This is a genomic window from Cutibacterium avidum ATCC 25577 (assembly GCF_000227295.1).
GTDB lineage: Bacteria > Actinomycetota > Actinomycetes > Propionibacteriales > Propionibacteriaceae > Cutibacterium > Cutibacterium avidum.
The window spans coordinates 445,275-502,424 of record NZ_JH165054.1 but is presented as its reverse complement, the minus strand read 5'-3'; the positions used below and the strand labels follow the sequence as shown (position 1 = coordinate 502,424).

52 protein-coding genes and 2 pseudogenes (2 of these 54 running past the window's edge) are annotated in these 57,150 nt (G+C 63.5%); 36 read left to right on the top strand and 18 right to left on the bottom strand.

Annotated elements, in window-relative coordinates; genetic code table 11:
• From HMPREF9153_RS02225 to HMPREF9153_RS02205, 5 genes are all read left to right on the top strand, one after another.
• On the top strand, positions 1–405 hold the 3' end of the coding sequence (locus HMPREF9153_RS02225) for an ABC transporter permease (protein WP_004809038.1). It extends 579 nt beyond the left edge of the window; only the last 405 of its 984 coding nucleotides appear in the window; the start codon falls outside the window, past its left edge; its stop codon occupies positions 403–405.
• A gap of 12 nt (positions 406–417) precedes the next feature.
• Positions 418–1,425: an ABC transporter permease gene (locus tag HMPREF9153_RS02220; protein ID WP_004809037.1), complete on the top strand. Its 1,008-nt coding sequence runs from the start codon at positions 418–420 to the stop codon at positions 1,423–1,425.
• A complete protein-coding gene (locus tag HMPREF9153_RS02215; protein ID WP_004809036.1) occupies positions 1,422–3,554 on the top strand; it encodes an ABC transporter ATP-binding protein in 2,133 nt (710 codons plus the stop codon). The genes HMPREF9153_RS02220 and HMPREF9153_RS02215 overlap by 4 nt, the downstream gene beginning before the upstream one ends.
• Before the next feature lie 270 nt (positions 3,555–3,824).
• Positions 3,825–5,537 carry an ABC transporter family substrate-binding protein gene (locus tag HMPREF9153_RS02210; protein WP_004809035.1) on the top strand — a complete coding sequence of 571 codons (1,713 nt, stop codon included), beginning with the start codon at positions 3,825–3,827 and terminating at the stop codon, positions 5,535–5,537.
• Positions 5,538–5,745: 208 nt separating this feature from the next.
• The gene (locus HMPREF9153_RS02205; RefSeq protein ID WP_036901420.1) at positions 5,746–7,452 is read left to right on the top strand and encodes an ABC transporter family substrate-binding protein; all 1,707 of its coding nucleotides are present in this window, start codon (positions 5,746–5,748) and stop codon (positions 7,450–7,452) included.
• An 80-nt stretch (positions 7,453–7,532) separates the two neighbouring features.
• Here HMPREF9153_RS02205 and HMPREF9153_RS02200 read toward each other — a convergent pair whose 3' ends face one another.
• The gene (locus HMPREF9153_RS02200) at positions 7,533–8,171 is read right to left on the bottom strand and encodes a hypothetical protein (RefSeq protein ID WP_004809033.1); all 639 of its coding nucleotides are present in this window, start codon (positions 8,169–8,171) and stop codon (positions 7,533–7,535) included.
• Between the two features lie 158 nt (positions 8,172–8,329).
• The gene (locus HMPREF9153_RS02195) at positions 8,330–8,983 is read right to left on the bottom strand and encodes a hypothetical protein (protein WP_023031876.1); all 654 of its coding nucleotides are present in this window, start codon (positions 8,981–8,983) and stop codon (positions 8,330–8,332) included.
• A gap of 170 nt (positions 8,984–9,153) precedes the next feature.
• Between HMPREF9153_RS02195 and secY the strand changes: the two genes are divergently transcribed.
• The 14 genes from secY to HMPREF9153_RS02125 all read left to right on the top strand — a co-directional run bounded on the left by secY (position 9,154) and on the right by HMPREF9153_RS02125 (position 21,701).
• The gene (gene secY / locus HMPREF9153_RS02190) at positions 9,154–10,476 is read left to right on the top strand and encodes a preprotein translocase subunit SecY (RefSeq protein WP_004809031.1); all 1,323 of its coding nucleotides are present in this window, start codon (positions 9,154–9,156) and stop codon (positions 10,474–10,476) included.
• Complete coding sequence (locus HMPREF9153_RS02185; RefSeq protein ID WP_004809030.1) at positions 10,473–11,042, top strand: adenylate kinase; 570 nt, start codon at positions 10,473–10,475, stop codon at positions 11,040–11,042. The genes secY and HMPREF9153_RS02185 overlap by 4 nt, the downstream gene beginning before the upstream one ends.
• Position 11,043: 1 nt before the next feature.
• Entirely contained in the window at positions 11,044–11,883 is an 840-nt protein-coding gene (gene map / locus HMPREF9153_RS02180; protein ID WP_004809029.1) for a type I methionyl aminopeptidase, read from the top strand.
• An 898-nt stretch (positions 11,884–12,781) separates the two neighbouring features.
• A complete protein-coding gene (locus tag HMPREF9153_RS12920; protein WP_323808914.1) occupies positions 12,782–13,024 on the top strand; it encodes an endonuclease domain-containing protein in 243 nt (80 codons plus the stop codon).
• Positions 13,025–13,059: 35 nt separating this feature from the next.
• Positions 13,060–15,156 (top strand): prolyl oligopeptidase family serine peptidase, encoded by a 2,097-nt coding sequence (locus tag HMPREF9153_RS02170; RefSeq protein WP_237726240.1) that lies wholly within the window; start codon positions 13,060–13,062, stop codon positions 15,154–15,156.
• Positions 15,157–15,311: 155 nt separating this feature from the next.
• Positions 15,312–15,533 carry a translation initiation factor IF-1 gene (gene infA, locus HMPREF9153_RS02165; protein ID WP_002514837.1) on the top strand — a complete coding sequence of 74 codons (222 nt, stop codon included), beginning with the start codon at positions 15,312–15,314 and terminating at the stop codon, positions 15,531–15,533.
• 78 nt (positions 15,534–15,611) lie between these two features.
• Positions 15,612–15,725 (top strand): 50S ribosomal protein L36, encoded by a 114-nt coding sequence (rpmJ, locus tag HMPREF9153_RS02160; protein WP_002514836.1) that lies wholly within the window; start codon positions 15,612–15,614, stop codon positions 15,723–15,725.
• A 378-nt stretch (positions 15,726–16,103) separates the two neighbouring features.
• The gene (gene rpsM, locus HMPREF9153_RS02155; RefSeq protein ID WP_004809012.1) at positions 16,104–16,478 is read left to right on the top strand and encodes a 30S ribosomal protein S13; all 375 of its coding nucleotides are present in this window, start codon (positions 16,104–16,106) and stop codon (positions 16,476–16,478) included.
• A 71-nt stretch (positions 16,479–16,549) separates the two neighbouring features.
• Positions 16,550–16,957, top strand: a complete 408-nt coding sequence (rpsK, locus tag HMPREF9153_RS02150) for a 30S ribosomal protein S11 (RefSeq protein ID WP_004809011.1) — start codon at positions 16,550–16,552, stop codon at positions 16,955–16,957.
• A 30-nt stretch (positions 16,958–16,987) separates the two neighbouring features.
• Complete coding sequence (gene rpsD, locus HMPREF9153_RS02145) at positions 16,988–17,593, top strand: 30S ribosomal protein S4 (RefSeq protein ID WP_004809010.1); 606 nt, start codon at positions 16,988–16,990, stop codon at positions 17,591–17,593.
• A gap of 251 nt (positions 17,594–17,844) precedes the next feature.
• Positions 17,845–18,864 carry a DNA-directed RNA polymerase subunit alpha gene (locus HMPREF9153_RS02140; protein WP_004809008.1) on the top strand — a complete coding sequence of 340 codons (1,020 nt, stop codon included), beginning with the start codon at positions 17,845–17,847 and terminating at the stop codon, positions 18,862–18,864.
• Positions 18,865–19,135: 271 nt separating this feature from the next.
• The gene (gene rplQ / locus HMPREF9153_RS02135; protein WP_004809007.1) at positions 19,136–19,717 is read left to right on the top strand and encodes a 50S ribosomal protein L17; all 582 of its coding nucleotides are present in this window, start codon (positions 19,136–19,138) and stop codon (positions 19,715–19,717) included.
• A gap of 116 nt (positions 19,718–19,833) precedes the next feature.
• Positions 19,834–21,072, top strand: coding sequence for a glycosyltransferase (locus tag HMPREF9153_RS02130; protein WP_004809006.1), 1,239 nt, complete (start codon positions 19,834–19,836; stop codon positions 21,070–21,072).
• On the top strand, positions 21,069–21,701 hold the full coding sequence (locus tag HMPREF9153_RS02125) for a hypothetical protein (protein ID WP_004809005.1): 633 nt from the start codon (positions 21,069–21,071) through the stop codon (positions 21,699–21,701). Before HMPREF9153_RS02130 ends, HMPREF9153_RS02125 begins: the two co-directional genes overlap by 4 nt.
• A gap of 43 nt (positions 21,702–21,744) precedes the next feature.
• Here HMPREF9153_RS02125 and HMPREF9153_RS02120 read toward each other — a convergent pair.
• The 4 genes and pseudogenes from HMPREF9153_RS02120 to HMPREF9153_RS02100 form a co-directional block, all read right to left on the bottom strand.
• A pseudogene (locus HMPREF9153_RS02120) lies at positions 21,745–23,108 on the bottom strand (MFS transporter).
• 399 nt (positions 23,109–23,507) lie between these two features.
• Complete coding sequence (gene iolG, locus HMPREF9153_RS02110) at positions 23,508–24,497, bottom strand: inositol 2-dehydrogenase (RefSeq protein ID WP_004809002.1); 990 nt, start codon at positions 24,495–24,497, stop codon at positions 23,508–23,510.
• A 166-nt stretch (positions 24,498–24,663) separates the two neighbouring features.
• On the bottom strand, positions 24,664–25,740 hold the full coding sequence (locus tag HMPREF9153_RS02105; RefSeq protein WP_004809001.1) for a transaldolase family protein: 1,077 nt from the start codon (positions 25,738–25,740) through the stop codon (positions 24,664–24,666).
• Positions 25,741–25,900: 160 nt separating this feature from the next.
• Positions 25,901–26,650, bottom strand: a complete 750-nt coding sequence (locus tag HMPREF9153_RS02100; RefSeq protein ID WP_036979556.1) for a GntR family transcriptional regulator — start codon at positions 26,648–26,650, stop codon at positions 25,901–25,903.
• Between the two features lie 210 nt (positions 26,651–26,860).
• Here HMPREF9153_RS02100 and HMPREF9153_RS02095 point away from each other — a divergent pair, with 210 nt between their 5' ends.
• The 8 genes from HMPREF9153_RS02095 (at position 26,861) to HMPREF9153_RS02060 (ending at position 36,612) form a co-directional block, all read left to right on the top strand.
• Positions 26,861–27,760, top strand: coding sequence for a Cgl0159 family (beta/alpha)8-fold protein (locus HMPREF9153_RS02095; RefSeq protein WP_171023526.1), 900 nt, complete (start codon positions 26,861–26,863; stop codon positions 27,758–27,760).
• Positions 27,757–28,626, top strand: a complete 870-nt coding sequence (gene iolB / locus HMPREF9153_RS02090) for a 5-deoxy-glucuronate isomerase (RefSeq protein ID WP_004808998.1) — start codon at positions 27,757–27,759, stop codon at positions 28,624–28,626. Before HMPREF9153_RS02095 ends, iolB begins: the two co-directional genes overlap by 4 nt.
• Before the next feature lie 29 nt (positions 28,627–28,655).
• A complete protein-coding gene (iolD, locus tag HMPREF9153_RS02085) occupies positions 28,656–30,563 on the top strand; it encodes a 3D-(3,5/4)-trihydroxycyclohexane-1,2-dione acylhydrolase (decyclizing) (protein WP_004808997.1) in 1,908 nt (635 codons plus the stop codon).
• Between the two features lie 89 nt (positions 30,564–30,652).
• Entirely contained in the window at positions 30,653–31,600 is a 948-nt protein-coding gene (locus HMPREF9153_RS02080; RefSeq protein WP_004808996.1) for a TIM barrel protein, read from the top strand.
• 19 nt (positions 31,601–31,619) lie between these two features.
• Complete coding sequence (locus HMPREF9153_RS02075) at positions 31,620–32,630, top strand: Gfo/Idh/MocA family protein (protein WP_004808995.1); 1,011 nt, start codon at positions 31,620–31,622, stop codon at positions 32,628–32,630.
• A 110-nt stretch (positions 32,631–32,740) separates the two neighbouring features.
• Complete coding sequence (locus HMPREF9153_RS02070) at positions 32,741–33,607, top strand: sugar phosphate isomerase/epimerase family protein (RefSeq protein WP_004808994.1); 867 nt, start codon at positions 32,741–32,743, stop codon at positions 33,605–33,607.
• Positions 33,608–33,727: 120 nt separating this feature from the next.
• A complete protein-coding gene (locus HMPREF9153_RS02065; RefSeq protein WP_238993136.1) occupies positions 33,728–34,891 on the top strand; it encodes a zinc-binding dehydrogenase in 1,164 nt (387 codons plus the stop codon).
• Positions 34,892–35,181: 290 nt separating this feature from the next.
• Positions 35,182–36,612, top strand: a complete 1,431-nt coding sequence (locus HMPREF9153_RS02060; RefSeq protein WP_004808992.1) for a sugar porter family MFS transporter — start codon at positions 35,182–35,184, stop codon at positions 36,610–36,612.
• A 171-nt stretch (positions 36,613–36,783) separates the two neighbouring features.
• On the opposite strand, the gene HMPREF9153_RS02055 is transcribed toward HMPREF9153_RS02060, so the two are convergent.
• Entirely contained in the window at positions 36,784–37,062 is a 279-nt protein-coding gene (locus HMPREF9153_RS02055) for a hypothetical protein (protein WP_004808991.1), read from the bottom strand.
• 391 nt (positions 37,063–37,453) lie between these two features.
• Here HMPREF9153_RS02055 and HMPREF9153_RS02050 point away from each other — a divergent pair, with 391 nt between their 5' ends.
• The gene (locus HMPREF9153_RS02050; RefSeq protein ID WP_036979939.1) at positions 37,454–38,953 is read left to right on the top strand and encodes a CoA-acylating methylmalonate-semialdehyde dehydrogenase; all 1,500 of its coding nucleotides are present in this window, start codon (positions 37,454–37,456) and stop codon (positions 38,951–38,953) included.
• Positions 38,954–39,140: 187 nt separating this feature from the next.
• Positions 39,141–40,001, top strand: a complete 861-nt coding sequence (locus HMPREF9153_RS02045) for a sugar phosphate isomerase/epimerase family protein (RefSeq protein WP_004808989.1) — start codon at positions 39,141–39,143, stop codon at positions 39,999–40,001.
• Between the two features lie 118 nt (positions 40,002–40,119).
• Here the strand turns inward: HMPREF9153_RS02045 and iolC are convergent, their stop codons facing one another.
• The 3 genes from iolC to HMPREF9153_RS02030 form a co-directional block, all read right to left on the bottom strand.
• Positions 40,120–41,127 (bottom strand): 5-dehydro-2-deoxygluconokinase, encoded by a 1,008-nt coding sequence (gene iolC, locus HMPREF9153_RS02040; protein ID WP_004808988.1) that lies wholly within the window; start codon positions 41,125–41,127, stop codon positions 40,120–40,122.
• 125 nt (positions 41,128–41,252) lie between these two features.
• Positions 41,253–42,281 carry a Gfo/Idh/MocA family protein gene (locus tag HMPREF9153_RS02035; protein ID WP_004808987.1) on the bottom strand — a complete coding sequence of 343 codons (1,029 nt, stop codon included), beginning with the start codon at positions 42,279–42,281 and terminating at the stop codon, positions 41,253–41,255.
• A 427-nt stretch (positions 42,282–42,708) separates the two neighbouring features.
• Positions 42,709–43,329 carry a superoxide dismutase gene (locus tag HMPREF9153_RS02030; RefSeq protein WP_004808986.1) on the bottom strand — a complete coding sequence of 207 codons (621 nt, stop codon included), beginning with the start codon at positions 43,327–43,329 and terminating at the stop codon, positions 42,709–42,711.
• A gap of 298 nt (positions 43,330–43,627) precedes the next feature.
• Between HMPREF9153_RS02030 and HMPREF9153_RS02025 the strand changes: the two genes are divergently transcribed.
• The 3 genes from HMPREF9153_RS02025 to HMPREF9153_RS02015 all read left to right on the top strand — a co-directional run bounded on the left by HMPREF9153_RS02025 (position 43,628) and on the right by HMPREF9153_RS02015 (position 46,308).
• Positions 43,628–43,855 carry a hypothetical protein gene (locus tag HMPREF9153_RS02025; RefSeq protein WP_004808984.1) on the top strand — a complete coding sequence of 76 codons (228 nt, stop codon included), beginning with the start codon at positions 43,628–43,630 and terminating at the stop codon, positions 43,853–43,855.
• Positions 43,856–44,020: 165 nt separating this feature from the next.
• Positions 44,021–44,707, top strand: a complete 687-nt coding sequence (locus tag HMPREF9153_RS02020; RefSeq protein WP_171023532.1) for an ABC transporter ATP-binding protein — start codon at positions 44,021–44,023, stop codon at positions 44,705–44,707.
• Positions 44,689–46,308, top strand: a complete 1,620-nt coding sequence (locus HMPREF9153_RS02015) for a hypothetical protein (RefSeq protein WP_004808982.1) — start codon at positions 44,689–44,691, stop codon at positions 46,306–46,308. Before HMPREF9153_RS02020 ends, HMPREF9153_RS02015 begins: the two co-directional genes overlap by 19 nt.
• Here the strand turns inward: HMPREF9153_RS02015 and HMPREF9153_RS02010 are convergent.
• From HMPREF9153_RS02010 to trmB, 6 genes are all read right to left on the bottom strand, one after another.
• The gene (locus HMPREF9153_RS02010; RefSeq protein ID WP_004808981.1) at positions 46,292–47,119 is read right to left on the bottom strand and encodes an ECF transporter S component family protein; all 828 of its coding nucleotides are present in this window, start codon (positions 47,117–47,119) and stop codon (positions 46,292–46,294) included. The two genes, HMPREF9153_RS02015 and HMPREF9153_RS02010, sit on opposite strands and share 17 nt — an antisense overlap.
• Positions 47,116–48,771: an ABC transporter ATP-binding protein gene (locus HMPREF9153_RS02005; RefSeq protein WP_015582183.1), complete on the bottom strand. Its 1,656-nt coding sequence runs from the start codon at positions 48,769–48,771 to the stop codon at positions 47,116–47,118. Before HMPREF9153_RS02005 ends, HMPREF9153_RS02010 begins: the two co-directional genes overlap by 4 nt.
• Positions 48,768–50,030 (bottom strand): CbiQ family ECF transporter T component, encoded by a 1,263-nt coding sequence (locus HMPREF9153_RS02000; protein ID WP_174266629.1) that lies wholly within the window; start codon positions 50,028–50,030, stop codon positions 48,768–48,770. Before HMPREF9153_RS02000 ends, HMPREF9153_RS02005 begins: the two co-directional genes overlap by 4 nt.
• Before the next feature lie 74 nt (positions 50,031–50,104).
• On the bottom strand, positions 50,105–50,725 hold the full coding sequence (locus tag HMPREF9153_RS01995; protein ID WP_004808978.1) for a class I SAM-dependent methyltransferase: 621 nt from the start codon (positions 50,723–50,725) through the stop codon (positions 50,105–50,107).
• The gene (gene truA, locus HMPREF9153_RS01990) at positions 50,725–51,561 is read right to left on the bottom strand and encodes a tRNA pseudouridine(38-40) synthase TruA (protein ID WP_004808977.1); all 837 of its coding nucleotides are present in this window, start codon (positions 51,559–51,561) and stop codon (positions 50,725–50,727) included. The genes HMPREF9153_RS01995 and truA overlap by 1 nt, the downstream gene beginning before the upstream one ends.
• Positions 51,558–52,382 carry a tRNA (guanosine(46)-N7)-methyltransferase TrmB gene (trmB, locus tag HMPREF9153_RS01985; protein ID WP_036979550.1) on the bottom strand — a complete coding sequence of 275 codons (825 nt, stop codon included), beginning with the start codon at positions 52,380–52,382 and terminating at the stop codon, positions 51,558–51,560. The genes truA and trmB overlap by 4 nt, the downstream gene beginning before the upstream one ends.
• A gap of 251 nt (positions 52,383–52,633) precedes the next feature.
• Between trmB and HMPREF9153_RS12295 the strand changes: the two are divergent.
• Positions 52,634–52,920 (top strand): annotated as a pseudogene (locus HMPREF9153_RS12295) (DUF1540 domain-containing protein); the annotation flags it as partial.
• Positions 52,921–53,056: 136 nt separating this feature from the next.
• On the opposite strand, the gene HMPREF9153_RS01975 reads toward HMPREF9153_RS12295, so the two are convergent.
• Together HMPREF9153_RS01975 and HMPREF9153_RS01970 are read right to left on the bottom strand one after the other, a co-directional pair.
• Positions 53,057–53,953, bottom strand: a complete 897-nt coding sequence (locus HMPREF9153_RS01975; RefSeq protein WP_004808974.1) for a hypothetical protein — start codon at positions 53,951–53,953, stop codon at positions 53,057–53,059.
• A 240-nt stretch (positions 53,954–54,193) separates the two neighbouring features.
• Positions 54,194–55,141: an endonuclease domain-containing protein gene (locus HMPREF9153_RS01970; RefSeq protein ID WP_004808973.1), complete on the bottom strand. Its 948-nt coding sequence runs from the start codon at positions 55,139–55,141 to the stop codon at positions 54,194–54,196.
• Positions 55,142–55,639: 498 nt separating this feature from the next.
• Between HMPREF9153_RS01970 and rplM the strand changes: the two genes are divergently transcribed.
• The 3 genes from rplM to glmM all read left to right on the top strand — a co-directional run.
• Positions 55,640–56,083, top strand: a complete 444-nt coding sequence (rplM, locus tag HMPREF9153_RS01965; protein ID WP_015582190.1) for a 50S ribosomal protein L13 — start codon at positions 55,640–55,642, stop codon at positions 56,081–56,083.
• A gap of 22 nt (positions 56,084–56,105) precedes the next feature.
• Positions 56,106–56,627 carry a 30S ribosomal protein S9 gene (gene rpsI, locus HMPREF9153_RS01960; RefSeq protein ID WP_004808971.1) on the top strand — a complete coding sequence of 174 codons (522 nt, stop codon included), beginning with the start codon at positions 56,106–56,108 and terminating at the stop codon, positions 56,625–56,627.
• A gap of 304 nt (positions 56,628–56,931) precedes the next feature.
• Positions 56,932–57,150 carry the start of a phosphoglucosamine mutase gene (gene glmM, locus HMPREF9153_RS01955; RefSeq protein WP_015582191.1) on the top strand. 1,134 nt of this gene lie beyond the right edge of the window, so 219 of the gene's 1,353 nt are visible here — the first part of the coding sequence; its start codon is at positions 56,932–56,934; the stop codon falls past the right edge of the window.

The following is a 57,150-nucleotide window of genomic DNA, read 5'->3' as shown; positions in this document are numbered from 1 at the left end:
CTGCTGTTGCCGACGATCTCCCTGTCGGCGTTGAGCCTGGCGAGCTACTCGCGGTACCAGCGCAACCTGATGCTCGACACCCTCGGTGCTGACTACGTCCGTACCGCACGTGCCAAGGGTCTTCGCAAGGGACGCGCCATCCGTCACCATGCGCTGCGCAACGCCATCATCCCGATGGCCACCTATTTCGCCTTCGGCGTGGCCAACATCTTCGTCGGTGCCACCATTTCCGAGCAGGTCTACGCCTGGAACGGTGTCGGTTCCTACTCCGTGATGTCGATTCAGCAGAACGACATCAACGGTTCGGTCGCGGTCGTCGCCTTCTCCGGCCTCTGCACCCTGACGGGTGCCCTTCTGTCCGACATCCTCATTGCGGTCATCGATCCGCGTGTCCGGGCTCGATGAGGAGGAGCCGTCATGTCTGAACCCACCAACAACTTCAGCGTTGAGCTCAACACCCCGAAGACGGGTCCCTGCGCCCCCATCAAAGGTCCCGATGCCTTGAGTGCTGCCGAGCGCAACGAGAAGCACAAGCCGGGACGCAATGAGCGTGACGGCAAGCACATGTCGCGTCGCCGTCTGATCCTGCGCCGTTTCTGGCGTCCGGTTGGCTCCAAGATCGGTGTCATCGGACTCGCCCTCGTCGTCCTCCTGGCCCTCATCGGCCCGTACATCGCCAACTGGGACTACTGGGTGGTTGATGACAACGCCTTCCTCGCGCCGCCGGACCAGTACCACTGGTTCGGTACAAGCCAGGGTGGCTTCGACCTGTTCGCCATGACGGTCGAGGGTCTGCGCAAGTCGCTCATCATCGGTTTCTGCGTCGCACTCATCGTCGAGACCCTGGCCGCCCTCATCGGTTCGGCCGCGGCCTACTTCGGCAAGGTGGCGGAGAAGATCATCCTGTGGTTCATCGACCTGCTGTTGGTGATCCCGTCCTTCCTCATCATCGCCATCCTGAGCCAGCACACCTCCGGCAAGAGCACCTCGACGGCCCTGCTGATCGTTCTGCTGTCGGCATTCAGCTGGATGCTGTCGGCCCGTGTGGTCCGCGCCATGACCCTGTCGGTGGTCAATCTCGACTACGTCACGGCCGCTCGTTTCATGTCGGTGCCGCCGTTCACGATCATCGTTAAGCACGTCATCCCGAACATCGCCAGCTACCTCATCATCGACCTGACCCTCGGTGTGGTCGCGGCCATCATGAGCGAGACGGTGCTCTCCTTCTTCGGTTTCGGCGTGCAGAAGCCGGAGACCTCCCTGGGCACTCTGCTGGGTGACGGCATGACGGCGGTCACGACCTCACCGTGGCTGTTCATGTTCCCGGCCGGTGTGCTGGTGATCCTGCTGCTGAGCGTCAACTTCATCGGTGACGGCCTGCGTGACGCCGTCGATCCCTCCTCCAAGTCTGGTGGTAAGGCATGAGCAAGAAAACTGCCACTGCGGCCAACCTGTCCGACGCCCTTCCCGAACGTCAGGAGGGTGTGCCGGTCCTGCAGATCAAGGACCTCAACGTCCGCTTCCCCTCCGAGGACGGCGTCGTCCACGCCGTGCGTGGAGTCAACCTGACCGTTCATGCCGGCGAGGTCGTCGGCCTGGTGGGTGAGTCTGGTTCCGGTAAGTCCGTCACCTCGATGTCGGTGATGGGCCTGCTGGACGAGGGTGCCAGCGTCGAGGGGTCCATCAAGCTTCACGGCACCGAGCTGCTGGGACGTGACGACAACTGGATGTCGGACGTGCGAGGCAAGAAGGTCGCCATGATCTTCCAGGACCCGCTGAGCGCCCTGACCCCCGTGTACACGATCGGTGACCAGATCGTCGAGGCTCTTCAGGTCCACTCGAACATGTCCGACAAGGACGCCTGGGCCCGAGCCCTCGAGCTGCTCGACATGGTCGGCATCCCCAACCCGGAAGTTCGTGCTAAGGCCTTCCCGCACGAGTTCTCCGGTGGTATGCGTCAGCGCGTCGTCATCGCCATGGCGATCGCCAACGACCCCGACCTCATCATCGCCGACGAGCCGACGACGGCTCTCGACGTGACCATCCAGGCGCAGATTCTCGATCTGCTGCGGGTGGCCCAGCGTGAGACCCACGCCGGTGTCGTCATGATCACCCACGACCTCGGTGTCGTTGCTGGTCTGGCCGACCGGGTGGCCGTCATGTACGCCGGTCGCATCGTCGAGCGGGCCAACGTCGACGAGCTGTTCTACCGCTCCCGTCACCCGTACACCATCGGTCTGCTGGGATCCCTGCCTCGTCCTGACCTCGACAAGGACGAGCCGCTGACCCCGGTCGAGGGCAACCCGCCCTCCCTGCTGAACCTGCCGCCGGGCTGTCCCTTCGCGCCACGCTGCCCGATGGCGATCGATGCCTGTCGTCAGGCCGAGCCCGAGCTGACGCCCACCGACCTGGACAAGCACGAGGCCGCTTGCATACGGCACGCCGAGCTCATCGACCGCACGTACGCGGAGATCTACCCGCAGGTCGGGGAGCACAAGAGCCGCTTCAAGGCAGCGCTAGGGACCTCCGACCGCGAGGCCCTCGAGGACGTCCTGGAGGTCAAGGACCTGGTCAAGACCTACCCGCTCATGAAGGGTGCGGTCTTCAAGAGGCGCGTTGGCACCGTTCATGCCGTTGACGGCATCTCCTTCCGGATCAAGAAGGGCGAGACCCTCGGCCTGGTGGGTGAGTCTGGCTGTGGCAAGACCACGACAATCATGTCGATTCTCGAGCTGGCCAAGCCGGAGGCGGGTACCGTCGTCGTCCTGGGCCGTGACGCGGCCAGGATGAATGCGAAGGATCGTAAGGAGACCCGTCAGGACCTCCAGGTGGTCTTCCAGGATCCGATGGCATCCCTGGATCCGCGTCTTCCGATTGCCGACATCATCGCCGAGCCGCTGAAGTACAACGGTTACCCGAAGAACAAGATCGCGGAGCGGGTCGACGAGCTGATGGCCCTGGTCGGCCTGGAGCCCGCTCACGCCAACCGCTACCCGCGGAACTTCTCCGGTGGCCAGAAACAGCGTGTCGGTATTGCCCGTGCACTGGCCCTCAACCCGAAGTTGCTGGTGCTCGACGAGCCGGTCTCGGCCCTCGACGTGTCGATTCAGGCTGGTGTGTTGAACCTGTTGGAGGACCTGCGCGAGAAGCTGGAGTTGTCCTATCTCTTCGTCGCCCACGACCTGTCGGTGGTTCGCCACATCGCTAACCGTGTTGCCGTCATGTACCTGGGGCGCATCGTCGAGCTGGGCGAGGTCTCGGAGGTCTTCGACCACCCGATGCACCCGTACACCCAGGGCTTGTTGTCGGCCATCCCGGTGCCCGACCCGTCCAAGGAGCACAACCGCCACCGCATCTTGCTGGAGGGCGACCTGCCGTCACCGGCCGCGCCGCCGCCCGGGTGTCCATTCCACACTCGCTGCCCAAAGTTCAAGGAGCTCGACGAGGCCTCCCAGGCCACGTGCATGGGGGAGCGTCCCGAGCTGTTCTACCCGCAGCCGGACATCGACCGGCGCACGGCATGTCACTTCCCTGAGGAGATCCGGGTGTTCTGAGACTCTGCAGTGAGTCCCTGACATGGGGTGGTGCCGTTGCGACGACGTCACCCCATGCGTCATGTTCAGGGCCCACCTGGTGGTCTCATCGGCACCTTGACCGATGGGCGGGTGTGACCTTGACGAGAATCACGGTTGGATCAAGGAAAGGTCAAGATTTCATAACGAAACCGCATTCTGGGGCCGTTTGCGCTGGTCGGTCCGGGTCATGAGTGCCAAGCTCATGCCATCCCGATCCACCCAGGATCCTCAACTTTCCGGAGGTTTACCGTGCGTAAGACCTTGACGACCGCAGTGGCTGCTCTGGCAGTGGGCTCGCTTGCCCTGACTGGCTGCGGACAGAAGAACCAGTCCGGCGGCGACCAGAACAAGAGCGACAAGGCCACGTCGGCGAGTGCGCCGCTGGCTGCCCTGAACATCAAGCCCCGTGACCAGATCAAGGACGGTGGCACCCTTCGCCTGACCATTACCACCTTGCCGACGGGCTGGAACCCGATGCAGGTCGACAACAACTCAGTTGACCTGCAGCCAACTATCTGGCAGTTCATCGGTGTCAACAACTTCGATATTGCCGAGGATGGCACTCCGAAGCCGAATCCGAACTACATCGAGTCGGTCAAGGTGGACACCAAGGATGGCAAGCAGGTTGTCACGTTGCACCTCAACCCGAAGGCGAAGTGGAATTCGGGTCGCACTATCGATTATACGGACTACCAGGCCACCTGGAAATCCTCCAACGGTGAGAACGACAAGTTCCTTCCCGCCACCACCGACGGCTTTAACCAGGTGACGTCGGTTGAGAAGGGTGCCAAGGACACCGACGTCGTCATCAAGTACAAGGCGACTTATCCCGACTGGACAGCGACATGGAGCAGTGTGTTGCCGAAGGAAGGGATCTCTGACCCCAATACCTTCAATTCCGGCTGGAAGACCCCGAACCCTGACTGGTTCACTGGCCCATTCACCCCCACCAAGGTCGACCAGGCCTCCAAGACCCTGACCGTCAAGCGTAATGACAAGTGGTGGGGCGACAAGGCGAAGCTTGACACCGTCACCTTCAAGGCGATGGAGGACGCTGCCAAGACGAAGGCTTTCGCCAACAAGGAGATTGACGTCGCCGACACCATCATCACCAAGGATGGCTATGAGACGGCCAAGAAGCGTGATGACGCCGACATGCGTGCTGCCGGTTCGCTGCAGTGGCGCCACTTCACCTTCAACGCCAAGTCGGCGAGCCTCTCGGACAAAGAGGTTCGTCAGGCCATCGTCAAGGGCATCAACCGTCCGGCCATCGCCAAGTCCGATCTTGCGGGATTGCCAGTTCAGGCCGACTCGGTGATGCTCGGCAACCACTTCTTCATGCCGGGCCAGCCTGGTTACAAGGACAACTCCGGAGACTTCAAGTACGACCCGAAGGCTGCCGAGAAGCAGCTCGAGGATGCCGGTTGGAAGAAGCAGGGTGACTACCGCGTCAAGGACGGCAAGACCCTCACCGTCAATTACGCTCAGCTGACCGGTGTGCCCACCTCCGAGAATGAGGGTGCGCTGTTCAAGCAGGACATGGCGAAGATCGGGGTTAAGGTCAACCTTGTCAACACTCCGTCCAGCGATATGCAGAAGGTGCTGACGAACCACTCCTTCGACGTCATCGCGTTCACTTGGCAGGGCACCCCGTACCCGATGGCCAACGTCCGTCAGATCTATGGCGCTGCTGCTGAGGGCTCCAAGAAGCCGTCGCAGTCCAACTTCTCCCAGATCATCGATCCCGAGGTTGAGAAGCTCATCCCGCAGATCGACACTGAGATGGACGTCAACAAGCGACGCGAACTCACCAATGAGGCCGACAAGCACATTTGGGACGATGTGATGGTGCTGCCGTTGTACCGGCGCATCATGTTCTCCGGCGCCCCGAAGAACCTGGCGAACTATGGTTCCGCGACCTTCCAGAGGACCCGTGGCGAGGACATCGGTTACGTCAAGTGAGCTTGATGGGTTATTGACCCGGAAAGGGCCCGGCAATGGTAGTTGTCGGGCCCTTCTCATGTCTTGCACAGGCGATTTCGGAGAATCGCATGGCCGGGGGTGGTTTCGCGGCTCCAATGGTGGTTTCGTAAGGTGTGATGTCCGGTTTCCGACGAAGAAGCCGGATCGTGGCAGGAGCGTCCTGCCATTCACTTCACTGGAGGACATCTTGCGCAAGGCGATCGTGGCCCCTGTGGCGCTGCTGGCCGTGTCGGCCATGGCACTCACCGGGTGCGGACAGAAGAACCAGTCCGGCGGAAGCAAGCAGTCAGGGGTGACGTCGGAGTCGGCCCCGATGGCCCAGCTCAACGTGGCTGACCGGAGCCAGCTCAAGGACGGTGGCACGTTGCGCCTGGCCATTGAGCAGCTTCCGACGGGATGGAATCCCATGAACGTCAATGGCAACACTGTTGACCTCTCAGCGACGATCTGGAACTTTGTCGGCGTCCAGAACTTTGACATTGCTGAGGACGGCACTCCAAAGCCGAACCCGAACTACATCTCCTCGACCGATGTGGAGACCAAGGGCGGCAAACAGGTCGTGACCCTGCACCTCAACCCGAAGGCCAAGTGGAATTCCGGTCGTACCATCGATTACTCGGATTACCAAGCCACTTGGAAGGCCAACAACGGTTCTGAGCCTGGCTTCCTGCCGGCCAGCACCGATGGTTTCAACCAGATCACCTCGGTGGAGAAGGGCGACAAGGACACCGACGTCGTCATTACCTTCAAGGGTACCTATCCCGACTGGACGGCGACCCTGAGCAGCGTTCTGCCCAAGGAAGGGGCGACGGACGCCGCTACCTTCAACGAGGGATGGAAAAAGCTGAACCCGGATTGGTTCGCCGGACCGTTCATTCCGACGAAGGCTGACCAGGCCTCGAAGACCCTGACCGTCAAGCGTAATGACAAGTGGTGGGGCGAGAAGTCGAAGCTTGACACCGTCACCTTCAAGGCGATGAACAACGCCACTCAGACCAAGGCTTTCGCCAACAGGGAGATCGACGCCGCGTCGGGCATCATCACGAAGGACGGCTACCAGACGGCGAAGAAGCGTCCCGACGCCGAGATGCGTCAGGCCGGGTCGTTGCAGTGGCGTCACTTCACCTTCAACACCAAGTCGACCATGCTGTCTGACAAGAAGGTGCGTCAGGCCATCGTCAAGGGCATCAACCGCCCAGCCATCGCCAAGTCCGACCTTGCAGGCATACCCGTCAACCCGGACACCCTCATGCTCGGCAACCACTTCTTCATGCCCGGTCAGGCTGGCTACAAGGACAACTCCGGGGACTACAAGTACGACCCGAAGGCTGCCGAGAAGCAGCTCGAGGATGCCGGTTGGAAGAAGCAGGGTGACTACCGCGTCAAGGACGGCAAGACCCTGATGATCAACTATGCCCAGCTGACCGGTGTGCCCACCTCCGAGAACGAGGGTGCGCTGTTCAAGCAGGACATGGCGAAGATCGGCGTCAAGGTCAACCTCGTCAATACCCCGAGTGACTCCTTCACCCAGACGCTGAGCAGCCACTCCTTCGACGTGATTGCCTTTGCCTGGAACGGCACCCCGTACCCGATGGCCAACGTCCGTCAGATCTACGGCGCCTCCGCCGAGGGCTCCAAGAAGCCGTCGCAGTCCAACTTCTCCCAGCTGATCGATCCTGAGATCGAGAAGCGCATTCCCAGCATTGACGCCGAGTCGGATGTCTCGAAGCGTCGTGAGCTGACCAACCAGGCCGACAGGATCATCTGGGACAACGTCATGACCCTTCCGCTGTACCGTCGCATCTCCTTCACCGCGGTTCCGAAGAACCTGGCGAACTACGGTGCTGCGACCTTCCAGACCGTGCACGCAGAGAACATCGGTTTCCAGAAGTGACGATGAGCTCTCACGTATGAGAGCGGGGCCGGGGACGGATCCCCCGGCCCCGCTATCACCGTGGTTTGTCGCGGTATGTGTCAGGACTGACGGCGGCGACGCACGACGAGTGCGACGATGAGGGCGATGGCCACGACGGCAATGACGACGATCGTGGCAACAGGCCCGGACTTGGAGCCATTGTCTGACGACGTGTCGGCGTTCTGGGTCTTCTTGGTGTTGTCGCCGGTCAGCTGGAAAGAGGCGCCATCGGCGCTCCCGGCGGCCAACTTGGGGGGAGTGCAGGACTTGGTCTTTGGCTTGTTGTAGCACCAGCCTTCGATCGATCCGGGTGCCGGCTTGTACTGGTCGGCACCTTTCTCCGAGTAATCCCACGCAGCCCCGGCGCCGGAGGCGTGGTAATACGCCCAGTACTGACCGTTGAAGGTCTTGGGGCAGGTTTCGGGATGGTTGTTCATCGTGCAGATGAGACTGGATTTGTTCTTGCCGACGGTAATTCCGGCCTTCTTGAGGGCGTCGGCGCCGGTGGATGGCGAGTCGACGCACTGGTTGGACAGCACTTTCTGGTCATCTGTGATGACGAAGACCCAGACGTTGTTGGCGCTGAGGCAGTCGTCAATGGCTTTCGTCTGCCCAGTTTCGGCGCTCGGTGAGGGAGCGGCGTGTGCGGGGACCGGGAAGACGATGGCCAGGGTCGCAAACAATAGAGCGGCGAGCACTCCCACTATGGTCGGGAGTGCTCGCCGGTTGTCGGTTTCAGGAATACTCACATGACGATCAGCCGCAGTGGGGAGTATTCGTTCGATTGATTGTCTCAGACGCCGGTATGGGGCAGGGCTGTCGGACGATCCGAGGGACGATCGGGGGAAGGACCCCGTCAGATGATGATGACGGCAGCGACGAGCACAACCGTGATGCAGATCGTCATCCAGTTCGGGTGAACCTGAATTTCTCCGTCACGAGACATCCCGTCCTTGGGCTTCTTCTGGTCCTGCCCCTGTTTGGTCTGCGTCGCAGCCGTCGCCCTGGCCATGGGACGACGCTCGATCCTCTCCATCTCGATGAGACGAGCCGTCGAGTGGGAATCCAGCGACCACCTCATCGGAAGCTCGGAACCGACGATGACCTGCGGGACGTGGTCGACATTGCCCTTCATTGCGGTGGCCGTGCCGCGTGCCGGCGCAGCCCACGCCGAGATCGTGCGCGGCTTGCGCATCCCTTCGGCGTCAGGGCGACGCTCGGCCGTCAGCGCCAGCCCCCAACGCCCGGTGACTTCGGTAATTCGACGCCAGGGAACGTCCCAAATTCGGAATTGATTGACGACGGTCACCCCATCGTCATTGATCCGAATTTCGGCAACTCCCCAAATGATCCACGTCAGCCACACGAAAAGCAGCAGGGCGGGCAGGTTCGTCAATCCAGCCAGACCGGATCGAATGAGGTCGAGAATCGTCAGCACGATGATCACCGCGAGGACGATCCCGACGCCGATTCGTCCTCGATGCGAGGAGATGATGATCGGCGGTCTCATGGCGCTCCAGACGGGGGTCAGACAAGTGGTGGTGTGCGGCGACGTGGGTATTACCGTCGTGAGTTGATAGGCTACCCCCGCTGTGTCCATGCTCCCAGACATTTGCCTGCAGCGCGTCATGGGGGTTGAATCTGCGTAGTCAGTAGTCCACGAGATGGGAGAGGGCCCGGATGCTTTCCGCCTTCGCCAATGCCTTCAGAACGCCGGATCTTCGCCGCAAGATCCTGTTCACGCTCTTCATCCTGGCGGTTTTCAGGCTCGGGTCCGTCATCCCCGTCCCGAACGTCAACGTGTCTAACATCAACACGTGCGTCAGCCAGGCGAGTTCCGGATCCTCTGCCGGTCTGTACTCGATGATCAGCCTGTTCTCGGGTGGCGCCCTGCTGAAGTTGGCGATCTTCGCGCTCGGCATCCTGCCCTACATCACGGCGTCGATCATCCTGCAGCTGCTGACGGTCGTCATCCCGAAGCTGGAGACCCTCAAGAAGGAGGGTGCGTCCGGCCAGAACAAGATCACCCAGTACACCCGTTACCTCACCCTGGTGCTCGGCCTGTTGCAGGCGACGGCCTTCGTCACCCTGGCAACCTCGGGGCGTTTGTTCACCGGCTGCGCCCTGCCGGTCGTGTACTCCACCTCGATCTTCGAGATCATCGTCATGATCCTGACGATGACGGCAGGCACGACGATCGTCATGTGGATGGGTGAGCTCGTCACCGAGCACGGTATCGGCAACGGCATGTCGATCATGATCTTCACCCAGATCGCTGCTCGCTTTCCTGACTCCCTGTGGGCCATCAAAGTTGCCCGTAACGGTGCCGGCCAGGCCCACGCCTGGTTCGTGTTCATCCTGGTGATCGTCATCGGCCTGCTCGTCATGGCAGCCGTTGTCTTCATCGAGCAGGGCCAGCGACGCATCCCGGTGCAGTATGCGAAGAGGATGGTCGGGCGCCGGATGCTCGGCGGCTCGACGACCTACATTCCGCTGAAGGTGAACCAGTCCGGCGTCATCCCGGTCATCTTCGCCTCGTCGATTCTGTACCTTCCGGTGCTTTACGCCACCTTCCGACCGCAGACCGACGCGGCAAAGTGGATTGGTCACTACTTCACACGTGGTGACCACCCGATTTACAACATCGTCTATTTCCTGCTGATCATCTTCTTCTGCTACTTCTACGTGGCCATCACTTTCGATCCCGTCGAGATGAGTGACAACATGAAGAAGTATGGTGGATTCATTCCCGGCATCCGGGCCGGGAAGCCCACCGAGGACTACTTGGCCTATGTGTTGTCGAGGCTGACGGCACCTGGGTCCTTGTACTTGGGCCTCATTTCGATGATCCCGACGCTCGCGTTCGTGTACCTCAAGGCGAACCAGAACTTCCCGTTCGGAGGTACGAGCATCCTCATCATCGTGGGTGTGGCGCTGGACACCGTCAAACAGGTCGAAAGCAAGTTGCAGCAACGACACTACGAAGGATTCCTGTCATCATGAGACTGCTGATCATGGGCGCCCCGGGCGCAGGCAAGGGAACTCAGGCCACCGCCATCGCTGAGCACTGCTCCGTGCCCGCGATCTCCACCGGCGACATGTTCCGTGCCAACATCAAGAACGGCACTGAGCTGGGCAAGAAGGTCAAGGCCATCATGGATGCCGGCGACCTCGTCCCCGACGAGCTGACCGACGCCATCGTCGTCGATCGCCTCCACCAGGACGACGCCGCCAACGGCTTCCTGCTCGACGGCTACCCCCGCAACATGCATCAGGTCGCGGCCCTCGACGCTTATCTCAAGGAGCACGGTCAGGAGCTCGACGCAGTCATCAGCCTCGACGTCGACCCCGAGCTGCTCACCCAGCGTCTGCTGAAGCGTGCTGAGATCGAGGGACGTACCGACGACAACGAGGAGACCATTCGCAACCGTATGAAGGTCTACTCCTCCCAGACCGAGCCGCTCCTGGAGCATTACCGCTCGGCCGGCATTCTCGTTCCGGTTGACGGCGTCGGTGAGATCGACGAGGTGCGCCAGCGCATCTTCGCTGCTCTCGACTCGAAGAACTGACGTGCTGGGCCGCAATCGATTCCAGATCAAGACACCCGACCAGATCTTCAAGATGCGTCGGGCGGGGCTGGTCGTCGCCGAGGGTTTGGAGGCCATGAGAGCGGTTGCCGTGCCTGGGGCCACCACCGCCGACATCGACCGGGCCGGCCGCGAGGTGCTCGAGCGTCACAACGCGGGGTCTAACTTTCTCAATTACGGGGGAGATTGGGGCCTGCCGCCCTATCCGGGCGTGGCATGTGTGAGCCCGAACGAGACCATTGTCCACGGCATCCCCGGTGATCGCGAGCTCAAGGACGGCGACATCGTCTCCATCGACTACGGAGCCATCGTCGACGGGTGGCACGGTGATGCTGCCCGAACGGTTCTGGTGGGAGACGTCAGCGAGGAGGCCCGGACCTTGTCCGAGGTGACCAGTGAGTCCATGTGGGCTGGCATTGCCAAGGTCGCGGCCGGTGCTCGCATCGGTGACGTCTCCGCTGCTGTACAGGCCTCCCTGGAGTCCCACGACCGTGATTACGGGATCATCCGTGAGTACACCGGCCACGGGATTGGCACCGAGATGCACATGGATCCGGACGTCCCCAACTGGGGCCGAGCTGGACGTGGCCCGAAGATCGTCGAAGGCATGGTGCTGTGCATCGAGCCGATGGCGACTCTCGGCATGGAGGACACTGCCACCCTGGACGACGAGTGGACGGTTGTCACAGTGGACGGCTCATGGGCCAGCCACTGGGAGAACACCGTTGCCGTGACCAGCAAGGGTCTGTGGGTGTTGTCCGAACCCGACGGCGGCAAGGCCGAACTCGAGAAGCGCGGAGTGCCGTACGGGCCTCTTGACTGAGATTGAGTTCTTGTGGTGGTCGCCGGGACGTTGGTCCCGGCGACCACTGTTTTGTGGGGGTAGAGGGTCGACACGCCCTATCTGGCATTCTCTGCGGCTCAACCAGGTTCGGAACTCGTCGTTACTACACGGAGCTGCCAAAAACTGCGCTTGGCAACGTGAACATCGTGTGTTTGCCCTAATTTTTGGCAGCTCCGTGTAGTTGTCCCCACGTAACAGCCAACCGCCGCACCAAAAAATACCTGTGGACAAGTGAAGGATCCGGCTTGCGCTGACGATAACTGTCAATGTGAGAACTTCTGATGTTGTGAGCCATGGTGTGCCATCCGAGCTCTGCCCTGGCGGTGTGGTGTCCACAGGTGTGCTTTCGTGCTTCGGCCTCGATCGTGAAGCGATCCGGTCAGCGAAGAAGAGGGGTGAACTCAGCTGGCTGAGAATGGGTTGGTGGGCCCTACCGGATGCCGACCACGACGTCGTCACCGCGGTGAGGGCAGGAGGCGTCCTGGGGTGTGTCAGTGCTCTGAAGATGATCGGGGTCTGGTCGCCGCTCGATTCGCAGATCCATTGCCGGGGTCACCGCGAACCATTGTCCCCGGCTGTTCGTTCCTGTCCCGCGCCTCGCCGCGCTGCCCCCATCATGGCGGTCGATCCGCCCGACATTGCCGTGCAGTCAGTCGTGCGCTGCCTCGATCATGATGAAGCCGTGGCGGTCCTCGACTCTGTGCTGCGGAAAGGGATACTCACTTGCGAACGGCTTGAGGAGTGTCTTTCGCCGATACCGGCGGGTCGGCGCATCCTTCCCGACCTCGGCTGGGCCGACTCAGGTGCCGAGTCCCTGGTCCGATGCCGGTTACGCCGCCTCGGTCTCCCAGTGAGAACTCAGGCCAGCATCGATGGCGTGGGGAGAGTCGACATGCTGGTGGGGAGCCGGCTCGTCATCGAAGTCGATTCGGTGGCACACCACACGGATGCCTCCGCATATTCCAACGATCGTCGTCGTGATCTTGAACTCGTCTCCCGCGGCTATCTCGTCGTCCGGATCACCTGGCACCAGGTCATGTACGACTGGGAGCGCGTCGAGCAGCACATTCTGGAGATCGTCGGTGCCGGTGACCACCTGGGTCGTGTCCGGGCAGCCTGACAACAGGGGTTGACGAGGGTGGTTGTATGTCTGCCATGAGCTTTGCCACAGGCCCTGTCCCACAGACTCGCCGTGACGACGTTGTCGAGATCCTCCACGGGCACACCATCGAGGACCCGTACCGCTGGCTCGAGGACGCCGATTCCCCTGACACCGTCGACTGGGTGGAACGACAGCGGGCCTTCACTGAGGAAGCCCTCGCCATGCTGAGAACTCGGGAGGCGTTTCGCAACCGACTCGCTGAGCTGTACTCCCTTCCTGGCGACACGATCGACAAGCACTGTGGCGGTCGCTATCTCATGTGGCACGACGACGGTGATGCCGCCCAGCCAGTGGTGCAGGCGGCCGGGGACTGGCGCGACCTGTTCGATCGTCCCATCACTCTCCTCGATCCCAACGATTGGTCCGAGGACGGCACGACCTCCCTCAAGGATGCGGCCATTAGCCCCGACGGCTTAACCCTGGCGTGGGCGAGCTCGGCGGCCGGCTCGGACTGGACCTCCTTCACCCTCCGCAACCTGGCCACCGGCGAGGAGCGCGACCCCGGAATCCATACCAAGTTCAGTACGGTCAGCTGGTTCCCGGATTCAGTGAGCCTGCTCGTCCTGGACTTCCCGGACGAGGAGACCGGCGAGACCGCGGTCACCAAGGCCGCGGGCGACCCACGTCTCGTCATGGTCCGCACCGACACTGGTGAGCGGACCGAGGTGCTTCCGGCTGGCCCGGAGGGGACCTTTTACTGGGGTGGGATCAGTCACGAAACCGACGAGAACGGCAACCGCACCGGAGAGGGCTGGGTGGTCATCAGCGACATCATCGGCACCTCCCACAACAGCGGACTGACGGTCTTCCGTCATCACCTCGTCGACGGACACTCCGTGGTCGAGAAAGGGCGTCGCATTGCCGAGGCTGACGCGAGTCATCATCCCGTCGGCATCGTCGGCTCAACGTTCTTCGTCCTCACCGACGACACCACCCCGACCTACCGACTCGTCGCCATCGACCTTGCGGCGGACGAACCAACTCCGAGCGAGGTCATTGAGTCCTCGGAGTACCCGTTGTCGACGGTGGTCCTGGCCGGGGAGATCCTCGTCGCCGTGTACATGGTTGACGTCTCGCCGCGCATCAGCCGATGGTCTACTTCGGGGGAGCATCTCGGTGACATCGACATCGAGGCTGGTGACGTCCATCTCACCGCTCCCGACGAGCACCAACCCGACGTGTTCATTCACGCCACGGGCCCGAGCAGCCCGAACGTCGTTTACCACCTCGACGCCGCATCCGGTGAGTTGGAGAAGATTCAGTCCGCCGAGGTTGGCCAGTTCCATGCCGGTGTGGAACGTCGTCATGCCACGAGTGTCGACGGCACCCAGGTGCCCTACTGGTACATGCGCGACGAGTCCAACGACGCGACCGGGCCCCTGCCGACCATCGTCTACGGATATGGCGGATTTGACATCACCATCACCAACACCCATTCCCCTCTGTGGCAGGCGTGGATGGAGGCCGGCGGTGCGGTCGCCCTGGTCAACGCTCGTGGCGGTGGCGAGTTCGGAGCCGAGTGGTACCGCGACGGTGTTCTCGACAACAAGCAGCACGTCTTCGACGACCACATCGCCGTTCTCCTTGACCTCGTCGATGCCGGACTGGCGAACCCAGACACCCTGGCAATCAGTGGTGGTTCCAATGGTGGTCTGATGGTCGGTGCCGTGCTCACCCAGTGTCCTGACCTGCTGGCTGCGGCAGTTCCCGAGGTCGGAGTGCTCGACTTGCTGAGGTTCCACAAGTTCTCCTCGGGGGCTGCATGGATGTCGGACTACGGCAACCCGGAGGACGCCCACGACTTCGAGGTCGAGCTGGCCTACTCGCCGCTGCACAACGTGAGGGAGGGACGCCACTACCCGGCGACCCTCGTCATGACCGGTGACCACGACGATCGCGTCGTGCCGGCCCACAGCCACAAGTTCACCGCCACCCTGCAGCGAGCCCAGGGAGGGGACGCCCCGATCCTCACCCGCATCGACCAGTCGGTGGGTCATGGTGCCGGGCGTCCCCGTGCTTCCCGCGTCAATGCGTCCGCTGACAAACTCGCCTTCATCGCTGAGTTCACCGGCCTGACACCGCGGTTCTGACCTCGTCTCGGTTCTCTGCCGGCACGGCCTGGTGGTGACGCCGTCGCCAATTTGGGGCGACGGCATCGAGAAGGTATCGTTAGCTGTTGGCTCCGTCTGTGCGGAGCCAACAGCCGTGCCCGCAGGGGGTACGGCCAGCGGACAGATGGGACGTAATGGCCAAGAAAGAGGGAGCACTCGAACTGGAGGGAACTGTCGTTGAGGCTTTGCCCAACGCCATGTTCCGTGTCGAACTCAAGAACGGGCACCGCGTTCTTGCCACGATCAGCGGCAAGATGCGTCAGCACTACATCCGAATCCTGCCGTCGGATCGTGTCGTCGTCGAGCTGTCGCCCTATGACCTCACTCGCGGTCGGATCGTCTACCGCCACAAGTGAGCTGCGGCTCATTGCCAAGCGCTTAACGGCGCACCACCCAGGTTCCCGCCAGGGGACCGTTACGCGAAAGAGAATCTCATGAAGGTTCAGCCGAGCGTCAAGAAGATCTGCGACAAGTGCAAGGTCATCCGTCGCCACGGCCGCGTGATGGTCATCTGCGACAACCCGCGCCACAAGCAGCGTCAGGGCTGAGCCCACGCCGCGACGGGATCGCAGATCGTCCACGCGACGGTCAGCAGGAATGCAGGGGTTCGGCCCCTGAGGTCCACCGTCAGGCCCACCCGCCAGGTGGGAGCGGTGAACAATTGAACTGCACAACAGAAAACGCACCGGTTGCACACGCTGGTGCAGACCTCCCGGGCATTGCCCGGGACACCGTGGAAGCACGTCCCGGAGCCCCGCTCGAAACCATCGAGCACGGATCTGGGCCACCACCCCCGGACGAAGGCCGGGGCCTCGTCGGACGGTCAGACACCGCCCATCGTTCCCAGGAATGACGAGGACGCTCCACGCCGGACACCTTCGCGGCTCGACTTCGTTCGGGTCGAACGAACAAGAAAGGGATGCCACATGGCACGCCTCATCGGAGTTGACCTGCCGCGCGACAAGCGCCTCGAGGTCGCCCTGACCTACATCTACGGAATCGGCCGCACCCGCGCCACCGAGACCCTGAAGGCCACCGAAATCAGCGGTGACCTGCGCGTCCACGAGCTGACCGACGATCAGCTCGTGGCTCTGCGTGACCACATTGAGGCCAACTACCACGTCGAAGGTGACCTTCGTCGTGAGGTGGCCGCTGACATCCGCCGCAAGATCGAGATCGGCACCTACCAGGGCCGTCGTCACCGCAGCGGACTCCCGGTCCGTGGTCAGCGCACCCGCACCAACGCCCGTACCCGCAAGGGCAAGAAGAAGGCCGTCGCCGGCAAGAAGAAGGCCAAGTGAGTCACTGCCCATCGGGCACTCACCAACCTTCATCGATGCGCAGATCACACTGATTTCAGGAGAGACATCACATGGCTACTGCAGGCCGCAAGGCTGCACCCAAGACCAAGGTGCGCCGCAAGGAGAAGAAGAACGTCGTCGCCGGACAGGCGCACATCAAGAGCACGTTCAACAACACCATCATCGCCATCACCGATCCTTCCGGTGCGGTGATCTCGTGGGCCTCTGCCGGCACCGTCGGCTTCAAGGGCTCTCGTAAGTCCACCCCATTCGCCGCTCAGATGGCCGCCGAGGCCGCTGGACGTCGCGCCATGGAGCATGGCATGAAGCGGGTTGACGTCTTCGTCAAGGGTCCCGGCTCCGGCCGTGAGACCGCCATCCGTTCCCTCGGGGCCGTCGGCCTGGAGATCGGCCCGATCTCCGACGTCACCCCCGTTCCGCACAACGGATGCCGCCCGCCGAAGCGCCGCCGCGTCTGACCCACTCCGAGAGCAAAGGACTGATACACAATGGCCCGTTACACCGGCCCCCTCACCAAGAAGTCCCGTCGCCTCGGGACTGACCTTGTCGGCAACGACAAGTCCTTCGAGCGTCGTCCGTACCCTCCGGGTGTCCACGGTCGCGGTCGTACCAAGGACTCCGAGTACTCGCTGCAGCTGCGCGAGAAGCAGAAGGCTCGTTACGCCTACGGCGTCCTGGAGAAGCAGTTCCGTCGTTACTACGAGGAGGCGGATCGCGCCCAGGGTAAGACTGGTGACGTCCTGCTGCAGATCCTCGAGTCGCGTCTCGACAACGTCGTGTACCGCGCCGGACTTGCTGCCACCCGTCGTCAGGCTCGCCAGATGGTCAGCCACGGCCACTTCCTGGTCAACGGCAAGAAGGTCAACATTCCTTCCTACCGCGTGAGCACCCACGACATCATTGACGTTCGCGAGAAGTCCAAGGACCTCCACCCGATCGTCGTCGCCCGCGAGACCTTCGAGACCCGCGACGTTCCGGCCTGGCTGGAGGTGCGTCCGAACAAGGGGCGCATCCTGATCCACCAGCTGCCCACCCGTGAGCAGATCGTCGTCGACGTCAACGAGCAGGCCATCGTCGAGCTCTACTCCAAGTGATCCGAGGGGCCACCCCCCTGGATCCCCGAGTGAGCCAAGTCACTGCGTATTTTCACCGACTCGGTGGTTGCGCATTGCTCTGAGGCCACCTGGAAGCTGATGAGGGGCGACCCCCTTGCAGCCCAGCTTTCCCCGGGTCGACTTCGGTCGACCCGGGGATGCAACAACTGAATAACCTCGCGGCGGGGAGTTCCCGTCATCCTGTTCCCCTCTGCGCCTTCATATAGCGGTCGGCGCGAAAGGTAGAAAACATGCTCATCGCACAGCGTCCCACCCTCACCGAGGAGTCCATCTCCGAGTTCCGCTCGAAGTTCATCATCGAGCCCCTGGAGCCCGGCTTCGGCTACACCATCGGCAACTCGCTGCGTCGCACCCTGTTGTCGTCCATCCCGGGCGCCTCCGTGACGAGCATCAAGATCGAGGGAGTCCAGCACGAGTTCTCCACCATCGAGGGCTGTGTCGAGGACGTCACCGAGATCATCCTGAACCTCAAGGGCCTGGTCCTCTCCTCCGAGGAGGACGAGCCCGTCGCCATGTACCTGCGCAAGTCCGGCGCCGGCGAGATCACCGCTGCCGACATCAACCCGCCGGCCGGTGTGACCATCCACAACCCGGACCTGCACATCGCCACCCTCAACGACGATGGCCGCTTCGAGATGGAGCTCATCGTCGAGCGTGGACGCGGCTACGTGTCCAGCGCCCTCAACGACGACCCGAACTCCGAGATCGGTCGGATCGCCGTCGACTCCATCTACTCCCCGGTCCTCAAGGTCACCTACAAGGTCGAGGCCACCCGAGTCGAGCAGCGCACCGACTTCGACAAGCTCGTCGTCGACGTCGAGACCAAGCCGAGCATTCAGCCGCGCGACGCCGTCGCCTCTGCCGGTAAGACCCTTGTCGAGCTGTTCGGTCTGACGCGTGAGCTCAATGCCGACGCCGAGGGCATCGAGATCGGTGCCGGCCCGGTTGAGGAGGAGTACGCCGAGAGCCTCGGAACCCCGGTCGAGGAGCTCAACCTCACCGTCCGTTCCTACAACTGCCTCAAGCGCGAGGGCATCCACACCGTCGGAGAGCTCGTCTCCCGCTCCGAGCAGGATCTGCTCGCCATCCGCAACTTCGGATCCAAGTCCATCGACGAGGTCAAGGAGAAGCTGACCGAGCTCGGCCTGGCTCTCAAGGACTCCGTCCCGGGCTTTGATCCGCTCGCCGCCGCCGAGGCTTACGACGAGGCCAGTGACGACGATGATTACGCGGAGACCGAGCAGTACTGATTTATTGGTGCAAGGGGGGCGACCCCCTTGCATCCCCCGAGTGGCTCGACTCTGCCGGGTGATCGCGAGTTGGTTTGTGGTTGAGTAGTGGGTCGAGTCGCTGTGACAACCAAAGATTTCCTCTCTTCGGAGGGGAGGCCAGGGGGGTGGACCCTGGCCACACCCCCACCCGTCGCTTGACGGGGAAGGGGAGGGGAGGGCAACCGTCCTCCCTCAGCCGGATCGCGGCGGGTCCACCTGCCCGCCACACCGACACACGAGGAGAAAAAGAATGCCGAAGCCCACTAAGGGTCCCCGTCTTGGCGGGTCCCCGGCCCACGAGCGGATCATCTTGCGCAATCTGGCCAGCCAGCTCTTCGAGCACGGCCATGTCGTGACCACCGTCACCAAGGCCAAGCGCGTCCGCCCGCTCGCCGAGAAGCTCATCAACCGAGCCAAGACCGACACCGTCGCCAACCGTCGCATCGTCAACCGCACGATCACCGACCGCGGCGTCGTGCACATCCTCTTCACCGAGATCGGCCCCCTCATGGAAGGTCGCGACGGCGGTTACACCCGCATCACCCGCATCGGCAACCGCAAGGGCGACAACGCCCCCATGGCCGTCATCGAGGTCGTCACCGAGAAGGTGTCCTCCAAGGCTCCGGCCAGCGCTGCTGACGCCAAGGCGCAGATCAACACCGCTACCGAGGCGGCTGACGCCAAGGAGCCGGAGGTCAAGGAGGTCGCCCCCGAGAAGACCGAGGGTGACGCCGCCATCGAGCACAACACCCTGGCCGAGAACGCCGCTGCTGACGCCCCCGTGGCTGCCGAGCAGGACGCCGTTGAGGCCGAGGAGAAGACTCAGGCCTGATCCATCCTCCTTCAAACACCCGAGCGCCGGTCCCCCAGGGGCCGGCGCTCGTGGTTTCTGCGAACTCGACCCAACCCCGGACACCGTCATGCGTCATCACCACATAGGCTGGAGGAGTGACGACCCTCCGTATCGCTCAGCTCGCCAACTTCGTCGGCCCTGTTTCGGGTGGCATGAAGGTGGCCATCGACGCCCTCGGCAGGGGATACGTCGCTGCAGGGCACGAGCGTATCCTCGTCATTCCAGGACCGAGGGACCGCATCACGGAGTCGGAGTCCGGCATCACGGTCGAGATCGCGGCACCACGAGTTTCGGCCGGTTACCGCATGATCGCCACGCCTTGGCGTGCTCTCGACATCCTTGATCGCTTCCGGCCCACGTCCATCGAGTCCTCCGACAAGTGGACCCTCACCCCAGCTGCCGGCTGGGCGACTCGACGCGGCATCGGTTCGGTCCTGTTCAGCCACGAACGCCTCGACGACATGCTGACGATGTGGGTGCGTCGTCAGTTCGGCGTCGCCGCCGCTGTCGGCGCCCTGAATCGCCGTCTCTCCAAGTCCTTCGACGTGGTCGTCGTCACCTCGGACTACTCCGCGGGTGAGTTCGCCGACACTGGAGCTCGCCTCGTCAAGGTTCCTCTCGGTGTCGACCTTGAGACTTTCCATCCGGACAAGCGCGAGCCCGGGCTTCCCACCCCGCGCCCCGACGGGCTCCTCAGGCTGTGCTACGTCGGCCGGATGAGTCACGAGAAGAGCCCGCAGTTGGCCGTCGCTGCCGCCGTCGAATTGCATCGCCGCGGTGTCCCGCTGCGACTGGATATGTACGGTGTCGGTCCCGATGCTGACACCCTGAAGGAGCAGGCCGGCGACGCCCCGGTCTTCTTCAACGGTTTCGTGGAAGGGCGCGACGAAGTTGCCCGTCGTTTTGCGGCGGCAGACCTCTCCATGTCAGTGTGCCCGGCGGAGACCTTCGGGTTGGCATCCTTGGAAGCTCTCGCCTGCGGAACCCCGGTTGTCACCGCCAACCGAGGAGGCGCACACGAGATCGTCGATGCCACCAGCGGAGAGGCTGGCAGTCCCGACGCCGACGGTTTGGCGGATGCAACCGTGCGTCTGGCCGACCGACTAGGACCCGACCTGCGAGAGGCCGCTCGACGGCGAGCCGAGCAGTTCACCTGGGAAGCCAGTGTCGAGAAGATGCTGGCTGTTCATTCCGAGATTGCCGCACGTCCTGGTAGGAAGCCCTACTGGAAGCAGAAACTCAAGGACCGGCACGACGTCCTAAGCGGCGTCGACGACCCACTCGCCCCGCAGACAGACGACCAGCACGCCGACGACCATCAGGAGCGCAGATGAAGAAGATCCCACTCGTGCTGGCCGGTGTGGCAGCCATCGTCGTCCCGGTCGTCGTGGCGGCGCCGAAACCAGAACCAGCCCTGCCTGAGGGGCCCGGCGACGAACCACTGCGTACCTTTGACGACGTCGTCGCGGCCTGCCGAGCGACGGGCAAGACCGGCTGGGCCCTCGTCGATGAGGCCACCCAGCTCGTCCACCGGATGTACACCCATTACTCCTGCTGGCATCTGTGGCTCAGCCCGGAGGCATCTCTCGCGGCTGGTCACGGCCACTCGGGGCAGTACAACATCGTCCTCGGGCGAGTGCTCGAGGAACTCGGATTCCAGGTGAAGCCGGTCCATGCTGCACGCGTCCGGTTGGAGCACCACCCCTGGTACCACACCGGCCACAGCTGGCTGCGCGTCACGTACGAGGGCAAGGAGCTCGACGTCTGCGCATCACGTCCGGGCAACACAGCCGGAGACGTCGCCTTCGTCCCCATCACCGACGTATTGGACCGCACCAAGCTCAACAGCATCGACACCACCGTCGCCCTGGCGCCGATCACCGTCGTCAGTGTCTGGAAGTCCTGGCTGACGGGGTCGGGAATCCAGAGGTGGATATACCGGCCATTCGGGGTATCCGCCTGACCTGGCCGACCCGGGATCGGGCGAGATCCCAGGCCCCAAGTGCTCAGGTGTCCATGAGCTCGCCGGTGGACGTCCTGGTGAGGGAGCGGTTCATGGTCTCCGGGGCCATGAATTGGCCCGTCACCGCGCCAATGACACACAATCCTGCCGCAATGACCATGCACCACTTGATGCCGATCGTCCCCATGCCGATGGGCAGCAGGTAGGTGCCGAGGAAGGCGCCGATACGGCTCATCGCCGACCCGAGTCCGACGCCGCTGGAGCGAATGTCGGTGTCGAAGATCTCTGACGGGTACACGGCGGTGAGGATGTCACTGTAGGAGTTGACCAGGGCAAAGACCGCCAGACCGAGCACCAGCACCCACGACGGCGCGTTCGTCCACAGGCCGACGACCAGCAGGACCACCATTTGTACCCAGAACGGGCCAATGAGCATGCGGCGGCGACCGATCCGGTCGATGGCCAGCAGGCCGATGAGGGCACCGACCGCGCCGACGGTGTTCGAGAGGATCGTGCCGGTCGCCTGGGACTTCACATTGAGGGACTCCAGCACCTTCGGGGCGTAGGTGAAGATGGCGAAGTACGGGGTGACGATGCACGTCCAGAAGATGCAGACGAAGACGGTGCGTCGCAGCTGACCCTTGCGGAAGAGCTTGCGGTACCCGTCCTCGCCGATCGACTCCGCGGCGAACTCCTCGGCCTCGAAGAACTCCGGACCCATGTGTTTCTCGACGATCTCACGAGCCTCGGCCTCACGGCCGTGACGAAGCAGCCAGCGTGGGGATTCTGGCAGACCGATCCGCAGGCCCAACACGACGAGAGCAGGAATCGCCGAGGTCGCCAGGATCCACTTCCACGAGACCCCGAGCCACAACAGCGCGTAGCCCAGCAGAACAGCGATGAGGAAACCGATACGCCAACACAACTCAAGGAAGGCCAGCTTCGATCCACGCTCCCGGGCCGGGGCGAATTCCGACAGCATCGGGGCACCGATCGAGTATTCGGCGCCGATGGCCATGCCCAGCAGGAATCGGAGGATGGCCAGGGACACCCCGCCGGTGACGAAGGCCTGGGCGACACCAATGACGATGAAGGAAATGATGTCGACCATGAACATCTTCTGGCGGCCGAACTTGTCGGTGAGGTAGCCGAAGAGTGGAGCGCCGATGAAAATACCGAGCAGGCTTGCGGCGCCGACCAGACCTTCCATTGCGGGGGAGAGACCCAGGTCATGATTGATGTGCAGGATGACGACGCTGATGATACCGAGGTCGTGATGTCGAGTCCGCCTCCGAACGCCGTGGCAGCGGTGACATGGCGCAGGAAGCGTCTGGATTCCGGGGAGATGCGTGTTGACGCTATCTCAGTATTGGGCATCGAACTGGTGGGCAGCGTGTTGGCGGCCATCGTGGCAGCCCCTTCCGGTGGCGGACAATGCACTACGAGACGATACCGAGCGGATCTGTCGGTCAATCGACATGCCGTTTCGTGGCTGGTGGGCCGTTAGTTACGGTTTCGGCCCTGTTGAAATTTAGCCGTGGAGGGGGTCGCCTCGCCGAGATTCGTGAGTCCCGTGCACATATCGAAAAGTCTGAATGAGCCTGCCACTCCAGGTGGCAGCTCGTGTATGTGTTTTCGGGATTACCACCCGTTGGTGGGTCAGGGGTGGTGGGCGAGCACCCTCGAGCGACGAGATCATCGACGCACGGAGACGTCACCGACGCCTAGAGACGAAGAAAGAAGGGGACGAAAAAGGGCGGTGGCTCGGGCGCCATGCCCGGGCCACCGCCCTGTCCAGACCGCTGCCTACACGAGGCTCACCGCGTGGCCCTCGTGGGCCGACACGGTGGCGGCGTCGGCCAGTCGCAGGGCCGCGACGGCGTCCTCGATGCCGGGATTCGGCTTCTCACCCGTGGAGACGGCCTTGATGAATGCCGACAGCTCGCGGCTGTACGCGTCCGCGTAACGCTCGAGGAAGAAGTCGAGGTACGGCTGCTGGGCCGCGGTGACCTCGGAGTTGTTGAGACGTAGCGTGGTGGGGCGAACGTTGTCGATGCTCACCGAGCCGCTCGTGCCGTGGATCTCGAGGCGCTGGTCATAGCCCGGCGCGCATGCGCGGTCGTTGGTGATGGTGGCGATCGCGCCAGTCGAGGAACGCAGCACGATCACGGCGGCATCGAAGTCGCCGATAGCCTTGATGTCGGCGTTGAAGTTCTGGCCGAAGGCGCTCACCTCGACGACGTCTCCCAAGATGTGGCGGGCCATGTCGAAGTCGTGGATCGTCATGTCGCAGAAGATGCCGCCTGACCCTGTGAGGTACTGGGCCGGGGGAGCAGCGGGATCGCGGCTGATGATCGTGACCTGCTCGACCGTGCCGATCTTGCCGGACTTGGCGGCGTCCACCGCAGCGGCGAACGAGGGGTCGAAGCGGCGGTTGAAGCCGAACATAACCGGGGTGTTGATCTTGTCGAGTTCGGCCTGCACCTGGTCGACCTTGGCGACCTCGAGCGCGATCGGCTTCTCGCACAGGACGGCCTTGCCCGCCTTGGCGGCGGCGATGAGCTGGCCCAGGTGAAGGTCGGTGGGCGAGCCAATGATGACGGCGTCGACGTCGGGATCGGCGAAGACCTCGTCGGCGTCCTTGGTGAAGCGCGCGCCGTACTCTTTGGCCAGGTTCTCGGCAGCGTCGCCGAAGGGATCGCTGGCGAGGACGAGCTCGGCGTCGGGATGCGCCGCGACGGAGCGGGCGTGGACGTGACCGATGCGGCCGGCACCGATGACGGCAATCTTGAGCATCTTGGGTGGTTCCTTTTTATTCGTGGATGAAGAGTGCGTGATCCGCGTTCTCGGTTAGGCGACCCGCGGTGGGCCGCTCCCGACGGGCGGGTCGGAATGACGCGGATGGCTGATCAGACGGTTGGGGCACCATCGCGACGAAAGTGCCCCCAACCTGGGCGCTCGATCAGGGAGCAGGCGTGATGACGTCGCGGACCAGATTGTCCAGGTCGTTGTCGGCGTCGAGGAAGCCGCGGATCGTGCGGAGAGTGGCACCGAAGGTGTCGAACTCGTCGATGGTCATGCCGTCCGGCTCGTAGGCGCGGACGAACTCGGGGATTGACTGCAGCGTCTTCATGATCTTCGGATCGACGGGCTCGTCGATCTTGCTGACGGGCTTGTAACCCGAGTTGTTGATGCGCTGCTGCCACTTGAAGGGCGGCGAGACGACCATGTCGGCACCCTGCACCTCGGACCAATGCAGCACGTTGCGGAAGGCGGCCTGCAGCAGGCGGGCGCGCAGGCCGCGCTCCTGGAACTCGTGGTAGGCGCGCTTCAGGGCGGCGACTCCGGCCCATTCAAGATGACCCGGGTCGATGAACAACTGGTCCCGATCGGCGACGATCTTCAGCCAGTCGTCCAGTCGGCCGGCCATGAGGGTGACGACGGGGCCCATCGTCGAGACGTCCTTGCCCTCGGCCTCGCGGCGCTTCAGGCCACGCTCGATGGCCTCGGCGGCAGTGACGGCTTGCGGGACGGTGAACGACACGGTCACGTTCATCGAGACGCCGCGGTAGGTGGCCTCTTCGATGGCGGCGATGCCAGCCTTGGTGGCCGGAGCCTTGACGATGATGTTCGGGGCGAGTTCCGAGAACTCGACAGCCTGGTCGACGAGCGCCTGGGTGCTACGGATGAGGCGCGGGTCGGTCTGGATGCTCAGGCGACCGTTGCGGCCTTTGTGCTCCTCGAAGATCGGTTCGAGTTGCTTGGCGGCTTCGACCGACAACTTGCGGACGACGCGCCAGCCGATCTCAGACTCGCCGCAGTCGGGCATCTCCTCGGCCATTTCCTTGATGCGGACCGCCCAGCGGTCCTTCTTCTGCTTGATGCAGGTGTAGGCGATGGTCGGGTTACATGTGGCGCCGACGGCGCCGAAAGAGATGGACTGGCGAAGCTCGTCCGGGTCAGCCGAGTCGTTCCACAGCACGGTGGGAAACTGGCGAGTCGCGTCGAGCAGCGGCCCTGGTGTGTATTCGATGACCATGTGGCTCCTCCTGGAATAGTGGAGCGTCCGTCGGAGCCGTGCTCACCATGGCGCGGATTCAGCCGACGTCGCTGTCCGTTGTCACTACATTAGCGGATGAATCGCCATTTGTCATGACAATGATGGTGGGGCGCCGGGCCGATCCCGTCAAGGCGAGCAATCAGGGTGTGAACACGGTTGAGTCGAAGGTGTAGCGGTCGGCGCGGTAGGCGTGCTTGCCGTACTCGACCACCCGTCCTGTCTGGTCGATCGTCCACCGCTGCATGGTGAGCAGCGACGCACCGCGCTTCAGTCCGAGCAGATTCGCCTCCTCGGTCGTCGCATTCCGAGCGCCGATCGACTGCCGCGCCGAGTTCAGGTGGACGTTCCGCTCGCGCAGCGCCTCGTAAAGGCCGCCGGCCTCGAGTTCCTCGCGAGTGGGGGCCAGTTCATGTGGGATCAGGTTGGTCATGATGGCGATCGGCTCACCGTCGGCGAGGCGCAGCCGTCGGATGTATGTGACGGGAGTACCAGCCGCGTCGAGTCCCAGGTGCTCTGCGTCCTCGCGGGACGCTTCGAGTTCGCCGTAGTCGAGCACGGTGGTGGTGGCGCGGTGACCACCCTTCTCGATGTCGCCGAAGAGGCTCGTCAGTTCCATGGGGCGGTGGATGAGGGCCGGGGCGACGCGGGTCCCGATGCCGCGCCGACGGACCACGAGTCCCTGGTCGACCAGTCGGCGAAGCGCCTGTCGGGCCGTGGGTCGTGAGACCTGCAGACGCTTGGCCATCGTCACTTCGTCCTCGATGCGAGTGCCGGGGGCGAGCTCCTTGGAATAGATTAGTTTCGCGATGGGCGTCGCGATCTGTTCATACAGGGGGACGGCGCTCGATCGATCGAGCATGATCTCGGGGGCATAGACCTCGTCGTCCATTGGTTTCCTTCTCCCGTCATGTTCGTCGGCGCCGGTCGTCGCAGCGTTGTATCGGGGAAACTGTAGCCCCCTGTCGGGTGAGGATTCATCATTGGCCGTCGTGACGAGGGTAATTGGCGGCGCGGCGCGCAAGACGCGCATTTTGTTAAGACAATCCCTTGACGTCGCCGCATGGCCGTCGGTATTGTCTGGATAACGACACATCCGTCGATGGCCGACGGAACGAGCAAAGGGGCGGTGGGGTTGTCATCAATCAGTGATCTGGTGGACATCCGTTCGCATGAGCCGCAGCGGGTCCGCGAAGCCTTGGCGACTCGTCCTCGACGAGCGATGCCCACATCGGACGAGAAGCTCATGATCATCGCGTGCGACCACCCGGCACGCGGGGCGCTGGGAGCGGGCGCCGACGAATTGGCCATGGCCGATCGGGGCGAACTGTTGGCGCGATGCGTCGAGGCGCTGGGCCGTCCCGGCGTCACGGGGTTCCTTGGCACCGCCGACATGATCGAGGACCTGACGCTACTGGGTGCCCTTGACGGCAAGCTGGTATACGGGTCGATGAACCGCGGCGGGTTGCTGGGGGCCAAGTTCGAGATGGACGACCGCTTCACGGGCTACGACGCCCAAGGCATTGCCGACAGTGGCCTGGATGGCGGCAAGATACTGTTGCGCATCAACTACGACGATCCGGGCAGCGTCGCGACGTTGGAGGCCTGCGCCCACGCGGTCGACGAGTTGGCCGATCATCAGGTGATGGCCATGATCGAGCCCTTCATCTCGCAGTGGCAGGAGGGCCGCATCCGCAACGACCTCAGTCCCCAGGCCGTCATCAAGGCCATTGCGATAGCCTCGGGGCTGGGAAGAACGTCGGCGCACACGTGGCTCAAACTTCCGGCCGTCGACGACATGGAACGCGTGATGGCGTCGACGACGATGCCGGCCCTGATCCTCGGCGGTGAGGTGAACAAGGACGCCGATGCGGCCCTTGGTTCCTGGCAGCGTGCGCTGGCCATCCCCAATGTGCGAGGTCTGGTCATCGGAAGATCCCTACTTTTCCCGCCGTCCGGCGACGTGGCGGCGGTAGTTGATGAGGCGGTTGGCTTGCTGTGAACACGAATCCTGACATCTACGTCCCGGCCGGTGAGTCCGGTCACGACCAGTACGAGGTCGACATCACCCAGCAGCGTGCTGGGTGGACCTGGTCGAGCATCAAGGTCGTCAAACTCGACGCCGGCGGCGAGCTGAGCTACGACACCGGCGATGACGAGATTCTCGTCCTGCCGCTGAACGGCGGGTGCACCATCGAGGTCGACGGCCAGACTCGAGAGCTCGTGGGCCGTCCCAGCGTGTTCGAAGCGATCAGCGACTTCTGCTACATCCCGCGCCACACCACCGTGAAGATCTCCTCCGCAGAGGGCGGGCGTTTCGCGCTCCCCGGCGCCATCGCGGCGTCAGACCTGCCCGTCGCTTTCTACGGCACTGATCACGTCGACGTCAGTCTGCGCGGCACGGGCGACTGCTCGCGTCAGGTGAACAACTACGCGCTGAACAACGGCGTCTCCACCTCGCACCTGCTCGTCACGGAAGTCTTGACACCTGGCGGCAACTGGTCGAGCTATCCGCCTCACAAGCACGAGGAATACTCCGAGAATGAGCGCGAACTCGAGGAGATTTACTACTTCGAGGTGACCGACGGGGCCGGCGGACCCGGTTTCGCACTGCACCGCACCTACGGGACGCCGGAGCGTCCGATCGACCTGCTGGCCGAGGTGCGTAATGGTGACGTCGCGCTCGTCCCGCACGGTTGGCACGGCCCCTGCGTCGCGGCCCCGGGATACGACCTGTACTACCTCAACGTCATGGCCGGACCCGCCGAGGACCAGACCTGGAAGTCGGTGGACGACCCGCACCACGCATGGATCCGCGAAACCTGGGAGTCGCAAGAGGTTGACCCCCGGCTCCCCATGACCCACTGAACCATCAATCGAAAACCAGAGAGACATCCATGAGCAATGAGGCTTACCGTGGGACGGTCGAACTGACCGTCGCCCAGGCGACCATCCGGTTCCTGTCGAACCAATACTCCGAGCGCGACGGTGTCGAGCACCGCCTGATTCCGGGGGCGTTCGGCATCTTCGGCCACGGCAACGTCTGCGGCCTTGGCCAGGCGCTGCTGCAAAACGAGATCAATCCGGCCGAGGGCGAGAACGAAATGCCCTACATCATGCCCCGCAACGAGCAGGGACAGGTGCATGCAGCCGCGGCGTTCGCCAAGACAATGAATCGCATGTCGACGTACATGTGCACCGCCTCCATCGGTCCGGGCTCGCTCAACATGGTGACAGGTGCGGCGCTCGCGACCACCAACCGCGTGCCGGTCCTGCTGTTCCCCAGCGACATCTTTGCGAACCGCGTACCGGACCCGGTGCTGCAGCAGCTCGAGGATCCCCGGTCCCTCGATGTCTCGGTCAATGATTGCTTCCGCCCCGTGTCGCGGTTCTTTGATCGCATCAACCGTCCCGAGCAGCTCATCCCGTCGCTGCTCAACGCCATGCGTGTTCTGACTGATCCGGCCGAGACCGGTGCCGTGACGATCGCCATGCCGCAGGACGTGCAGGCTGAGGTGCACGCGTGGCCCGTCGAGTTCTTCGACAAGCGCGTCTGGCACGTGCGTCGCCCACCGGCCGAAAGGGCAGCGCTGGAGTGTGCGGCCGAGGCGATCCGGGCCTCCAAGCGCCCGCTGATCGTCTCGGGTGGTGGCACCATCTACTCCGAGGCCTCACAGCAGCTGCGTGACCTCGCCACAGCCACGGGAGTCCCGGTCTCGGACACCCAGGCCGGCAAGGGCGCCATCAACTTCGACCACGAATGCGCAGTTGGCGGGGTGGGGTCGACGGGCTGTGACGCCGCCAACCATCTGGCCGACGAGGCCGACCTGATCATCGGCGTCGGCACGCGGTACTCCGACTTCACGACGGCGTCCAAGACGCAGTTCAAGAACCCCGACGTCAAGTTCGTCAACATTAACGTGACCAGCTTCGACGCGGCCAAGCAGTCGGCGATCATGGTGGTCGCCGATGCCCGCGAGGCCCTCACTGACCTGACCGCCCTGCTCGACGGCTACCACGTGGACGCCGAGTACAGCGAGCGCATCAAGGCCGAGAAGGAGTCCTGGTCGGAGAAGACCCGCCAGTGTTACCACCTCGACCACGGACCGCTACCCGCGCAGACTGAGGTCTTCGGGGCCCTGAACGAGCTCATGGGGGACGAGGACATCGTCATCAACGCAGCCGGTTCTATGCCGGGTGACCTGCAGGCCTTGTGGCAGGCGAAGAATCCGATCCAGTATCACGTCGAGTACGCGTTCAGCTGCATGGGCTATGAGATTCCTGCTGCTCTCGGCGTGAAACTTGCCCGTCCCGAGTCCGAGGTCGTGGCGATCGTGGGCGACGGCACCTACCAGATGCTGCCGATGGAGTTGGCGACTGTGGCTCAGGAGGGCATCAAGGTCATCTACGTCTTGCTGCAGAACTACGGTTTCGCGTCGATCGGCGCACTGTCCGAGTCGCACGGTTCGCAGCGCTTTGGCACCACGTTCCGCCAGCGCGGCCAGGGCAGCCACCTCGAGGACGAGAAGACGATCCCCGGCGTCGACATCGCGGCCAACGCCCGTAGTCTGGGCATTGACGTGATCGAGGCACACGGCATGGACGAGTTCCGTCAAGCCTACGAGAAGGCGCATGCCTCAGACAGGGCCACGATGATCCACATCGAAACCGACCTGATGGGCCCGAACCCGCCCAACTCGAGTTGGTGGGACGTGGTCGTCGCCAGCACGTCGACGCTCGAAAGCACTCAGAAGGCACACGCCGAGTACGTCGAGGCGCGCAAGCCACAGCGGCACTACCTGTAGCAAGACAAGCCGGGGCGGGCCAGGACGGCCCACTGCGGCACGCGCGGCCGCGGAAGGCATACGGCCCGCAAGGATTGGAGAAGACACCGATGTCGTTCGACAACAAAGACAAGTCCGTCAACACTAAGAACCCGCGCTACTCCAAGCTCACCATTGGCGTGTGCCCTGACCAATGGGGCGTCTGGTTCCCCGATGATCCAAAACAGATCGATCCCGACGTCGCGATGAGCGAGATGGCCGAGGCCGGCTTTGAGGTGCTCGAGACCGGCCCATACGGCTATTTCCCGAAGGATCCCAAGGAGTTGCAGCGCTGGGTCGACGAGCGTGGCATGCGTGTCGTGGCCGGCACAGGCTGGGGCATCCTGCACAAAGAGGAGGCTTGGGCCGATACCGAGAAGACATTCCGCGCCATTGGTGAGACGCACGCCGCGCTCGGTGCCGAGTATATCGTCCACCTGCCGCCCCTCTACCGCGACGACAAGACTTGGGAGTTCACCGATGACCGCGTTCTGTCGCCCGATGCGTGGAACCTCTACGTCAACAACGCCAACCGGTTGGGCAAAATGATGAAGGAGGACTACGGCCTGACGATGGTCCTGCACCCGCACGGTGACTCGCACATCGAGACCCCCGATGAGATCGCGCGGATCTTCGACGCCACGGACCCCGAATACGTCTCGTTCTGCCTGGACACCGGCCATATCGTCTACGGAGGGGGAGACCCTGTCGAGTTGTGCCGCAAGTACCCTGAGCGTATCGGCTACGTCCACATCAAGGCGTTCGACGAGTCCCTCGTCGAGGAGGCACATGAGAAGGACTGGCCGTTCGGGGAGGCCGTGGCCAAGGGAGCGTCGGTCCGCCCACCGGCTGGTCTGCCGCCCATGGACACATTTATCGAGGCCCTCGCTGACCTCGATAAGCCTCTGTACGTGATCTGTGAGCAGGACATGTACCCGGTCGAGGACCATTCGTTCCCCAAACAGAACGCCATCAAGATGCGCGAGTATCTCGCATCCCTCGGCCTGGGGCAGGCCTGAGCACGGAAAGGACAGCGACATGACCGTTCGTATTGGACTAATTGGTGCAGGCGGCATGGGACGTGCGCACGTCGACCGCATCGCCAATGAGCTCCCGGGCGCCCAAGTGAGTGCCGTGGCCGATATCAATTTCGACGCTGCCAAGGCCGTTGCTGAGCCGCTCGGCGCCAAGGCCTATACCACCGGGAAAGAACTCATCGACGACCCTAACGTGGACGCTGTCCTCGTCGCGACCTTCGGAAAGGTGCATGAGGAATCCGTGATCCCTGCGGTGCAGGCCGGCAAGTACGTCCTTTGTGAGAAACCGCTGGCCACCACCGCCGAAGGCTGCCTGCGGATCATGGACGCCGAGCAGGCGGCGGGCAGGAAGCTCGTCACCGTCGGCTTCATGCGCCGCTTCGACAAGGGCTACAACAAGATGAAGGAGTTGCTTGTCGGTGGCGAGCTCGGCTACGCCACGCTGGTCCACAACCGGCACCGTAACCCCTCGGTGCCCAAGACCTACACCTCGCGCATGGCCATTGACGACACGGCGATCCATGAGATCGACACGATGCGGTGGCTGTTGGATGAGGAGATCGTCGAGACGCGCGTCGACCGTCCGCGTTTCACCTCGAAGCGCTTTGAGCACCTCAACGATCCCATTGTGGTCGTCATGCGCACGGAGTCGGGGGTCCTCATCGACGATGAGGTCAACGTCAATATCGGGTTCGGCTACTCGATCGAGTGCGAACTTGTGATGGAGACCGGCACGGCTCGTCTCGGCGATCAGGAGAAGATCCACGTGCGCGACCAGTTCGGCAACCGCAACGCCATTTGTGGTTCGCATATCGACCGCTTCCACGACGCTTTCAACCAAGAGGTCCAAGAGTGGATCCACGCGGTTGCCAGGGGCGAGCACACCGGTGCGAGCAGCTGGGATGGCTATGCCGCCGCATGCGTGATTGATGCCGCAGTGGCATCGCTCGAGGACCCTAGCGGACCGAAGGTCGAGGTTGCCATGATCGACAAGCCCGGGTTCTACGCCTAATCACTCCTGTTCCGGGTTGGCGTCCGGTGGGGCGCCAACCCGGAAGCGGGGCGGATCGTCCACCCTAACAGCCCGTCCAGTACTCCATAGTCGACGAGAAGAGAACCACGATGGTCGACATAGCCCTCGATCCGAACATGTACTACATGACCATGTCCACGCCAGACTGCCTACGCAAGGCGGCTGACCTGGGCTTCAAGCACGTGGAACTATCGCCCCGCGCGGACTTCCATTTTTGGCACCACTATCCGAAGGCAGATGACGCCTACATCGCTGAACTCAACAAGGCATCCAAGGAGACCGGCGTGACTATTCGCACGCTTAATCCAGTTTTCAACTGGTCATCGGTCAATGAGGCCGAGCGTAACGCGCAGGTGCGCAACTGGACGCGTCTGCTCGAGATTGCGGACGCACTCGACGTCCGGGAGATCACGTCCGAGTTCTCGGGAGACCCGAACACGCCCCGCGAGTGCGAGGCCCAGTGGTACCGCTCGGTCCAGGAGCTGGCGCCGACGTTTGAGAAATACCAGATCCGCCTGAACATGGAAGCGCATCCCTACGACTTTGTCGAGCTGCACGATGCTGCGTACAACATCGTTCGTGGGGTGAACGTCGACTGGATCGGCTACGAGTTCTGCTGCCCTCACGTGTTCCACCTGTCTGACGGTAAGGGCGACGCCGCGCGCATGATCCGCGACAGTGCTCCCAAACTCCGCGAGGTGCACATGGCCGACGCCTTCAACCACCTTGCCAACGACGGCAACCGGTACATCATCAACCCGCCTGGTGCAGACGTGCGCGTCCACCAGCATAACGAGCTGGGTATGGGCGAGGTCCCCTGGGAAGACGTGTTCCAGACCCTGCGTGACATCGAGTTCGATGGAGTCGTCTCGGTGTGCGTCTTCGGGTGGCATGAGAAAGCCGACGGGGCAAACGCGCGGATGCTCGAGCGCATTACCAAGGAGCTGGTCAAGTAGACCGTCGGGCCACCGCGCCCACCCCCCGACAGCGGGGCCATTCACGTCGGCCACCGGACGCATCAGCGCGCCCTTTTGTGGCCGTGCACGAACCGTCAAGCGCATCAAGGAGTGATTGCCGTGACTAGCACATCCATCAACGAGACCAGGGCAGCGGACACCGCCATCCCGGTGACTATGCGGGCTGCTGTGCTCCGCGAGCCCGGCAGGGGTCTGCAGGTCGAAACCATTAAGACACCCCGACCCCGGGCCGAGGAGGTGCTGATCAAGGTCACCGCATGTGGTCTGTGTCACTCGGACCTACACGTGATTGGCGGCGCCATCGCTTTCCCCACGCCCTGCGTGCTCGGCCACGAGGTCGCTGGCACCATCGTTGAGCTCGGTGAGGGTCTGCAGGCGACCCATTTGGCTGTCGGACAGCGCGTCGCAGGTGCCTTCCTCATGCCGTGCGGACGCTGCGATCACTGTGCCAGGGGCGAGGATGAACTCTGTGAGCCCTTCTTTGAGATGAACCGCATTAACGGCGTCCTGTACGACGGCGAGACTCGGCTGGCCGACCTCGACGGCAGCCCCATCTACATGTACTCGATGGGAGGACTTGCCGAGTACGCCGTTGTTCCCGCCACCGCAGTGACCCCCCTGTCGGCCGACGTGGACGGTATCGCCTCGGCCATCCTCGGCTGCGCAGCAATGACCGCCTACGGCGCGGTACGTCGCTCCGGGCTGCGCCACGGCGAATCGGTCGCCGTGGTGGCGGTTGGGGGAGTGGGCAGCAATATCTGCCAGATTGCCTCGGCGATGGGCGCCCGTCAGGTCATTGCCATCGACGTCAGTGACGAAAAGCTCGCCTCGCTCGACAGGTTCGGCGCCACGGCGACAGTGAACTCAATGACATCGGACGCCCGCGAGAGAGTTCTCGAGCTCACCGATGGGCGGGGCGTGGACGTGGCCTTCGAAGCCCTGGGTATCGGTGCCACGTGGAAGACCGCCCTGGACGTGCTCGCCGATGGCGGACGCATGGTTCCGATCGGGCTGGGGGCAGGCGTCAAGACCGCCGAGGTCGAAATCAACCGGGCGGTGCGGCGCAGCCAGAGCATTCTCGGCAGCTACGGTGCCCGGACGCGCGTCGATCTGCCGGCCGTCGTCGACATGGCCGCCCATGACGAGATCAACTACCGCGACCTCGTCACCCGTCGGTTCAGCCTGGAGCAGGCAAACGAGGGCTACTCACTGCTCGCCGAGGGGAAGATCCTTGGTCGCGCCGTCGTTGACATGAGCGCCTGAGCCTTCAAACGTGCTCCCGTGTCGTCCTGTCGCACGACCATGCGACAGGACGCGGGGGCCAACATGATCGAAATGGTCGGCATCGGGCGTTCTCTGCGGCGATCTCGCCGACGGGCGCCGAGCCGGTGGCCAGGGAGGGGTTTCGAGGCGATTGCAGCCGTGCTTTCGCCATCGAACACAACTCGTGTAATATGTCCGTACAAATCACTGTTGACGTGGGATCAATGAACCTTCGTGATTGATACGGGGCCCCAGAGTCGGGGCGTTCGCATTCAGAAAGAGAGACAAAGATGTCGGCAGAATCAGCGCAGGAGAAGATCAAGAAGATCGACCTGCCACCGCTGGCCGCGGGACCCCACCAGCGTCGTCTCGACCTGATCGCCGTGGTGGCGACATTCGGCGGCCTTCTCTTCGGCTATGACACGGGCGTCATCAATGGCGCTCTGGAGCCGATGAAGGCCGACCTCGGCCTCACGCCCGAGTCCGAGGGCATGGTCACCTCGAGCCTCCTGATCGGTGCCGCGATTGGCGGTCTCATGTCCGGCATCCTGAACGAGAAGATGGGGCGCAAGAAGACGATGACGATGATCTCGATCATCTTCTTCCTCGGTGCGTTGGGCTGTGTGCTCACCCCCGACCTCGGCTTCCTGCTGGTGAGTCGCTTTGTGCTGGGCTTCGGCGTCGGTGCCGCGTCCGCGACTGTCCCGGTCTATCTGGCCGAGCTGGCCCCGACCGAGCGTCGAGGTGCCCTCAGCGGACGCAACGAGCTCGCCATCGTCGTTGGCCAGTTCCTCGCCTTCCTCATCAACGCGATCATCGCGAACGCCTGGGGTCATCACCAGAGCGTCTGGCGCTACATGCTTGCCATCTGCTTGATCCCTGCCATCGCGCTCTTCATTGGCATGTTCAAGATGCCCGAGTCGCCTCGCTGGCTCATCAAACATGGCTATCGTGACGAGGCGCTGCGTGTCCTCATGTTGATCCGCAGCGAGGACCGCGCTGTCGCAGAGATGGCTGAGGTTGAGATCCTCGCCGACGAGGAGTCGCGCCAGAACAGCCGAGGCTGGTCTGATCTCAAGATCCCGTGGATCCGTCGTCTGGTCGTCATCGGCTGCCTCTTGGCCGCTGCCCAGCAGGTCACCGGCATCAACTCCGTTATGTACTACGGCACTCAGTTGCTGACCGAGGCTGGCTTCTCGGCCGACTCGGCCATCGTTGCCAACGTCGCCAACGGCGTCCTCTCGGTTGCCGGTACCGCGCTGTGCCTGTTCTTCCTCATCGACCGCTACTCGCGTCGCAAGATGATTATCTTCGGCTTCTGCATGACGACGATCCTCCACGTTCTCATCACGCTGACTGCCACCATCCTGTCTGCCAGCTCGCTGCGCGCCTGGCTCATTCTGATCCTCTGTGTGAGCTTCGTGTTCTTCATGCAGGCCTTCCTTAACGCCCCTGTGTGGGTCGCGCTCTCGGAACTCTTCCCGCTGCGAGTGCGTGGCCTGGCCATGGGCTTGGCGACGCTGTGCATGTGGCTGACTAACGCCATCCTAACCTTCTCGTTCCCGGTCATCACCGCGAAGGTGGGTCTGCAAGGCATGTTCGGTCTCTTCGCAGTGCTGAATCTCGTTGTCATCGCCTTCCTCGTGAAGTTCCTTCCCAATACCTCGGGCTCGTCGCTCGAGGAGTTGGAGGCCCGCTTCCAAGCTGGCGAGAAGATCTGAGCAATACATCCGTAGCCGCATCGATGATGGGCGGTCGCTCATCCCACCGCCGACGGGCGCGACGGGGGAAGGTTGAAAACACCAGAAGGGAGAACCCGCACGGGCTCTCCCTTCTGGTGTCGAGGTCTGGTCTGGCATTGAGCGGTGGCCAGTGTCCCCCCGGTAGGTGCCTTACAGGCAGTTGCGGAACGCGGCGAACGGCCCGGCGATGCCGGCGCCGACCAACGCCAGGGCCGCCATGGCTGCGAGGCCCACGCTCGGGATGACGAGCATCGCGAGCCCCAATACGGCGGCGACGGCCAGCATTGTGATGGTGAAGTTGAGGGCGCCACGGGCGGTAGTCGCCGGTGTGGTGCCGTGGGGCTGTCCGGCGACAGGGGCGAAGTCTTCCTGCGAGAGTGAATCGTTCGAGGTCGTCTGGGTGTGGGGGTCGATCAAGGTGGCAGACATGGGTTTCCTTCCCTGATGTCCGCAGGTGCAGCCGATGGCCGCTCCCACACGGCCATCGTGTCTCTAGCTGATCCAGCTGCTCCTGATTGGCAGCTGTGTCGTTTCAGTACTTTATCCTTACATTTACCATCATAGATGGGCGTTGGCGTCGCCTCAAATAATGGCGCCGCAAGGCTTGCCGGCCCGCCTAGGGGGCGCGGACTGGGGCGATGGGGATTGCCTGCGGTAGGCGAGTTGGTGATCACGGTGGCCGGTTGTGGCGACGCATCGGCGATGATATTGTCAAGACAAAGCTATGACGCAGACGTCGTGAGCTGAGCGACTTTCAATGAAGAAGGACGGTTCGTGGGCCACCAGGTCCCAACCGGCAACCAGGAAGGGAAACGAGCCGATGACCAACACGATCATGCACTGGGTGGGTGGCGAGTCCTACGAGGGAACGCCCGCCAAGCGCATCCCCGTCGAGAACCCTGCAACGGGCAAGGTCGAGAGCGAGCTCCTGGCCGCCAGTCAGGCTGATCTCGACCATGCCGTCGAGGTGGCCCGCGAGGCCCAGAAGGAGTGGGCCAAGTTCTCACTCGCCAAGCGCACCGCCATCATGTTCAAGATGCGCGAACTGGTGCTCGCCCATCAGGACGAGATCGCCAAGAGCATCGTCGCCGAGCACGGCAAGGACTTCAACGACGCGATCGGTGAGATCCAGCGCGGACGCGAGACCCTCGACTTCGCCTGCGGCATCAACACTGCACTCAAGGGCCAGATCTCCACCGACGTCTCGAGCGGCGTTGACATCCACACCATGCGCCAGCCACTCGGCGTCGTCGCGGGTATCTGCCCCTTCAACTTCCCGGTCATGGTGCCCATGTGGATGCACCCCATCGCGATTGCCACCGGCAATGCGTTCATCCTCAAGTCGGCCAGCCCGACGCCGACCGCCTCAATCATCATCGCCCGCCTTTACAAGGAGGCCGGCCTGCCGGATGGCGTCTTCAACGTCCTCGGCGGCAACCGCGACCTCGTGAGCGGCATCCTGGAGCACCCCGGTATCGACGGCATCAGCTTCGTCGGCTCCACCCCGGTCGCCCGCGTCGTCCAGGAGGGCGCGACCCGCACCGGCAAGCGAGTCCAGGCCCTCGGTGGGGCGAATAACCACGCCATCGTCATGCCCGACGCCGACCTCGACTTCGCATCCCAGCACATCGCTGCGGCCGCCTTCGGTGCCGCCGGTGAGCGCTGCATGGCTCTGCCTGTCGTCGTTGCCGTGGGCGGCGTCGGCCCGAAGCTCGCCGAGCTGGTCAAGGCTCGTGGCGAGAAAATCAAGGTCGGCATGGGCCTCGACGAGGGTGTCGAGATGGGTCCCGTGATCTCCAAGAGTGCTCAGCAGCGCATCTTCAGCCTGGTCGACGACGTCGAGAAGCGCGGCGCGAAGGTCGTCCTCGATGGCCGCAACTACAAGGTGGACGGCTACGAGGACGGCTTCTGGGTTGGCCCGACCGTCGTCGACGACGTGCCCCTCGACTCCGACTTCTACAAGGAGGAGATCTTCGGCCCGGCACTGGCCATCGTCCACGCCGACACCTACGAGGAGGCCATCGAGATCGTGAACTCGTCGCCCTTCGGCAACGGCGCCGCGATCTTCACCAACGACGGCGGCATGGCCCGTCGCTTCACGATCGACGTCGAGGCAGGCATGGTCGGCGTCAACGTCCCGATTCCGACGCCCGTCGCGTACTACTCGTTCGGTGGCTGGAAGGGCTCGCTGCTTGGCGACCTCCACATCCACGGTCCGGAAGGCGTCCTGTTCAACACCCGCGCCAAGGCGATCACCACCCGCTGGCCGTCCGAGTCGGGCGCCTACGCGGCGTCGATGTCGTTCAAGCGCGAGGAGTGACCCACTGACGGCCCCAGGGTCGTCACGCGTCCGTTCGCCATCAACGTGGCGGTCCGTGAGCCCGGTTTCGAGGGAGCCGGGCCCTCGACCGCCTGTGACGCGGCTCATTCGTCGCGCCGATCAAAAGACCACCAGACTCCACGGAGGTCGGAGTCACGAAGTACCCGTTACATCAAGGGAGAAAACAATGAAGATTGCAGGAGCCCCCATCAGTTGGGGCGTATGTGAGGTCCCGAACTGGGGCTACCAGATGAGCCCCGAGCGCGTGCTCACCGAGATGAAGCAGATCGGTCTGACCGCCACCGAGTTCGGCCCCCAGGGCTGGCTGCCCGTCGACGCCGCCGAGCGCGCGCAGGTCGTCGGCAAGTACGGGCTCAAGCCTGTTGGCGCCTTCTTCCTCGCGGTCATGCACGACCCGGACTTCGACCCGATCCCCATGGTCAACAAGGAGCTCGACGCGTTCGAGGCTGCCGGGGGAGAGTTCCTCATCCTGGCCGCCGACTCTGGCCGGGAAGGCTACGACGCCCGCCCCGTCCTGGACGAGAAGGGTTGGGAGACGCTCTTCAACAACCTGACCCGCATTCGTGAGGTTTGCCAGAAGCGCGGTGTGACTGCCTGTCTGCACCCGCACTGGGGCACCATGGTGCAGAACGCGGACGAGATTGAGCGCGTGCTCGATAACTCGACCGTGGGTCTTTGCCTCGACACGGGCCATATCGCGTGCGGTGGCGCCGATGTCGTCGAACTGGTCAAGACGTACGCCGACCGCGTCGACATTGTCCATGCCAAGGACATCCGCAAGGAACTGACCGACAAGCTGCTACCGGGCGAGATCACTTGGAGCGAGGGCATCAAGGCTGGAATGTTCACCCCGATCGGCCAGGGCGACATCGACTTCGCCACGATCGTCAAGACCCTGAATGAGGCCGGCTTCGACGGTTACTACGTCCTCGAGCAGGACATCATGATTGACGAGGAGCCTCCGGCTGGTGGTGGCCCCGTCGACAACGCCAAGGCGTCCCTCGAGGCGCTCTCGGCGCTGGCCTGACATACGTCGGCCTGGCATCCATACGAGCCGCCGATCGGTCCGGGGTCCGCCCGGCCGGTCGGCGGTTCGTCATGCCCTGCGCCTGCGGGCCTTCATGGGCGTCGCGTGCGCCATGGTGTCAGCGCTTGATGGTGGTGTTGGCGGGCAACTTCTGCTCGAGGGTGCCGGTGTGCCCTGCCTTGACGACCTGGTCAATCTCGTCGGGGGTAGGCATGGCCGTCGAGCACTCGAGTCGGGACGCCACGATCGCGCCGGCCGCGCTCGCGCGCCGGATCATCTCGTCCAGCGACAGACCGCGCAACAGACCGTCGACGATGGAACCGCCGAAAGCGTCGCCCGCGCCCAGGCCGTTCACGGTTTCGGCCTTGGTCGGCGGAACCTCGACGCGCTCGTCCTTGGTCTTGGCCAGGGTGCCTTTGGGGCCCTGCTTGACGATGGCGACCTCGACACCGCGCTCAAGCAGGGCGTCGGCGGCGCGCTCGGGCTCACGCTCACCGACGGCGACCTCGCACTCCTCGCGGTTGCCGACGGCCACGGTGGTGTACTTGAGGGCCTCGGCGTAGCGCTCGCTGGCGATGTGGCGCTCGCGCCAGAACATGTCGCGCCAGTCGAGGTCGAACACCGTGTGGTCCTTTCGCCCGCGGTTCTCGAGGCATACGGCGTGCGTCCAGTAGCTTGGTTCCTGCGACAGGCCGGTGCCGGTGAACCAGAAGATCTTTGAGTCGACGATGTCGCGCATCGGGACGTCATAGGGGCGCAACTGGAGGTCGGGAGCTGTGGGGCGCCGGTAGAAGTAGAGCGGGAAATCGTCCGGCGGGAAGATCTCGCAGAAGGTGATCGGGGTCTGTAGTTGGTCGGTGGTCTCGACGTACCGGTCGCTGACGCCGAGCCGTTGCATCTCGGCGCGCAGCCAGCGTCCGAAGGGGTCGTCGCCGACGGCCGTGACGGTGGCCACAGAACCGTGTCCGAGACGTGCCGCTGCGGCGGCGACGTTGGTGGCGCTGCCGCCCAGAAATTTGCCGAATGAGGTGACTTCCTCCAGTCCCACGCCGGTCTGGAGGGGGTAAAGGTCGACGCCAATTCGTCCCATCGTGATGACCTCAGGCGTGATCGTCGTGTCAGTCATTGCAGGTGTCCTCCGTTAGCTTCATCGCCGGCATTTGGCTTCAGTATATGTCATGACAAATAGGGGCGAGGTCTGGGTGAACGTGTTGTGTGGACGGCCAGCCACCGTATGCGATGAGCTAAAGGTTAGCCGACCTCGTCGACTCGGACAGGGCGGTGCTCGTCACGCGACTTGTTGCAGGACAGCGCGATCTTCAGGGCAGCCATGGCGTCGTCGACGGTGCAGGCGCCCGGCTTGCCGACCATGGGGTTGCGCAGGAAGTGGTCGAGCTCGCGCTCGTAGCACGGCAGGAAGCGCTCGATGAAGTCGTACCACGGCTCCTCGGGCGGGAACGCAACGTTGGCCTCGACGGAGCGGAACGGAACCTTGTTGTCGAGGCCAACGTTGGCCGAACCCTCGGTGCCCATGAGGTCGAGGCGAACCTCGTGGCCTTGACCGTTGTAACGCGACGAGTGGAGGCTGCCGACGGTGCCGTCAGCCAGCGTCAGCGTGACGATCGAGTCGGAGTAGTCGTTGCTCTCGGCAAATGCCTTCGAGCCTCGGGTCGAACCGGTGGCGTACACCTCGACGACCTCCTGGCCAGTCAGCCAGCGGATGATGTCGAAGTCGTGTGAGTTGCAGTCGACGAAGATGCCGCCCGAGCCAGGGATGAACTCATCTGCCGGGGGAAACTGGTCACAGGTCATGCCATGGAAACGACGCAGCTCGCCGAGCTCGCCGTCTTCTAACAGCTTCTTGGCGCGGTTGTAACCGACATCGAAGCGACGCTGAAAGCCGATGGCGTGGGGCAGTTTCGCTTGGTTGATGGCGTCGGCGGCGATACGCCCCTGATCGAGGTCGAGGGCAATGGGCTTCTCGCAGTAGGTGGGGATGCCGATTTTGCACGCCTTGATGAGGAGATCGGCGTGAGTGGCGGTGCCGGTGGCGATGATCAGACCCTGCAGGCCCAGCGGGTTGGACGGGTCGGTGACCTCGTCGACAGGGGCAGTCCTGACGCCCAGGTCGTCGGCGGCGCTGCGGGCCCGTTCCTCGAATGCGTCCGCGAGGATGAGCTCACCCACGAGCGGGTGCTTGGCCAGCAGGCGGGCATGCATGACGCCAATGCGCCCGACCCCGAGCAGGGCAATGCGGTAGGGATGGACATCTTTGTCCATGGCTACTCCTTTTGTTGTGACATTTAGATGTAATGACGCTAGGTGTGGGGCCGGGAAATGTCAACGGATCGCGACGCTCCCGGCGCCCTGGCCGCACAGTTGAGTCCCGCTGAGAGAGGAGTGGAGAACTTCGTAGCGGTTGAGGATCACTTCTCGGCGTACGCGACTTCTTGGACGCCGACCCGGGGCTCAAGTCGGTCTTCGCCTTGCAGGAATTCGTAAGTCCCGTGCACATATCGAAAAGTCTGAATGAGCCTGCCACTCCAGGTGGCAGCTCGTGTATGTGTTTTCGGGATTACCACCCGTTGGTGGGTCAGGGGTGGTGGGCAAGCCGATCAGGGCAACGGCTCCTCGGGGGAGTGCGGCCCCAGACACACAACGAGGGGCTCGTCATGAAGACGAGCCCCTCGTGGGTTCAGACGGCGTCTCAGATGAGGCCAGGGGTCTGGGAACGGGCGCGATCGAAGCGAGCCTGGGCGTCGGCCCAGTTCACGACGTTCCACCAAGCGCTGATGTAGTCGGCCTTAACGTTCTGGTACTGCAGGTAGTAGGCGTGCTCCCACATGTCGAGCTGCACGACCGGGATCTGTCCGGACGGCAGGTTGCCCTGCTGGTCGAACAGCTGCATGGTGTTGAGGCGCTGGCCCAGGACATCCCAGACGAGCATGCCCCAGCCGGAGCCCTGAACGCCCTTGGCGGCCTCCTCGAACTGCTTCTTGAAGCCGTCGAAGGATCCGAAGAACTCGTCAATGGCGGCGGCGAGCTCGGTGTCCTCGGGACGGCCGCCGCCGTTGGGGGACATGTTCTTCCAGAAGACGGAGTGGTTGATGTGTCCACCGAGGTTGAAGGCCAGGTCCTTCTCGAGCTTGTTGATGGCTCCGAAGTCGCCCTTCTCGCGGGCCTCGGCCAGCTTCTCCAGGGCGGTGTTGGCACCCTGCACGTAGGTGTTGTGGTGCTTGTCGTGGTGGAGCTCCATGATCTTGCCCGAGATGTGGGGCTCCAGTGCGCCGTAGTCGTAGTCGAGATCGGGAAGGGTGTAAACAGCCATTCTTCCTCCTGTGGAACGAGATGCGCCATGGCTTCCGTCATGACGTGGCCCTTGGCGGGGCCGCTTGTTCGGTACAACACCGGAACTGTCTCCATCATTCCCACAACTGCGAGATTTTCACGAAATGTGCCGGAATTGGTCCTGGCTAGAGCTCTTCAGCCTTCAGCGACGGCGACGAAGCCCCGTCCTGACGCACCTTCACGTACATATCTCTGACATGAGGCCTGACCGCTGACGCGGCCGGTCACACCAGACAGGAGCAGCTAGATGCGTGCCAAGCCCCCTTCCCCTATTGCTGATGCTGGCCTTCGTCGTTGCGATGGCTGCGGGATTCATCGCCAATACCGGCGGTGGCTGCCACACCTTCCCTGTTGCCCGGGTCGGCGCTGAGCTTTACCTGATCTGGCGCATCCACATGAATGTGACCAGCACCGGGAGGGACCTTCGGAACAGGCGGTCATACGCGGACGGAACAGACGATCTGGCCGTGGCTGCAACGCTGATCGGTTCCTTGGGTGTGGTCTGACAATATGATTTGATGAATGATGTGACTGACCCCACAGGATCCTGGCCCATCCCTCAGACCGACGTGTCCACGCCTCTGGCGGCTCCGTCGACGAGTGACCCAGCCGTCAGAATCGACGGCCTCACCAAGAGGTTCGACGCCAAGATTGCCGTCGACAACCTGACGATGTGGGTTCCGCGCGGCTCCATGTTCGGCTTTGTCGGCCCCAACGGGGCCGGCAAGACGACGACGCTCTCGATGGCCACTGGGTTGCTGCGTCCTGACAGCGGCCGAATCGAGGTGCTTGGCCATGATGTCTGGGCAGATCCGGCTGCGGCCAAGGCCCAGATGGGCGTGCTCCCCGACGGGATGAAGACCTTCGACCGGCTTTCTGGCCGAGAGCTGCTCCATTTTTGTGGGATGCTGCATCGTCTCGACGAGGCCACCGTCAATGAGCGCACCGACGGTCTTCTCGACGCCCTTGGCCTGACGGAATCTGCCAACACCCTGGTGTGCGACTACTCCGCCGGCATGACGAAGAAGATCGGTCTGGCCTGCGCCCTCATCGCCGACCCGGCCCTGCTCGTCCTCGATGAACCCTTCGAGTCCGTCGACCCGGTTTCCGGTCAGACGATCCGCGCAATCCTGCGTCACTTCGTCGACGGCGGCGGGACGGTCGTGATCTCCAGCCACGTCATGGAGCTTGTCGAGTCTCTCTGCGACTCGGTGGCCGTCATCGCGAAGGGACAGCTTCACGCCATCGGGACCATCGACGAGGTCCGTCAGGGCAAGTCCCTGCAGGACAGGTTCGTCGAGCTCGTCGGCGGAAATGCCAACACTGGGGAGGGGCTCACGTGGTTGCGCAAGTCTTGAAATACCAGTGGCGAACTACTCTTGCCCCGTGCCGTAGGGGCGCCAAGGCCGGTGAGACGGTCGGGCTGATCTTCCTCATCCTGATGGCCCTGTTCCTCGGTGGGAGTTACTTCTCTTACGTGTCCTCGACCGGTCAACTTGGCGTCGATCCTCGCGGGGCCACCACCGTGGCCGCAGGGGCCTCCCTCATGGTCTTCTGGATCGTGCTGCCGGTACTTTTCGGTGCTCAACCGATCTACACCGACCCCTCGCGATACGCCATGTTCCCCAGGCGTCCTCGGGAACTGATGCCTGCGTTCGTGACAGCCGGTCTGTTGGGTATGGGAGGAATTGTCACCCTGGTTGCGGCAGCCTCACATGTTGTCGCATGGTCTAGTGCGGGCGCGATTGCGGTCGTTGCGGCCGTACTCGGTGTCCTACTGGGGTGGTCCGGCGCCATGATCGCATCGAATCTCCTGCTGGCCGCGATGTCGGCGGTGCTGGCCAAGCGTCGATTCCGCGAGGCCATGATGGTCTTCCTCGTACTCCTGTGCTGCGGACTGGGCGTCGGGATGCAGCTCGTGACAAGGGCTGATGCGACGACCGACGCGATTCCGGTCAACGTCGGACGGATCGTCGGTTGGACCCCGCTGGGATGGGCCTGGTCGATGCCCTGGGAAGCTGTCAGCAGCACGTGGCTGGCACTCATCGTCAAGCTCGTCCTCAGCATCGCTGGTCTTGCACTCATGGTGTGGGCCTGGCAGGCCATCGTTGACCGTCGCCTCGTCTCGCCAGCTGGAGACGGCGGCGGTGCCGAGAAGATCAAGGCTGAAAGCCGGATTGATCGCATGTTTCCGGTCACCCCGACCGGGGCTATTGCCGGACGCACCCTGCGCTACATGAAGCGCGATCCCCGAATGGTGTCTCTGCTGCTCAACACCTTCCTCATCCCGGTTTTTGCTCTGGTCCCGATGTACATCAATGGCGGGGACGAGGTGAGCGGCACGACGTCAGCTCTCGTTTTTACCGCGCTCCCCTTCATGGTCATGCTGTGCGCGGTGCCGCTCTACGCGGGTTCACTCATCAGCTACGACGGGACGGCCTTGTGGCATCACATTGAGGCGTCGGTCGCTGGTGCGGAGGATCGACGCGGTCGCGCGATTGCTTACCTCATCGTCACGATGCCGGTTGGTTTGCTGCTGGCCCTCGTCATGGTGTGGCGTTATGGTCAGTGGGAACTGTTGCCGGTGGTGGTCGCCGAAGCCTGGAGTGCCCTCCTGCTCTCGACGGGGATCGGCTCGTGGATGGGTGTCGTCAATCCGATGCGGGTGGCTGACAACCGCAAGGGGAGCGGGTTCAACTCCGGTTCCGGATCGTCGACGGGTGCTGGCTGCCTGGGGGCCCTCATCGGCATGGTGGCAGGTGTCATCACCGCCATCCCGATCGGCCTGCTCGTGATGCTGGTGGGGATGACCGACAACTCGTGGTGGAGCATCCTCCTGACCTTCGTCTTCGGGCTGGCGTGGTCCCTCCTGATACTGCATGTTGGGATCATCGTGGGCGGGCGGAAGCTTGATCGCAGCTGGGATGAGGTGCTGAAGAAGGTCACTCCGGTGTCGTGAGCTGTGGTGCAGATTCTGCCGTTGACGCGCCGAATTGAGCACGTCGGGAGGCTCGGCGCAGCACCTGTAGTATCGGACCGCCCAGCAGCGCCAGGCAGATGACGTTGGTGAGCGCGCGTCCGAGGTTCCAGCCCATGGACGTTGCGACGTTGAACAGCACGAAGTGCCACAGGTTGGTCAGCGGAGACGCGTGTGGGTCGAAGGAGAGCTGGGTGCTGGTACCCAGGTTGAACGGCCAGAAGGCGAAATCCATCAGCCAGCCGTAGATGAAGGCGGAGATAAATCCCCAGCCGCACAGCCACGCTATTTCGGCTTTTCCCCTGGCGCGAGGGAGGAGGCCTGCTCCCAGCCCGACGAAGCCCGAGGCGATCATCTGGTAGGGCAGCCACGGTCCGAAGCCTGCCGTGAGCAGGGCGGACGCGAACATCGTCGTCGTACCGAGGACGAATCCAAAACCTGCGCCGAACACCCTCGCGCCGAGAATCATGAGGATGAAGACGAAGGAGATGCCGGCCATCGACGGGCTGAGGGTTCGTAGCGCTGCCCCACAGGCGGTGAGGACGCCGATCATGGCGATGGCCTTGACGTCGATACCGTCAGAACTGAGCTGGGACACCACTACGGCAAGCACCACCGGCAGGATGGCTGCGAAGAGGAAGGGGGTACGCGTCTCGTAGTCGGTCGAGCTGCCGGGGTCGAGGAACAGCGGCCAGCAGAAGGCCAGCAGCCCCATGAGCGCGGTGACGACGAGCAGCACCCGCGATGTCGTTGACGTGCGGACGGCGACGTTCTGCTTCTGTCGGTTGCTCATCGGCCCGCACCTCCCGGGTTTCCCACGAGCCTCTTGACATCGGCGATCGTCATGACGTCGGCCGGGTGGAAGACCTTGGCGATCTGTGGGCTGAAGGCCGGTGAGGAGGTGCACACCGAGCGTGTGGATCCGTCGGCCACAACGTGGCCGGTTGCCATGACAATGGTGCGGTCGGTCGTTGCTGCTGCGAATTCCACGTCATGGGTGGCCAGCAGGACGGCCGCAGGAGCTCCGGTGGCACCGGCGGCGATGTCCTTGACGATTCTCGCCAGCTCGTTCTTCATGGCGTAGTCGAGGCCGCGGGTGGGCTCGTCCAGGAGGAGGACGTCAGGGCGGCTGGACAACTGGATTGCGAGCACGAGGGCCAGCCGCTGCCCCTCCGACATGTCACGAGGGTTGCGATCTTCCGGTAGTTCCACGCCCAACTGGGAGAGGATGGCTCGCGTGGTTCCCCTGGGGACGTCGGACTCCTTGTCAGCCTGGGCGCACTCCTCGGCCACCGTCGGCAGGTAGAGCAAGTCAGCGGCGGATTGGGGAACCAGGCTCACCATCTTCCGCGCGGTTTCGGCGTTCGCCTTGCGCGGGTCGGTCCAGGATCCGTCATGGTTGACAAGGACCTTTCCCGAGGACCTCGTCGCCCCCTGGACGGCCCACATCAGCGATGACTTGCCCGACCCATTTCGCCCCATGAGGCAGGTGACGGTTCCGAGCCCCAGGGTCGTCGTCATGGCGTCGACGGCGTGGACCGTGCCGTAATCGACACCGACTTTCTCCAGCCGCAGCACCTCGTCACCGTGGCCCTGCCAGGTCATGGTCTCGGAGGGTTGTGGTGCTTTCGGGAGGTCGGGGCGCGTACCGACACGACGGCGGGCCTCGCGCACTGACAGTGGGACGGTCGGCCATCCCATGGCCCGGCCCAGTGCGGCCAAGGGTGGGATGATGTCAGCGTGAGCCAGGACTTCCTCCGGGCGACCCTGCACGATGGACCCGTCACCGGGAAGCCACCAGGCGGTGTCGGCGGCGTGCATGACGCGTTCCAGTCGGTGTTCGGCCAGCACCACCGTCAGTCCGACGTCATGGACGAGCGTGGTGATGGAGGCAAGAACGTCCTGGGCTGCGGTGGGATCCAGCGCGCTGGTGGGTTCGTCGAGGACGAGGATGCGAGGCTGGGCTGCAAGTACAGCGGCGATGGCCACCCGCTGTTGTTGGCCGCCTGACAGGCTCAGCAGGGCCCGACGTCGCAGGTCGGCGATCCCCATGAGGTCCAGGGTTTCCTCGACCCTCTTGCGCATCACCGACGGGGAGATGCCTAGCTGTTCCATGCCGTAAGCGATCTCGTCCTCGACGGTGTCGGTGACGAATCCGTTGACCGGGTTCTGCCCAACGACTCCGACGACGTCAGCCAGATCGCGGGGACGATGCGTGCGGGTGTCACGTCCGGCCACCGTCACGGTGCCGTCGAGACGCCCACCGGTGAAATGGGGGACGATTCCGTTCAGCGCCCCCAACAAGGTCGACTTGCCGGTGCCGGTACGCCCGACGACCAGCGCCAGGTCACCCTCCTGTACGGTCAGGTTAATGTTCCTGAGGGTCGGGGCCGTGGCACCGGGGTGGGTGATCGACACGTTCGACAGGGTGATGACATCGGTCATGACTCGCTCACCTGATCTTTCCGGGGTTTCCACGAGGCTGCCTGCTCCGGGTCGGCTGACGCGGATCGTTGAGGCGCCGGGGTGAGCACCCCGGGTAGGGCGGCCGCCACGACGACGATGAGCATGGCCGGTTCCAACGATGGCCAGACCACCGGCGAGGTGGGGACGGTGATGGCCTTCGGATTGGCCTGGGACAGCCAGATCATGGCAATCATCGCGACGGCGCCGCACAGGCATGACGCGGTGGCCTGCCAGGTCCAGGGATCGGGACGGTACCGGCTCACCCCGAGACGACGTCCCGAGGTCCGCAGGCCGATGATCGACCCGATGACGCCGACGACGATGAGCACGATGCCGATGTGTTGGCCCATCCGGTCGGCCAGGAACCACGAGCACAGGCTGCCAGGGGCGCAGGTCGACGGGTCAGCGCTGAACGATCCGGTCGGGTTGGCCAGGATCCCGTAGCAGCCCAGGGTCAGCCCCATCACCGAGAGGACGAGCAGAATTCGTGTCCCGGGGCGGACCTGTCGGTCGTTGCGGGTTCGACCGTACCCACGCGACTCCATTCCACGGGCTAGGGACATCGAGGTCTCCACCGAGTCCTCGAGCACGGGGACGAGCACTGCGACGAGGGCTCTCATTCCCTTTCTGGTGTCACCACGCAGCCTTCGGGCCCGTCTGACTCGTTGCACTGACGCGATGAGTTGGGGAAAGACCGCCAGGGCGATGACGATGGCCACCGAGACGTCGTGCAGGGCGGCCGGGACCGACTTGAGGACTCGCCGTGGGTTGGCCAGGGAGTTTGCGGCGCCGAAGCAGATCAGCATGCCGGCCAGGCGAAGGGCGTCGTAACCGGTGGCAGCCAGGCCTTCAGCGGTGACCGGTCCACCGAGCCGGATCCCGGCTGCCCAGTCGGGCAGGGCCACCTCGGGTAGCCGGAAGAGGACGGTTCCTGTCCCGTCTCCTCCTATCAAAACCTGGAAGAACACCCGGATGACGACGACCGTCAGGGCCATACTGGCGTAGACACCGGCAGAACGAGCCCAGGGCTCGTCGGTGCGACGCAGGGTGACGACGAGTGTCACGGTCGCCGTGATGAGCACGACGAGAAGGGGATTGTTGGTGAGGCTGATGGCGATTCCGCAGCCGGCCGCCCAGCCCCACCATGACCATGGGTGGACTGTCCGGGTGCTGTCGTGCGTCGGGGCAGAAGGATTCTCGACGACCGGGTCGGCCGTCCTCGTCACCAGTCTTGACACAGCTCAGCGCCAGTTCCAGTCGTCATGAGGCATAGCTTCCCTTCCTATCGGCACCACGTCAGCTTACGACGAGCTCAGGCGTTGACGTCGATGACCCGGAATCCTTTTGCGGAGGCAACCCGGGCGGCGTCGAATCCCTGGCCGCACAGCCAGCGTGTGAGGGAGTCTGCGCCGAGGTTCTTCCCGACGACGAGGTGCGCGACTCCCTCGTCGGTCAGCCGCGCCAGCCAGGTCGTCAGCATCTCGTGCAGGATCGGCTTGCCGACGCGGATCGGCGGGTTGGACCAGATCTCGTCGAAGCGCAGGTCCGAATCGACCTCCTCGGGACGGCAGGCGTGGACGCGGTCGCCGATCCCGAGGGCCTTGGCGTTGCGATTGGTGAGGTCGATGGCGAGGTCGTTGACGTCCACGGCGACGACCTTTGAACCGCGGCAGGCCCGCGCCAAGGCACAGGCGATGGGTCCGTACCCGCAACCCAGGTCGAGGAAGGTGCCGTCGGAGGGCGGGGGAGTGACCTCGCGCATGAGGACGGCGGTTCCCGGGTCGAGACGTGCGCCGGAGAACACTCCACCGGCGGTCGTCATTATCATGGAGTCGTTCCAGACGTTGACGGTGATGGTGCGGGTCTGCACCGGCCCCTCGGGGGTCGTGAAGTAATGGCTGGGCGCGTGGTCATCGCGGCGGGATCGGCTCATCAGTCCTCCCAACAGGTGTCGCAGAGTTCGTCGTGGCTTCGACGGGAACGCGCTCGGGCGGCACGCTCGGCAAGGTCCTCGTCGGCTGGGTAGCCAACCTCCTCCAGGGTGAGTCCGCAGGCTGGCATGACGAGCACCGACGAGGCCCGCGACGTGCTGGCGGCGACCTCGTCGAGCCAGTGCTGGTCGCGGCGGCCGGAGGCGACGGCCGTCAGAGCCCCGATGAGGGACCTCACCATGGAGCGGCAGAAGGCATCGGCCCGGACGGTCACCTCGATGGTCCCGCATGGGTCGTCGAGACGTTCGGCGTGGCAGTCCAAGAGGGTGCGGATAGTTGTCGCGCCCTCGCGGTACTTGCAGAAGGCGGCGAAGTCGTGCAGTCCGAGAAGGGAATCGCCGGCCATATTGAGGCGGTCAAGATCGAGGTGACCTCGTACCGATGCCACGTGGAATCGCGTCAGCGGATCGGGTCGGGAGGATTCGTCCCACAGCCGGTAGACGTAACGACGCCACAAGGCCGAGAAGCGGGCGTCGAACTCGCCGGGGACAGGGCGGATGGACCTGACGACGACGTCGGGATTGAGGACCCGCGCCAACCGGCGCAGTATCGAGGAGGTGTCGATGTCGTCGGGAAGGTCGACGTGGGCCACCTGGCCGCGGGCATGGACCCCGGCGTCAGTTCGCCCAGCCACCGTCAGTGGGGTTGGCTCGCCGAGCCGGAGCACCCGGGGAATCCATGTCTCCAGCTCTCCCTGAACGGTGCGACGATCCGGCTGTGCCGCCCACCCCGAGAAATTCGCCCCGTCGTAGGCGATGTCCATACGCCAGCGGTTCATGACTCGTCCACACGACGCCAGGTGAGGTCGTGGACGGTTCGCCCAGCTGCGAGCCCCTTCTTCTCGTAGCGAGTCACCGGGCGTTTGTCCCAGCGCGGGCTGAAACCGTTAGGACCCGCATTGACCGGCTCGAGCAGTGGCTCGGCCGACAGCACCTCGACCATCCAGGTCGCGTAGTCGTCCCAGTCGGTGGCCAGACGCCACAACCCTCCCGGGCGCAGTCGTGACGCCACCAGGCGGGCCATGTCGGGGTTGACGATGCGGCGCTTGTGGTGACGCTTCTTGTGCCAGGGGTCAGCGAAGAAGGTCCAGATCTCGTCGACCTGACCGGGATCGACGAGGTGGTCCAGACCGGCGGCGGCGTCAGCGAGAATGATGCGAGCGTTCGTTGCGCCAGCGGCATGGAGCTTGGTGAGAGCGCTGGCGACCGAGGGCAGATATACCTCGAACCCGATGAAATCGCGCTCGGGGTGGGCTGCGGCGAGGGTGGCCAGGACGTCGCCGGATCCGGCCCCGATCTCGAGGGTGAGTGGGGCGGTGCGTCCGAAGATCCGGGACAGGTCCAGATGGGCGTCAGGGGCCACGGACGTGCTGGTGGCGTCGCGCGGGACGTCAATCATGTACGTGCTGGCCAGGGTATCCATGGCGCGCTGCTGGGAGACGTTCATGCGGGGGGACCGACGGACGAAGGATACGACGCCGCGCCGAACGCGGTCACCCGAGCGATGTGCGCCGGCTGAGTGGTCGTCGGAGTACTCCGCGGTATTGGGTAGCGGGGTGGGGGAGCCACACCCGGAGGCAGCGTCGAGGTCGTCGGTCATGAGCACACATGCTAGGCGATGGTGCCGACAGTGTGCGTCGACGAGTTTCCGAAACCCAGTGGTTCTCAATTCCATGGGTTTAAGAAAACGCGATCACCTGGGTATTAGAAAGTCGATCTAAAATTAGTTTGTTTGCTAAGTCAAGGTTCATTCCACCTTGTCAGACGTAACTATGGGATGAGAATTGCCTCTCTGGTGGATGCTGTTTTCAGTGTCTGTCATTGACCATGCCAGACGTGCGGTGGTTATGTATGAAAGGTTTCGACATGCCTACCGCGGCTTTCGTTGTTTCCCGAAACTGCACTGATTGGGCCTTCAATGATTCTGGCTGCACCGCCTTCGCGGTGGCTGCCGGGGAACCGTCGGAAAGCCCACCCATGTAACCATTGCCCATCTTGGTGCTCGCGCCGGCCTCAGCTCGGCTGCCGGACGCGTTGGCGCATGTCGTCGCATCGAGTGCATCCGTGACGACAGGCTCCTGAGCGCCGCCAACGAGGTCGCCATCAGTGGCACTGTGGCTTGCACGGCTTACCGGGCCGGTAAACCAGTCGTGGGCATCCTGCCTGTTCGACATGGCGCCGTGAGGTGTCGCACCCCTGACGCAACTGATCGTTGTGGTTCAGGCGTGGGCCCCCTCGGGGGAGAGGAGGCCCACGCTGTCCCGGTTCCGGCTGTCAGACACGCGTAGGGCGTACCGGACCCGAGTTCAGGGGGAGCTGGGCTATGGCGGCCTCGAGCTCAGGGAGGGACGATGCCTCCCGGTCCAGAGGTATGAACACCGCGCCCGTTTGATCGGGGTTGACGTACATGAGCGTCAGCCCGGTGCGATCAATGTCCGCGCAGAACACCCGTCCCACGGTGTGGGGACATGCGTGGTGGGTGGCGCGCGACCAGCAATTGCAGCCCGGTAGTTTTTCCTGTCTCACCGCGTCGCACAGCTGCGACAGGTGAAAGTCGCCAAGGGAAGCGACGACGTCGAGGGCTGAGAACTCGTCATCGATCGATGGGAAGACTTCGTCATTCGGCATATCGGTGATGAGGGTGGGGATGTCGATCTCTGCGCTTCCCATGGCGTCGTGCAGGATGGCCTGACGCGGGTCAATGACGCCGATGAGGCCATCGTCGAATCCGGTGATCATCGAGACTTCACTCGGCAACACGTCAGTTGTCAGCAGGTAATCGATCTGGTTGGCGCTCAGCCAGGTCACGGTTCCTAGGATGTGGAGGGTCGCCGCCAGCAGTCGGATTCCCGGTTCTGGGGAATCCTTGGAAATCTCCAGGCGAACATCGGTCGGTAGGCCGGCAGGAATCTGGCAGAGTGCCTGGGTCGGGTGGGAGCGTAGGGCGACGACGAATCGTCCTGATGCCGTGACTCCGTGAGCCTGCAGATCGCACGTCCATTCATCGAGGTCTCCGTCGGCCGAGATCATCGCGTGGGCGACCATTGTGGGCATGCCGGCACCGCCGAGTATGCGGCGGGCGAGCGAAGAACTGCGTTGTGACAAGGTCGATGCGATGCGGGTCGTCGGATCCGAGGCCATGCCGTCGTTGGTGTTTCCGGTGGCAGTCATTGTCGCACCCCTTCCTCTTAGGCGAGCCTAATCTAACATGATGAGGCTGTGGGGAATAGGCCAGGGTCGGATTGCCGAAAGGTCCCGTGGTGATGCCGATAAGCAAAGGGCCTCGTGCCACCTGGAGTGGCAGCGACATTCGGTCTTATCGGTAATTCCACGAGCCGGGCAGCATGAGTGGCCGCGGTAAGGGTAGGTGCAGGTGCTCGGTGCAGTGGCTCTCGGTGAGAAAGGTGAGTGTCAGGCGGGAACGATCCCGGCTATGGTTTGGCGCAGGATGTGTTCAGGAAACGTCGTCCGGGGGCGGTGTCGTCGGTGAAGGTGGGAGGCAAGCCAATCCAGCACGAACTGTGGATGTTGCCGAATCATGGTCGGAGTAGTATGGAGGATCTTCCATCCGGAGCGATCAAGGTTCGCTGAACGCATCATCGTGTTCTCATAGCCGTCAATCGTTCCGTGGATCGCTCGGCCGTCAATCTCGACCGCGACCTTCTCGGCCTCGAAGGCCTTGTCGAGGATGTATCGACGGTTTCCGGCTCGCACGGCCTGATTTGGTTTCACGCCGGTGATGCCGACAGCTCGCATCAGTCGTCCAAATTCCAGTTCCGGAATTGACCAGGATCTGAGGTTGATGTCGGCGAGGGCGGAACTGATCTGGCGTCGGCTGAATCGCCAGGACAAACTGGATCGCGAGGCTCGACACGACTCCGGGCTCACCAACCCCTGCCGGAGTGCTTCGCAGACCCACGCCCAGTCCCCGTCGAGCGCCAGGAGGAGCACTGACACCTCGGGCTCCACGACCCACATGCCATATCTCTCCGTCACGTACCGACGGGGGACTCGCCATCGGTGAACACGGATCCCCTCCCGTTCAATTGAACGGGTACGTGAATAGGCCTCGACCTCCTTCACGGCATCGAGGTCGTGGAGGTGCTGGCCAGGTGGTTTCAACCCCTGCATGACAAGGGCGGCCTTGCCGATGAGTACGGCGTCCCGGTGCCACATGTGCACCGCTTTGATCCGCACCCTCGGGTCATTCGCAACTGATGTCGGGGACACAACACCGGGAAGTATCCGCACCGCTTTTCCGGCGGCCACCGCTCGGTCTGCTTGCCCTCGCAGGTGACTGAATCGATGGATACGGGCCACTCCGCCATTCGCACGCCATTCGAAATCGAGTTCGTTCATACCCTCAGTTGTCGTCTGCGGCTCCGAAATTCGTCACCCACTTTGAAATCTGTGGACAACTGGATGGGAGCACTCCAAGGCCGCTGTGGACAACTCCTGATGGGTGCTTCTCGCTGCTGTCACAGGTGGCAGTCGGGCGGCGACCTCACGACATGGCCTCGCGGTCAGGATCGGGGAGAGGCATGGGACCGGGGCTGAATACACCTGGAGTCGCGAGGTTGGGGCACGGTCGTCACGTCGGCGACCAGGGGGCTCACGCCGTACCGTCTCTGATTTGAACCTCGGCCTGCAGCTCGTGTACGCTTCTGCTGTTGCCTTCGAGCAAACGGGAGTTGGCCACCGCGGTCGCTCCGTCTGTCCGACACAGCGATGTCGTGATGCGGTTCCGGTCTCCGGCGTGTCACGCCGTCGAGTGGAGGAATTGCCCGCAGAGCACCACCACGTTGCAAGATCCCTGTGCGTCACTTCACGCATGGGACCGAGTTCGAGAAGGTACCTGTGACCACCTACAGCCCCAAGGCCGGCGAGGTGCAGCGCAATTGGTACGTCATCGACGCCGAGGACATCGTCCTGGGTCGTCTGGCCACCACCGCTGCCAACCTCCTGCGCGGCAAGCACAAGCCGCAGTACGCCCCCCACATCGACACCGGTGACTTCGTCGTCGTCATTAACGCCTCCAAGATTGCGTTGACCGGCAAGAAGGCCACTGACTCGCTGCGTTACGACCACTCCGGTCGCCCGGGTGGTCTGCGCGTCACCAGCGTCGGCGAGATGCTCGAGAAGGACCCGCGCCGCGCTGTCGAGCGCGCGGTGTGGGGCATGATGCCCAAGAACAAGCTGTCGCGTCAGCAGCTCAAGAAGCTGAAGGTCTACGGCGGCCCTGAGCACCCGCACGCTGCGCAGAACCCGCAGCCTTACGAGATCACCCAGATCGCCCAGTGATCGCCCACGAAGGATTGTAACAGTGACTGACACCGCAACCGAGAACCTCGAGAACACCGAGGTCACCCCGTTCACCGAGGGCGACCGTGAGATCGCCTATCGCACCGACTCCAACCCGACCGTGGCCGCTGGCGACTCCAATCGCCCCGCCATGATCGCCGCCGGTGCTGCCACCGGCCGCCGCAAGGAGGCCATCGCCCGCGTCCGCATCGTCCCCGGCTCTGGCCAGTGGAAGATCAACGGCCGCACCCTGGAGGACTACTTCCCGAACAAGGTCCACCAGCAGATCGTGACCGAGCCCTTCACCACCGCTGGTGTTGAGGGTGCCTACGATGTCATCGCCCGCATCGGCGGTGGCGGCATTACCGGCCAGGCTGGTGCGCTGCGTCTGGGTATCGCCCGCGCGCTCAACAACGTTGACGCCGAGGCCTCCCGTCCGGCCCTCAAGAAGGCCGGCATGCTGACCCGTGACGCCCGCGTCAAGGAGCGCAAGAAGGCTGGACTCAAGAAGGCCCGCAAGGCCCCGCAGTACTCGAAGCGCTGATCTGGTCCTTTCCCGGAACTCGGGGCGGCCCTCCCACTGCGGGAGGGCCGCCCCGAGGTGTTTCTTGGCCCACTTCCAGTTGCCGACGAGAGGGGGTTTCTGTAACGCGCGTGGTTTGCCCGGGAAGTCGCCAACCCGCTGTCATCTCTCGTAGCAGCACCCGAGGTGTTCATCGGTAACTCCACGGATGATCTGAAACCCCCTCGAAGACACACCCGACGCCGGTTATCGAATCAGCCCGATCCCGGTGGGCTCAGCGGGTATTTCGTTCACTTGGTGTGAGCGGTGGGTAGAGTGGCATTTCGTGGCACGACTTTTTGGAACTGACGGAGTGCGCGGTGTGGCCAACCAGGACCTCACCGCCGAACTGGCCCTCGACCTCTCGGTTGCGGCTGCCCACGTCCTGGGCGAGGCTGGTGCTTTCGGGCACCGCCAACCCACCGCGTTGGTGGCACGTGACCCTCGCGCCTCGGGCGAGTTCCTCGAGGCAGCAGTGTGCGCTGGTCTGGCAAGTGCAGGAGTC

What these genes read in the sequence shown, in the direction of transcription:
- HMPREF9153_RS02220 (WP_004809037.1), top strand. Translation starts at nt 418, where the DNA reads ATGTCTGAACCCACCAACAACTTCAGCGTTGAGCTCAACACCCCGAAG.
- HMPREF9153_RS02215 (WP_004809036.1), top strand. Translation starts at nt 1,422, where the DNA reads ATGAGCAAGAAAACTGCCACTGCGGCCAACCTGTCCGACGCCCTTCCC.
- HMPREF9153_RS02195 (WP_023031876.1), bottom strand. Translation starts at nt 8,983, where the DNA reads ATGAGACCGCCGATCATCATCTCCTCGCATCGAGGACGAATCGGCGTC.
- secY (WP_004809031.1), top strand. Translation starts at nt 9,154, where the DNA reads ATGCTTTCCGCCTTCGCCAATGCCTTCAGAACGCCGGATCTTCGCCGC.
- HMPREF9153_RS02185 (WP_004809030.1), top strand. Translation starts at nt 10,473, where the DNA reads ATGAGACTGCTGATCATGGGCGCCCCGGGCGCAGGCAAGGGAACTCAG.
- HMPREF9153_RS02170 (WP_237726240.1), top strand. Translation starts at nt 13,060, where the DNA reads ATGAGCTTTGCCACAGGCCCTGTCCCACAGACTCGCCGTGACGACGTT.
- infA (WP_002514837.1), top strand. Translation starts at nt 15,312, where the DNA reads ATGGCCAAGAAAGAGGGAGCACTCGAACTGGAGGGAACTGTCGTTGAG.
- rpmJ (WP_002514836.1), top strand. Translation starts at nt 15,612, where the DNA reads ATGAAGGTTCAGCCGAGCGTCAAGAAGATCTGCGACAAGTGCAAGGTC.
- rpsM (WP_004809012.1), top strand. Translation starts at nt 16,104, where the DNA reads ATGGCACGCCTCATCGGAGTTGACCTGCCGCGCGACAAGCGCCTCGAG.
- rpsK (WP_004809011.1), top strand. Translation starts at nt 16,550, where the DNA reads ATGGCTACTGCAGGCCGCAAGGCTGCACCCAAGACCAAGGTGCGCCGC.
- rpsD (WP_004809010.1), top strand. Translation starts at nt 16,988, where the DNA reads ATGGCCCGTTACACCGGCCCCCTCACCAAGAAGTCCCGTCGCCTCGGG.
- HMPREF9153_RS02140 (WP_004809008.1), top strand. Translation starts at nt 17,845, where the DNA reads ATGCTCATCGCACAGCGTCCCACCCTCACCGAGGAGTCCATCTCCGAG.
- rplQ (WP_004809007.1), top strand. Translation starts at nt 19,136, where the DNA reads ATGCCGAAGCCCACTAAGGGTCCCCGTCTTGGCGGGTCCCCGGCCCAC.
- HMPREF9153_RS02125 (WP_004809005.1), top strand. Translation starts at nt 21,069, where the DNA reads ATGAAGAAGATCCCACTCGTGCTGGCCGGTGTGGCAGCCATCGTCGTC.
- iolG (WP_004809002.1), bottom strand. Translation starts at nt 24,497, where the DNA reads ATGCTCAAGATTGCCGTCATCGGTGCCGGCCGCATCGGTCACGTCCAC.
- HMPREF9153_RS02105 (WP_004809001.1), bottom strand. Translation starts at nt 25,740, where the DNA reads ATGGTCATCGAATACACACCAGGGCCGCTGCTCGACGCGACTCGCCAG.
- HMPREF9153_RS02100 (WP_036979556.1), bottom strand. Translation starts at nt 26,650, where the DNA reads ATGGACGACGAGGTCTATGCCCCCGAGATCATGCTCGATCGATCGAGC.
- HMPREF9153_RS02095 (WP_171023526.1), top strand. Translation starts at nt 26,861, where the DNA reads ATGGCCGACGGAACGAGCAAAGGGGCGGTGGGGTTGTCATCAATCAGT.
- iolD (WP_004808997.1), top strand. Translation starts at nt 28,656, where the DNA reads ATGAGCAATGAGGCTTACCGTGGGACGGTCGAACTGACCGTCGCCCAG.
- HMPREF9153_RS02080 (WP_004808996.1), top strand. Translation starts at nt 30,653, where the DNA reads ATGTCGTTCGACAACAAAGACAAGTCCGTCAACACTAAGAACCCGCGC.
- HMPREF9153_RS02075 (WP_004808995.1), top strand. Translation starts at nt 31,620, where the DNA reads ATGACCGTTCGTATTGGACTAATTGGTGCAGGCGGCATGGGACGTGCG.
- HMPREF9153_RS02070 (WP_004808994.1), top strand. Translation starts at nt 32,741, where the DNA reads ATGGTCGACATAGCCCTCGATCCGAACATGTACTACATGACCATGTCC.
- HMPREF9153_RS02060 (WP_004808992.1), top strand. Translation starts at nt 35,182, where the DNA reads ATGTCGGCAGAATCAGCGCAGGAGAAGATCAAGAAGATCGACCTGCCA.
- HMPREF9153_RS02055 (WP_004808991.1), bottom strand. Translation starts at nt 37,062, where the DNA reads ATGTCTGCCACCTTGATCGACCCCCACACCCAGACGACCTCGAACGAT.
- HMPREF9153_RS02050 (WP_036979939.1), top strand. Translation starts at nt 37,454, where the DNA reads ATGACCAACACGATCATGCACTGGGTGGGTGGCGAGTCCTACGAGGGA.
- HMPREF9153_RS02045 (WP_004808989.1), top strand. Translation starts at nt 39,141, where the DNA reads ATGAAGATTGCAGGAGCCCCCATCAGTTGGGGCGTATGTGAGGTCCCG.
- iolC (WP_004808988.1), bottom strand. Translation starts at nt 41,127, where the DNA reads ATGACTGACACGACGATCACGCCTGAGGTCATCACGATGGGACGAATT.
- HMPREF9153_RS02035 (WP_004808987.1), bottom strand. Translation starts at nt 42,281, where the DNA reads ATGGACAAAGATGTCCATCCCTACCGCATTGCCCTGCTCGGGGTCGGG.
- HMPREF9153_RS02030 (WP_004808986.1), bottom strand. Translation starts at nt 43,329, where the DNA reads ATGGCTGTTTACACCCTTCCCGATCTCGACTACGACTACGGCGCACTG.
- HMPREF9153_RS02025 (WP_004808984.1), top strand. Translation starts at nt 43,628, where the DNA reads ATGCTGGCCTTCGTCGTTGCGATGGCTGCGGGATTCATCGCCAATACC.
- HMPREF9153_RS02020 (WP_171023532.1), top strand. Translation starts at nt 44,021, where the DNA reads ATGTGGGTTCCGCGCGGCTCCATGTTCGGCTTTGTCGGCCCCAACGGG.
- HMPREF9153_RS02010 (WP_004808981.1), bottom strand. Translation starts at nt 47,119, where the DNA reads ATGAGCAACCGACAGAAGCAGAACGTCGCCGTCCGCACGTCAACGACA.
- HMPREF9153_RS02005 (WP_015582183.1), bottom strand. Translation starts at nt 48,771, where the DNA reads ATGACCGATGTCATCACCCTGTCGAACGTGTCGATCACCCACCCCGGT.
- HMPREF9153_RS01995 (WP_004808978.1), bottom strand. Translation starts at nt 50,725, where the DNA reads ATGAGCCGATCCCGCCGCGATGACCACGCGCCCAGCCATTACTTCACG.
- truA (WP_004808977.1), bottom strand. Translation starts at nt 51,561, where the DNA reads ATGAACCGCTGGCGTATGGACATCGCCTACGACGGGGCGAATTTCTCG.
- trmB (WP_036979550.1), bottom strand. Translation starts at nt 52,382, where the DNA reads ATGACCGACGACCTCGACGCTGCCTCCGGGTGTGGCTCCCCCACCCCG.
- HMPREF9153_RS01975 (WP_004808974.1), bottom strand. Translation starts at nt 53,953, where the DNA reads ATGACTGCCACCGGAAACACCAACGACGGCATGGCCTCGGATCCGACG.
- HMPREF9153_RS01970 (WP_004808973.1), bottom strand. Translation starts at nt 55,141, where the DNA reads ATGAACGAACTCGATTTCGAATGGCGTGCGAATGGCGGAGTGGCCCGT.